The 57,671-nt window shown below is 44.8% G+C and carries 57 protein-coding genes (1 of these 57 cut by a window edge); 24 read left to right on the forward strand and 33 right to left on the reverse strand.

Translation table 11 applies throughout. From position 1 onward, the window contains the following. Nucleotides 1–10: 10 nt before the first annotated feature. Together ACGHAV_RS12380 and ACGHAV_RS12385 are read right to left on the reverse strand one after the other, a co-directional pair. On the reverse strand, nt 11–1,585 hold the full coding sequence (locus tag ACGHAV_RS12380) for an AMP-binding protein (protein WP_390381024.1): 1,575 nt from the start codon (nt 1,583–1,585) through the stop codon (nt 11–13). A gap of 191 nt (nt 1,586–1,776) precedes the next feature. Beyond that, the gene (locus ACGHAV_RS12385; protein ID WP_390381027.1) at nt 1,777–2,226 is read right to left on the reverse strand and encodes a hypothetical protein; all 450 of its coding nucleotides are present in this window, start codon (nt 2,224–2,226) and stop codon (nt 1,777–1,779) included. 67 nt (nt 2,227–2,293) lie between these two features. On the opposite strand from ACGHAV_RS12385, the gene ACGHAV_RS12390 reads away from it, so the two are divergent. From ACGHAV_RS12390 to lysC, 4 genes are all read left to right on the forward strand, one after another. Next, nucleotides 2,294–3,505: a PQQ-dependent sugar dehydrogenase gene (locus ACGHAV_RS12390; protein WP_390381030.1), complete on the forward strand. Its 1,212-nt coding sequence runs from the start codon at nt 2,294–2,296 to the stop codon at nt 3,503–3,505. A 503-nt stretch (nt 3,506–4,008) separates the two neighbouring features. Next, nucleotides 4,009–6,819, forward strand: a complete 2,811-nt coding sequence (locus tag ACGHAV_RS12395; RefSeq protein WP_390381033.1) for a bifunctional aconitate hydratase 2/2-methylisocitrate dehydratase — start codon at nt 4,009–4,011, stop codon at nt 6,817–6,819. Nucleotides 6,820–7,018: 199 nt separating this feature from the next. Continuing rightward, a complete protein-coding gene (locus ACGHAV_RS12400) occupies nt 7,019–7,468 on the forward strand; it encodes a DUF192 domain-containing protein (protein ID WP_390381036.1) in 450 nt (149 codons plus the stop codon). Nucleotides 7,469–7,528: 60 nt separating this feature from the next. Further along, nucleotides 7,529–8,878: a lysine-sensitive aspartokinase 3 gene (lysC, locus tag ACGHAV_RS12405; protein WP_390381039.1), complete on the forward strand. Its 1,350-nt coding sequence runs from the start codon at nt 7,529–7,531 to the stop codon at nt 8,876–8,878. Between the two features lie 64 nt (nt 8,879–8,942). Here the strand turns inward: lysC and ACGHAV_RS12410 are convergent, their stop codons facing one another. The 8 genes from ACGHAV_RS12410 to ACGHAV_RS12445 form a co-directional block, all read right to left on the reverse strand. Further along, nucleotides 8,943–9,584, reverse strand: coding sequence for an SOUL family heme-binding protein (locus ACGHAV_RS12410; protein WP_390381042.1), 642 nt, complete (start codon nt 9,582–9,584; stop codon nt 8,943–8,945). Between the two features lie 167 nt (nt 9,585–9,751). Continuing rightward, nucleotides 9,752–11,776: a methyl-accepting chemotaxis protein gene (locus ACGHAV_RS12415; RefSeq protein WP_390381044.1), complete on the reverse strand. Its 2,025-nt coding sequence runs from the start codon at nt 11,774–11,776 to the stop codon at nt 9,752–9,754. A 269-nt stretch (nt 11,777–12,045) separates the two neighbouring features. Beyond that, nucleotides 12,046–12,873, reverse strand: a complete 828-nt coding sequence (locus ACGHAV_RS12420) for a symmetrical bis(5'-nucleosyl)-tetraphosphatase (RefSeq protein WP_390381047.1) — start codon at nt 12,871–12,873, stop codon at nt 12,046–12,048. A gap of 27 nt (nt 12,874–12,900) precedes the next feature. Beyond that, complete coding sequence (apaG, locus tag ACGHAV_RS12425; RefSeq protein WP_390381050.1) at nt 12,901–13,275, reverse strand: Co2+/Mg2+ efflux protein ApaG; 375 nt, start codon at nt 13,273–13,275, stop codon at nt 12,901–12,903. Nucleotides 13,276–13,281: 6 nt separating this feature from the next. Continuing rightward, a complete protein-coding gene (gene rsmA / locus ACGHAV_RS12430; protein ID WP_334015439.1) occupies nt 13,282–14,109 on the reverse strand; it encodes a 16S rRNA (adenine(1518)-N(6)/adenine(1519)-N(6))-dimethyltransferase RsmA in 828 nt (275 codons plus the stop codon). Then, nucleotides 14,106–15,092 carry a 4-hydroxythreonine-4-phosphate dehydrogenase PdxA gene (gene pdxA / locus ACGHAV_RS12435; protein ID WP_390381053.1) on the reverse strand — a complete coding sequence of 329 codons (987 nt, stop codon included), beginning with the start codon at nt 15,090–15,092 and terminating at the stop codon, nt 14,106–14,108. The genes rsmA and pdxA overlap by 4 nt, the downstream gene beginning before the upstream one ends. A gap of 20 nt (nt 15,093–15,112) precedes the next feature. Next, on the reverse strand, nt 15,113–16,396 hold the full coding sequence (gene surA, locus ACGHAV_RS12440) for a peptidylprolyl isomerase SurA (protein WP_390381056.1): 1,284 nt from the start codon (nt 16,394–16,396) through the stop codon (nt 15,113–15,115). 62 nt (nt 16,397–16,458) lie between these two features. Further along, nucleotides 16,459–18,711: an LPS-assembly protein LptD gene (locus ACGHAV_RS12445; RefSeq protein WP_390381059.1), complete on the reverse strand. Its 2,253-nt coding sequence runs from the start codon at nt 18,709–18,711 to the stop codon at nt 16,459–16,461. Nucleotides 18,712–19,003: 292 nt separating this feature from the next. On the opposite strand from ACGHAV_RS12445, the gene djlA reads away from it, so the two are divergent. The 12 genes from djlA to ACGHAV_RS12505 all read left to right on the forward strand — a co-directional run bounded on the left by djlA (nt 19,004) and on the right by ACGHAV_RS12505 (nt 31,598). Continuing rightward, the gene (gene djlA, locus ACGHAV_RS12450) at nt 19,004–19,864 is read left to right on the forward strand and encodes a co-chaperone DjlA (RefSeq protein WP_390381062.1); all 861 of its coding nucleotides are present in this window, start codon (nt 19,004–19,006) and stop codon (nt 19,862–19,864) included. Next, nucleotides 19,864–20,802: a site-specific tyrosine recombinase XerD gene (xerD, locus tag ACGHAV_RS12455; RefSeq protein ID WP_390381064.1), complete on the forward strand. Its 939-nt coding sequence runs from the start codon at nt 19,864–19,866 to the stop codon at nt 20,800–20,802. Before djlA ends, xerD begins: the two co-directional genes overlap by 1 nt. 319 nt (nt 20,803–21,121) lie before the next feature. Continuing rightward, nucleotides 21,122–21,850, forward strand: coding sequence for a bifunctional protein-disulfide isomerase/oxidoreductase DsbC (gene dsbC / locus ACGHAV_RS12460; RefSeq protein ID WP_390381067.1), 729 nt, complete (start codon nt 21,122–21,124; stop codon nt 21,848–21,850). A gap of 173 nt (nt 21,851–22,023) precedes the next feature. Continuing rightward, nucleotides 22,024–23,748 carry a single-stranded-DNA-specific exonuclease RecJ gene (recJ, locus tag ACGHAV_RS12465; RefSeq protein ID WP_390381070.1) on the forward strand — a complete coding sequence of 575 codons (1,725 nt, stop codon included), beginning with the start codon at nt 22,024–22,026 and terminating at the stop codon, nt 23,746–23,748. An 83-nt stretch (nt 23,749–23,831) separates the two neighbouring features. Then, the gene (locus tag ACGHAV_RS12470) at nt 23,832–24,116 is read left to right on the forward strand and encodes a hypothetical protein (protein ID WP_390381072.1); all 285 of its coding nucleotides are present in this window, start codon (nt 23,832–23,834) and stop codon (nt 24,114–24,116) included. Between the two features lie 34 nt (nt 24,117–24,150). Then, nucleotides 24,151–24,855, forward strand: coding sequence for a DNA repair protein RecO (recO, locus tag ACGHAV_RS12475; protein ID WP_390381075.1), 705 nt, complete (start codon nt 24,151–24,153; stop codon nt 24,853–24,855). Between the two features lie 262 nt (nt 24,856–25,117). After that, nucleotides 25,118–25,855 (forward strand): pyridoxine 5'-phosphate synthase, encoded by a 738-nt coding sequence (gene pdxJ, locus ACGHAV_RS12480; protein ID WP_390381078.1) that lies wholly within the window; start codon nt 25,118–25,120, stop codon nt 25,853–25,855. A 19-nt stretch (nt 25,856–25,874) separates the two neighbouring features. After that, nucleotides 25,875–26,255: a holo-ACP synthase gene (gene acpS, locus ACGHAV_RS12485; protein ID WP_390381081.1), complete on the forward strand. Its 381-nt coding sequence runs from the start codon at nt 25,875–25,877 to the stop codon at nt 26,253–26,255. Nucleotides 26,256–26,383: 128 nt separating this feature from the next. Next, nucleotides 26,384–27,943, forward strand: a complete 1,560-nt coding sequence (gene rlmD / locus ACGHAV_RS12490; protein WP_390381083.1) for a 23S rRNA (uracil(1939)-C(5))-methyltransferase RlmD — start codon at nt 26,384–26,386, stop codon at nt 27,941–27,943. Nucleotides 27,944–27,955: 12 nt separating this feature from the next. Then, nucleotides 27,956–30,139 (forward strand): GTP diphosphokinase, encoded by a 2,184-nt coding sequence (gene relA / locus ACGHAV_RS12495; protein ID WP_390381086.1) that lies wholly within the window; start codon nt 27,956–27,958, stop codon nt 30,137–30,139. Continuing rightward, nucleotides 30,117–30,992 carry a nucleoside triphosphate pyrophosphohydrolase gene (gene mazG, locus ACGHAV_RS12500; RefSeq protein WP_390381089.1) on the forward strand — a complete coding sequence of 292 codons (876 nt, stop codon included), beginning with the start codon at nt 30,117–30,119 and terminating at the stop codon, nt 30,990–30,992. Before relA ends, mazG begins: the two co-directional genes overlap by 23 nt. A 234-nt stretch (nt 30,993–31,226) precedes the next feature. Next, nucleotides 31,227–31,598: a YbaN family protein gene (locus ACGHAV_RS12505; protein WP_390381092.1), complete on the forward strand. Its 372-nt coding sequence runs from the start codon at nt 31,227–31,229 to the stop codon at nt 31,596–31,598. Between the two features lie 9 nt (nt 31,599–31,607). Here ACGHAV_RS12505 and ACGHAV_RS12510 read toward each other — a convergent pair whose 3' ends face one another. The 15 genes from ACGHAV_RS12510 to ACGHAV_RS12580 form a co-directional block, all read right to left on the reverse strand. After that, nucleotides 31,608–32,774: a hydroxymethylglutaryl-CoA reductase gene (locus tag ACGHAV_RS12510; protein ID WP_390381095.1), complete on the reverse strand. Its 1,167-nt coding sequence runs from the start codon at nt 32,772–32,774 to the stop codon at nt 31,608–31,610. Between the two features lie 163 nt (nt 32,775–32,937). After that, a complete protein-coding gene (locus ACGHAV_RS12515; RefSeq protein ID WP_390381292.1) occupies nt 32,938–33,537 on the reverse strand; it encodes a tetratricopeptide repeat protein in 600 nt (199 codons plus the stop codon). A 121-nt stretch (nt 33,538–33,658) separates the two neighbouring features. Beyond that, nucleotides 33,659–34,504 (reverse strand): SDR family oxidoreductase, encoded by an 846-nt coding sequence (locus tag ACGHAV_RS12520; protein ID WP_390381098.1) that lies wholly within the window; start codon nt 34,502–34,504, stop codon nt 33,659–33,661. Between the two features lie 45 nt (nt 34,505–34,549). After that, nucleotides 34,550–35,230: a TenA family transcriptional regulator gene (locus ACGHAV_RS12525; protein WP_390381101.1), complete on the reverse strand. Its 681-nt coding sequence runs from the start codon at nt 35,228–35,230 to the stop codon at nt 34,550–34,552. A 3-nt stretch (nt 35,231–35,233) separates the two neighbouring features. Then, nucleotides 35,234–36,757: an AMP-binding protein gene (locus ACGHAV_RS12530; protein WP_390381104.1), complete on the reverse strand. Its 1,524-nt coding sequence runs from the start codon at nt 36,755–36,757 to the stop codon at nt 35,234–35,236. Next, nucleotides 36,747–37,499: a thermostable hemolysin gene (locus ACGHAV_RS12535; RefSeq protein ID WP_390381107.1), complete on the reverse strand. Its 753-nt coding sequence runs from the start codon at nt 37,497–37,499 to the stop codon at nt 36,747–36,749. The genes ACGHAV_RS12530 and ACGHAV_RS12535 overlap by 11 nt, the downstream gene beginning before the upstream one ends. 152 nt (nt 37,500–37,651) lie before the next feature. Beyond that, complete coding sequence (locus ACGHAV_RS12540) at nt 37,652–39,352, reverse strand: ArnT family glycosyltransferase (protein ID WP_390381110.1); 1,701 nt, start codon at nt 39,350–39,352, stop codon at nt 37,652–37,654. Continuing rightward, nucleotides 39,349–40,041 (reverse strand): TVP38/TMEM64 family protein, encoded by a 693-nt coding sequence (locus ACGHAV_RS12545; protein WP_390381113.1) that lies wholly within the window; start codon nt 40,039–40,041, stop codon nt 39,349–39,351. Before ACGHAV_RS12545 ends, ACGHAV_RS12540 begins: the two co-directional genes overlap by 4 nt. Next, nucleotides 40,031–40,768: a glycosyltransferase family 2 protein gene (locus ACGHAV_RS12550; RefSeq protein ID WP_390381115.1), complete on the reverse strand. Its 738-nt coding sequence runs from the start codon at nt 40,766–40,768 to the stop codon at nt 40,031–40,033. The genes ACGHAV_RS12545 and ACGHAV_RS12550 overlap by 11 nt, the downstream gene beginning before the upstream one ends. Nucleotides 40,769–40,851: 83 nt before the next feature. Beyond that, the gene (locus ACGHAV_RS12555) at nt 40,852–41,547 is read right to left on the reverse strand and encodes a hypothetical protein (RefSeq protein WP_390381118.1); all 696 of its coding nucleotides are present in this window, start codon (nt 41,545–41,547) and stop codon (nt 40,852–40,854) included. Continuing rightward, nucleotides 41,544–42,308 carry an FTR1 family iron permease gene (locus tag ACGHAV_RS12560; protein ID WP_390381121.1) on the reverse strand — a complete coding sequence of 255 codons (765 nt, stop codon included), beginning with the start codon at nt 42,306–42,308 and terminating at the stop codon, nt 41,544–41,546. The genes ACGHAV_RS12555 and ACGHAV_RS12560 overlap by 4 nt, the downstream gene beginning before the upstream one ends. After that, complete coding sequence (locus ACGHAV_RS12565) at nt 42,298–42,663, reverse strand: cupredoxin domain-containing protein (protein ID WP_202263711.1); 366 nt, start codon at nt 42,661–42,663, stop codon at nt 42,298–42,300. Before ACGHAV_RS12565 ends, ACGHAV_RS12560 begins: the two co-directional genes overlap by 11 nt. Beyond that, nucleotides 42,647–43,936: an ATP-binding protein gene (locus ACGHAV_RS12570; protein WP_390381124.1), complete on the reverse strand. Its 1,290-nt coding sequence runs from the start codon at nt 43,934–43,936 to the stop codon at nt 42,647–42,649. The genes ACGHAV_RS12565 and ACGHAV_RS12570 overlap by 17 nt, the downstream gene beginning before the upstream one ends. Nucleotide 43,937: 1 nt before the next feature. Next, nucleotides 43,938–44,603 (reverse strand): response regulator, encoded by a 666-nt coding sequence (locus ACGHAV_RS12575; RefSeq protein ID WP_390381126.1) that lies wholly within the window; start codon nt 44,601–44,603, stop codon nt 43,938–43,940. Nucleotides 44,604–44,683: 80 nt separating this feature from the next. Continuing rightward, nucleotides 44,684–45,595 carry a hypothetical protein gene (locus ACGHAV_RS12580; RefSeq protein WP_390381129.1) on the reverse strand — a complete coding sequence of 304 codons (912 nt, stop codon included), beginning with the start codon at nt 45,593–45,595 and terminating at the stop codon, nt 44,684–44,686. Between the two features lie 269 nt (nt 45,596–45,864). On the opposite strand from ACGHAV_RS12580, the gene rplM reads away from it, so the two are divergent. The 7 genes from rplM to ACGHAV_RS12615 all read left to right on the forward strand — a co-directional run bounded on the left by rplM (nt 45,865) and on the right by ACGHAV_RS12615 (nt 50,981). Then, nucleotides 45,865–46,293: a 50S ribosomal protein L13 gene (gene rplM / locus ACGHAV_RS12585; RefSeq protein WP_014948329.1), complete on the forward strand. Its 429-nt coding sequence runs from the start codon at nt 45,865–45,867 to the stop codon at nt 46,291–46,293. Nucleotides 46,294–46,305: 12 nt separating this feature from the next. Beyond that, nucleotides 46,306–46,698, forward strand: coding sequence for a 30S ribosomal protein S9 (gene rpsI, locus ACGHAV_RS12590; protein WP_014948330.1), 393 nt, complete (start codon nt 46,306–46,308; stop codon nt 46,696–46,698). Nucleotides 46,699–47,134: 436 nt separating this feature from the next. After that, on the forward strand, nt 47,135–47,767 hold the full coding sequence (gene petA / locus ACGHAV_RS12595) for a ubiquinol-cytochrome c reductase iron-sulfur subunit (RefSeq protein WP_334015462.1): 633 nt from the start codon (nt 47,135–47,137) through the stop codon (nt 47,765–47,767). Nucleotide 47,768: 1 nt separating this feature from the next. Further along, complete coding sequence (locus ACGHAV_RS12600; RefSeq protein ID WP_390381133.1) at nt 47,769–49,034, forward strand: cytochrome bc complex cytochrome b subunit; 1,266 nt, start codon at nt 47,769–47,771, stop codon at nt 49,032–49,034. After that, complete coding sequence (locus tag ACGHAV_RS12605; protein ID WP_334015465.1) at nt 49,031–49,765, forward strand: cytochrome c1; 735 nt, start codon at nt 49,031–49,033, stop codon at nt 49,763–49,765. The genes ACGHAV_RS12600 and ACGHAV_RS12605 overlap by 4 nt, the downstream gene beginning before the upstream one ends. Nucleotides 49,766–49,875: 110 nt before the next feature. Beyond that, a complete protein-coding gene (gene sspA / locus ACGHAV_RS12610; protein WP_334015466.1) occupies nt 49,876–50,508 on the forward strand; it encodes a stringent starvation protein SspA in 633 nt (210 codons plus the stop codon). After that, entirely contained in the window at nt 50,505–50,981 is a 477-nt protein-coding gene (locus ACGHAV_RS12615) for a ClpXP protease specificity-enhancing factor (RefSeq protein WP_390381137.1), read from the forward strand. Before sspA ends, ACGHAV_RS12615 begins: the two co-directional genes overlap by 4 nt. Before the next feature lie 127 nt (nt 50,982–51,108). On the opposite strand, the gene ACGHAV_RS12620 is transcribed toward ACGHAV_RS12615, so the two are convergent. Both ACGHAV_RS12620 and ACGHAV_RS12625 read right to left on the reverse strand, forming a co-directional pair. Next, on the reverse strand, nt 51,109–51,966 hold the full coding sequence (locus ACGHAV_RS12620; RefSeq protein ID WP_390381140.1) for a spondin domain-containing protein: 858 nt from the start codon (nt 51,964–51,966) through the stop codon (nt 51,109–51,111). An 11-nt stretch (nt 51,967–51,977) separates the two neighbouring features. Next, the gene (locus ACGHAV_RS12625) at nt 51,978–52,793 is read right to left on the reverse strand and encodes a spondin domain-containing protein (protein WP_390381143.1); all 816 of its coding nucleotides are present in this window, start codon (nt 52,791–52,793) and stop codon (nt 51,978–51,980) included. A gap of 314 nt (nt 52,794–53,107) precedes the next feature. Between ACGHAV_RS12625 and ACGHAV_RS12630 the strand changes: the two genes are divergently transcribed. Then, the gene (locus ACGHAV_RS12630) at nt 53,108–53,854 is read left to right on the forward strand and encodes a response regulator transcription factor (protein ID WP_390381146.1); all 747 of its coding nucleotides are present in this window, start codon (nt 53,108–53,110) and stop codon (nt 53,852–53,854) included. An 83-nt stretch (nt 53,855–53,937) separates the two neighbouring features. Here the strand turns inward: ACGHAV_RS12630 and mgtE are convergent, their stop codons facing one another. The 6 genes from mgtE to ACGHAV_RS12660 form a co-directional block, all read right to left on the reverse strand. After that, nucleotides 53,938–55,296 carry a magnesium transporter gene (mgtE, locus tag ACGHAV_RS12635; RefSeq protein ID WP_390381149.1) on the reverse strand — a complete coding sequence of 453 codons (1,359 nt, stop codon included), beginning with the start codon at nt 55,294–55,296 and terminating at the stop codon, nt 53,938–53,940. 242 nt (nt 55,297–55,538) lie between these two features. Continuing rightward, nucleotides 55,539–55,829 (reverse strand): HPr family phosphocarrier protein, encoded by a 291-nt coding sequence (locus tag ACGHAV_RS12640; protein ID WP_390381152.1) that lies wholly within the window; start codon nt 55,827–55,829, stop codon nt 55,539–55,541. Then, the gene (rapZ, locus tag ACGHAV_RS12645) at nt 55,829–56,674 is read right to left on the reverse strand and encodes an RNase adapter RapZ (protein ID WP_334015474.1); all 846 of its coding nucleotides are present in this window, start codon (nt 56,672–56,674) and stop codon (nt 55,829–55,831) included. The genes ACGHAV_RS12640 and rapZ overlap by 1 nt, the downstream gene beginning before the upstream one ends. Before the next feature lie 70 nt (nt 56,675–56,744). Continuing rightward, nucleotides 56,745–57,188, reverse strand: a complete 444-nt coding sequence (ptsN, locus tag ACGHAV_RS12650; protein WP_390381155.1) for a PTS IIA-like nitrogen regulatory protein PtsN — start codon at nt 57,186–57,188, stop codon at nt 56,745–56,747. 13 nt (nt 57,189–57,201) lie between these two features. Continuing rightward, nucleotides 57,202–57,489, reverse strand: a complete 288-nt coding sequence (gene hpf, locus ACGHAV_RS12655; protein ID WP_012517338.1) for a ribosome hibernation promoting factor — start codon at nt 57,487–57,489, stop codon at nt 57,202–57,204. 29 nt (nt 57,490–57,518) lie between these two features. Further along, nucleotides 57,519–57,671: the end of an RNA polymerase factor sigma-54 gene (locus ACGHAV_RS12660; protein ID WP_390381159.1), read on the reverse strand. Its footprint extends 1,341 nt past the window's final position; the window shows 153 of its 1,494 coding nt (coding positions 1,342–1,494); its start codon lies beyond the right edge, outside the window; the stop codon is at nt 57,519–57,521.

A 57,671-nucleotide genomic window follows, 5' to 3' on the forward strand; every position in this document is an offset into this window, starting at 1 on the left:
ACCTATGATATTAGGCTGACCGCAATTCTCTGCGCAGGATTTTGCCAACGGTAGATTTAGGCAATTCTTGTAATACGGTAACCGACTTTGGCACTTTATAGTTGGTCAGGTGCTCTTTACAAAAGGCAGTGATGGCCTCTTCGCTAACAGGTTGTGTAACCGTGATATAGGCACATACGCGTTCGCCTGTCTTTTCGTCTGGCTTGCCCACTACTGCAGCCTCCATCACATCAGGATGCGTTGTAAGAATGTCTTCCACCTCGTTTGGATAAACGTTAAAGCCAGATACAATGATCATGTCTTTAAGTCTATCAACTATTTTAATGGCCCCTGATTCAGAGCGAATGCCTATATCACCAGTTTTAAAGAAGCCGTCTTCTGTCATCACCTTTGCAGTTTCATCATCGCGCTGCCAATAGCCCATCATCACTTGCGGTCCGCGAACCGCAATTTGGCCTGACTCGCCTTCGGCGACAGGTTTGTCATAGCTGTCTAGCAGCGCTACTTCTGTTTCTTGAAGCTCGTGACCAACGGTGCCTATTTCTTCTTTACCTGGAATATTAAACGACACAACAGGCGCGGTTTCTGACAAACCGTAGCCTTCGGTAATAGTGTTGCCTGTTACATTTTGCCAAATTGATACTGCTGCTTGAGTAAGCGCCGTACCACCCGACATAGTAAGGTGAAGCTTCGAGAAGTCGAGTTTCGCGAACTCAGGGTGACGACCGAGGCCAACAAATAAGGTGTTAATCCCCATAAACGCACTAATGGTATGGGGCTTCAACGCTTGAATAAATCCGTCGATATCGCGAGGGTTAGGAATAAGGATGATTTGGCTACCTTTCGCAAACAACGCCATCATTCCTACGGTAAATGCATATATATGGTAAAGCGGTAGTGGGCAAACCAATACTTCTTCGCCATCTTTAAACCCATCACCAATGCGGTCGAGCATTTGAATGCAGTTTGCCAATACATTTTTGTGGCTAAGTGCGGCACCTTTCGATACGCCAGTGGTGCCACCTGTATATTGCAGCATTGCGAGGTCTTCTAAATTACTCTTCTCGCGTGTGAAGTCAGGAAGGTTACTGCCCACGTTAATAGCGTCAGAGAAGGAAACTGTGTTTGGGGCATCAACAGTCGGCGCCGATGATGGGTCTAGAAGCTCTGTTGCCGACGTAACAATGACCGTTGCTATTGTTGTGTCCGCTTTTATGTTGTCGAACTTAGGTAGAAGGTCTCCAAGAATCACCAAGGCCTGTGCGCCACTATCGGTGAATTGATGTTTCATTTCACGTTCGGTATAGAGCGGGTTGGTATTTACCACCACCAAGCCAGCGCGCAGTGCGCCATATACCGCTATGGGGTTTTGAATAAGGTTGGGTAACTGAATAGCGACTTTCGTCCCTGGTGCCAGTTTGGCCTCATGTACAAAATACTTTGCTAACGCTGCCGACTTTTCATCAATATCTTTAAAAGTCAGCGTTTGTCCAAGTGCGGTGTATGCAGGTTTATCTGCAAATTTTTTAAGTACATTTTCTAAATAATCAGCCAAGCATGCTACGTTGTCAGGGTACGAAATCATTAAGCTAGTTCCTAAAAGGTACAGTTAAAGGGTTTCATTAACAGTAGCAAAGTTAACTTTTTATTTACATCTTTCTTCGTTTATAAATCGTTATAAAGCCTGTTGATAAATCAACATGCTTGGTTGTGTAATAGATGTAGCGATGGGCGCTTAATAACAGGCGATAACGACAGTCGATACGGCGAACCCTTTTAAAACCTTTGTTTTAGCGAACTAAATACTATGCCTGCAAAAACACCAGCGCAGCACTGGGCAATAAACCCGGCCGTACTTCTCGCACCAGCAATTAAGGTTACATTTAATATAGGTTGCATGGCTGACAACATAACAAAAAAGCCAAATATGCCTGCTAGTGCGTAAATTAACACTGTGAAGCTTGCTGGCTTTTGCTGTTTTAGAAACACAAAGCGTGCAAACGTAAACGCCAAAGCCAGTGTTGCGGCAATAATCACTCCATAGGTGGGCAGTAAGCCCAGTATGTCGCTGCCAATCATTTGTAAAGCTTCGGTAAGTCCAATTTCTATATCGATATTGGTAAGTGCCTTTAATACAAATATCGAGTGCAGGGCGCTCGCAAGCAAGAAAGCACAAAGGCAAGTGATTAAAAACGGTAATGCAGTGTGTTTTATAAAGTGAGCCATTAAATTTACCTAAACAAGGCCAGTTGTTTTTGGTATACCATAAAGAAAGCCCGTTTGAGTACTGTTTATGAAACCTATTTTTACCTTGTTGCTAGTAAGTTGCGCGTTAATGCTAAGTAATGCGCTACTTGTTAATGCAAGTGCTAGTGCAAATACAAGTTCCACGCCTCAAAGCTTACTTCAAGCTGATAGTTACAGTCTGGAAACTATTGCGTCGGGTTTGCAGTACCCCAAAGCATTAACTGTGTTACCAGACGACAGCATTCTTATTGTAGAACGCGATGGTTTTCTAACAGTGGTGTTAAATGACGGCAACAGTATACGTCACGGGCTAAACCTGCCAGCGCTTTATACAAAAGGGCAGGGTGGTGTACTTGATGTACTTGTTGTAGAAGACAAACTTCTATTGTCTTATTCAAAGGGCGATGAGGAAGCCAACGCACTAGCCGTTGTGTTGGTATCGTTTTCTGCTGAACAAGGTGTGTCGGGTTTTACGCCTATATTTGAGGTGAAAGACAAAAAAGATACACCAGTGCATTACGGTGGAAAACTACTGGCCCTTAAAAGCGGCGGCTTTCTGGTTACTGTCGGCGATGGCTTCGACTATCGAGAGCAAGCTCAGGTGGTCAATTCGCAACTTGGTAAAATTATTGGCTTTAAACTAAATGGTGAGCCACTAGACGCGCCACCATTCTCTGATAATCCTTATGTCTACAGTATTGGGCACCGCAACCCGCAGGGGCTGGTTTATGGCAGTGACGGCAATGTTTACCAGCATGAACATGGCCCTGATGGCGGTGATGAGCTTAACCTCATTACGCGTGGTAATAACTACGGTTGGCCGGTAGTGACGTTGGGCAAAGATTACTCGGGTGCTAACATTTCTCCGTTTACTGAATATCAAGGTATGATCAATCCGTTAGTAAACTGGACGCCTTCCATTGCTCCGTCTTCAATGGTGTTGTATCGCCAACCTGCGCCTGACATTCCGGCTTTGTTTTCACACCTTGAAGGTGCGTTCCTCATTACATCATTAAAAGCCAAGACACTGTTCGCTGTTCTTCCTCAACCCAGTAAAGATGCGCAGCAGCTAAGCAAACAGAACAATAGCAAAGAGACTAATAGCGAAGAGAGCAATAGGTTTACCGTGCAGCCTATAGTTGAAGAGCTAAATACTAGACTTCGCGACGTTGAAGTAAACAGCAAAGGGGAGATATTGGTGATTACCGATGGTGACAATGCCAACCTTATTAGGGTGACAGCGCCTAAGCAGCAGTAGAAAAACAGCAGTAGTGCAGCGATAGCCCAAAGACGTTTAGCAGCACCACACTGTAAGCTTATTTTGGCATATTACACTCGAAATTTGCCGCAGCGTAGCTCTAATGTAACCAAGCCTAAATGCGTCAAATTCTTCATATTCGTTGCTTATTTGTACTGGTAGTACCATAAGTGCGAGAAATGTTTGTCATAAATACAACACTATTATTTATTACAGCTTTGCTGATAACTGTTTTAGCAGACACGTTTTTAAATTTGCTTCTATGTTTTTATGTTTTTGATTATAAACAAATAATTTCACTGTCGGGCTTGTTCTTGTGTTTGGGTTAAGGCAAAACATAATGCTGCTTTGTGTAAAAAATTCTTGCATTAACGACTATACTCTTTTTCGCCAAGCATTACGTGCAGCGCGAAAATCAGTTAAAATATAGCCCATTTTCATATGCGTATAGCTAAGACCGACTTAACACTACGCCCAAGTAAAACTAAGACCGAGAGAACTATATGAGTTTGTATTCAGAATATCTGGCAGAGATCGAGACCCGTAAAACGGAACTTGGTCTTAACCCTAAGCCAATCGACAGTGCAGACCTGCTGTCTGAAATTATTGCTCAAATTAAAGATACAACAAACGAGCACCGCGAAGACTCTCTTAAATTCTTTATCTACAACACGCTACCAGGTACTACACCTGCTGCAGGTGTTAAAGCGCAATTCCTTAAGGAAATTGTACTTGGCGAAGAAGAAGTAGAAGAAATTACTCCTGAGTTTGCACTAGAGCTACTTTCACACATGAAAGGTGGCCCATCTGTTGAAGCATTACTAGACCTAGCGCTTTCTAGCGACGAAGCAGTAGCAAAGCCAGCGGCAGAAGTATTGAAAACACAGGTTTACCTGTACGAAGCGGATACAGAACGTCTTGAAACTGCATTTAAAGCTGGCAACGCTATTGCGAAAGACGTGCTAGAAAGCTACGCAAAAGCAGAATTCTTCACAAAGCTTCCTGAAGTACCAGAGAAGATTGAAGTAGTGACTTACATTGCAGCCGAAGGTGATATTTCAACTGACCTTCTTTCTCCAGGTAACCAAGCACACTCTCGTGCAGACCGCGAACTTCACGGTCAGTGCATGATTTCTCCTGAAGCGCAGCAAGAAATTGTAGAGCTAGGTAAAAAGCACCCTAACGCCAAAGTAATGCTGATTGCTGAAAAAGGCACAATGGGTGTAGGTTCATCACGTATGTCTGGTGTTAACAACGTTGCACTATGGGCCGGTGAGCCAACTAGTCCTTACATTCCATTTGTAAACAAAGCGCCAATTGTTGCAGGTACTAACGGTATCGCGCCAATCTTCCTTACTACGGTAGATGTTACTGGTGGTATTGGTCTTGACCTTAAAAACTGGGTTAAGAAAACTGACGCAAATGGCGAAGTGGTTCGCGATGAAAACGGCGACCCAGTACTAGAAGAAGCTTACTCTGTAGCAACGGGTACGGTACTTACTATCGATACCAAAGCGAAGAAGCTATACAACGGTTCAGAAGAGCTAGCTGACGTATCTGCGTCATTTACTCCTCAAAAAATGGAGTTCATGAAAGCGGGTGGTTCTTACGCGGTAGTATTTGGTAAGCAGCTACAGTCTTTCGCAGCAGCTACTCTAGGTATAGCAGCTCCAACGGTGTATGCACCTTCAAAAGAAGTATCACACGAAGGCCAAGGCCTAACAGCAGTTGAGAAAATCTTTAACCGCAATGCGGTTGGCGTAAACTCAGATGCACCGCTTCACGCAGGTTCTGACGTTCGCGTTAAAGTGAACATTGTTGGTTCTCAGGACACCACAGGCCCAATGACATGCCAAGAGCTAGAGTCAATGGCAGCATCAACCATTTCTCCACTTGTTGACGGTGCTTATCAGTCTGGTTGTCACACGGCATCAGTATGGGACAAGAAAGCACAGGCTAACATTCCAAAGCTTATGTCTTTCATGAACAACTTTGGCGTAATCACAGCGCGTGACCCTAAAGGTGTTTATCACTCAATGACTGACGTTATTCACAAAGTGCTTAACGACATCACGGTAGACGATCGTGCAATTATCATTGGTGGTGACTCGCATACACGTATGTCTAAAGGTGTAGCGTTCGGTGCCGACTCAGGTACAGTTGCTCTAGCACTTGCTACAGGTGAAGCGGCGATGCCAATTCCAGAGTCTGTAAAAGTGACTTTCAAAGGCAGCATGAAAGAGCACATGGACTTCCGTGATGTGGTTCACGCGACTCAAGCGCAAATGCTTAAGCAGTTCTCTGGCGAAAACGTGTTCCAAGGCCGTGTTATCGAAGTACAAATCGGTACTCTACTGGCTGACCAAGCGTTTACGTTTACCGACTGGTCTGCGGAAATGAAAGCGAAGGCGTCAATCTGTATCTCTAACGACGAGACTATGATTGCGTCACTTGAGCTTGCTAAGAGCCGTATCCAAATTATGATCGACAAGGGCATGGACAACGAAGCTAAGATGCTTCAAGGTCTACTTGACCTTGCTGACAAGCGTATTGCTGAAATCAAGTCTGGCGAAGAGCCAGCGCTTGCACCAGATGATAACGCTAAGTACTACGCGGAAGTGGTTATCGACCTAGATCAAATCGATGAGCCAATGATTGCTGACCCTGACGTAAACAACGAAGACGTTTCTAAGCGTTATACGCACGACGTTATCCGTCCAGTTTCTTACTACGATGGTAAGCCAGTTGACCTAGGTTTCGTTGGTTCTTGTATGGTGCACAAAGGCGATATGCAAATTATTGCTCAAATGCTTCGTAACCTAGAGAAGCTTAACGGCACTGTAGAGTTCAAAGCACCGCTAGTAGTTGCGCCACCTACATACAACATTGTTGACGAGCTTAAAGCAGAAGGCGACTGGGAAGTACTTGCGAAATATGCAGGCTTTGAATTCGACGATGCTAAGCCTAAAGAAGCGGCGCGTACTAAGTACGACAACATTCTTTACCTAGAACGTCCTGGATGCAACCTATGTATGGGTAACCAAGAAAAAGCTGAGCCAGGCGATACGGTAATTGCTACGTCTACTCGTTTGTTCCAAGGCCGTGTTGTTGCCGACTCTGCTGAGAAGAAAGGTGAATCGCTACTAGGCTCTACGCCGCTAGTAGTGCTTTCAACTGTTCTTGGCCGCTTCCCAACCACTGAAGAATACAAGCAAGCGGTTGCAGGCATCGACCTAACTAAGTTTGCTCCACCTTCAGAAGACTTAGCAGTTAAGCCGAAGTTTGCTGCTGATGTTGCGGTTAAGCGAGTGTAATTTTATTTGAATTAAAGCGTTGAATAACGCATTGATTTAAAGCTTTTGAAAGCCTCTGCAAGTGCAGAGGCTTTTTTGTTTGTAGTGCACTATAACTAGGCTTTCTCACACCATTGAATGTTGAAAAAATTAGTGTATAAACTAACAAACCGGTTGCCTGTTTGATGACCGGTTTTTTTATGGCGAAAAGGAATGTCTAATGGGAAAATCTTTCTTTATTGTTGCTGCACTTGTATTAACCTTAGGGTGTGCAAAAGCACAGGTTGACCCTGTATCTGCTATGAATAAGGTTAGCTTCGATGCTGTCTCTCTAGAAATAGGGAATAAACGCTACAACGTCGAGTACGCTAAGAACTTCGAACAGCGTGCACAAGGGCTTATGTTTCGTAAATCTTTGTGTGAAGACTGCGGAATGTTCTTCAAGTTTTCTGAGCCAAAGTACGCTGGTATGTGGATGAAAAATACTTTCGTTCCTTTAGACGTAGCATTTATAGATAGAAAAGGCGTAATAACGGATATAAAACCTCTCACCCCGCATAGCTTGGAATCGGTGGGTTCTTCAAAAGAGGTACTTTACGCGTTGGAAATGAACCAAGGGTGGTTCGCCAAAAATAATATTAACGTAGGCGACCAAATAACGATTTACTAGTTACACAAATAACGTGTGACTAAGCTAGCAAACCGCTAGTGTCTTTCTGGAGTTAAAAAAGTGACAAATGCTTTATCGATAGCGAAGTTCGGTGGAACGAGCGTTGCAAATTACGAAGTAATGCAGAATTGCGCCCGAATTGTTGCCGGTAATGAAAAAACACGCATTGTGGTAGTAAGTGCAGCAGCTGGTGTAACTAATCACCTTGTAAGTCTTGCGCATACACCTATGACGCAGCAGCAAATAGAAGAGACCTGCCAAGCAATAATCAATATCGAATTGGCTATATTGAACATGCTTAGCGATAAAGACGTGGTTGAACCTAAGCTGAATGACTTGCTGGATGAAATGCGAAGCTTGGCATTTCATGAAGAAATATTACATCGTGATGATTTAAAAGATCAGCTGCTATCTATGGGCGAGCGCATGTCGTCATTAATGTTTGCGTCGGTGCTAGCTGAACAAGGCGTTAACACCATGAACTTCGATGTGCGTAAAGTCTTGCGTACCGATAGTGAATTTGGCGAAGGCGCTCCGCAAATCGAAGAAATTGAAAAACTTGCCAAGCAGTTACTTGCCCCAGAGCTTACTGACGCTATTGTGGTCACGCAGGGTTTTGTTGGCGCAGATGCTGAAGGGCGCACCACAACACTTGGTCGCGGTGGTTCAGACTTTACCGCAGCATTGCTTGCTGAAGCGCTAGATGCTGAGTCATGCGAAATTTGGACTGACGTGATTGGTGTTTATACCACTGATCCACGCATAACATCAGCGGCAAGGCCATTACCAGAACTGAGCTTTGAAGAAGCTGCTGAAATGGCAACCTTTGGCGCAAAAGTATTGCACCCGGCTACCATGGAGCCTGCGCTTAGAAAAGACATCAAGGTGTTTGTAGGTTCTAGTAAAGAGCCAGAAAAAGGCGGTACATGGATTGTTCGTGATTGTGAGCACGAACCCGCGTATCGCGCTATTACACGCCGTAAAGAGCAGGTAATGGTAACGGTCAAAACACCCAAGATGATGTACGCACAGGGCTTCCTACAGCAGGTGTTTGCGATTATTGCGAAGCATAAGTTAAGTGTAGACTTGGTTACCACGTCTGAAATCTCGGTTTCGTTTACGCTTGATAATCCAGCGAACTCAGTGGCGCAGCGACTGAACAAAGAAACCATCGCTGAGCTAGAAACAATTTGTGATGTGAAGGTAGAAAAAGGCTACGACTTAGTAACGGTTGTAGGTAACAACATGCAAACCGAAGCTGGCGTATCAAGCAAGATATTATCTGCAGTGTCAGATTTTAACTTACGCATGATTTGTTTTGGCGCGAACCCGCACAACCTATCGTTCTTGGTTAATGAGAGCGATAGTGAAGACGTTGTAAGAAAGCTGCACAAAGCACTGTTCGAATAAATGATGTCTTGAGTTACTCATTTGCATAAAAACGGCCAGCATTTGCTGGCCGTTTTTGTATGTTTTATTTCGCCACTGGCATGATCACTTCGTGACGCTTGTTCCAAGGCAGTGTAAATGGTGAGTCATAGCCCAAGTAACTGGCTTTTCCCGTCACGCGATATCCGTTTTCTGCCAGGCTTTGCTGAAGTTTCTGTGCATGCTCAGCCCTTTTGTCCTCACTGTCAAAACCGCTATAGCCAATAGCGGCAACGGTTCTAGCATCAACCTTAACTAACGATACACTGTCATGGGTGGGCACTGGTGCGTTCGATTCGGTGTATTGATTAGGTAAGAAAAACATCATTCCATTCGTCGGCGACATTTCAACGGGTGAGGTCATCGATATTTTTGTTCCTGCACCGCCATCGCTTTCGTTAACATCATTTCCAATTTCAACTGGCGATGTCATAGAGATTTCACTACCAGATGTGTTTTCGCCCGATATGTAGTTAAAAAGAAGCTTGAATGCACCCGCTTCACTGCTTCCTTTAGACATAACAGCCATGACTTCAGGGTACGCTCTTATCTCTATCTCATTTTCTAAAGAAGCTTCTATGGTATAGGGCAAGGTTTCAGTGTCTTTGTAATATACTTTTTCATTGTCGGAAGCAGCAACAGGCATAGTAAGTAAACTCATGAATGAAATTAATGATAGTAAGCGCATAACGTAAGTTGTTTTCCCAGATACTTTACTGTTATTTAGCTACGTTATTACCGCGTTTCATGGTCACTTTGTGACATTGTTTTGAGTTATTACTTTGCGCTATTACTTTTTGTTTAGGCACAAAAAAAGCGCCTTTATAAGGCGCTTTTTAACACGGTAAGGTGAACTTACACTTTAAACTGCCTTATTGATTGCTGCAGCTCTTCTGCAAGTCTTGCTACTTCATGACTTGATTCAGACGTTTGCTGGGCACCTGCTGTTGTTTCTTCAGCAATACCAACAATGGTCTCTAGCTTTTCGCTAATCTCTTGTGACACAGTATTTTGTTCACGAGCCGACTGTTCAATTTGAGAACTTACGTCGTGCGCTTTGTGAACTGCTTCAGAAATAATGTCCAGCGCTTGCGTTGCTTTCTCGGTTTGAGATACACAAGCTGCGGTTTGCTCTTTGCCTTGATTCATTACTGCAACAGCGCGTTCGGCACCTGCTTGCAGCACTTCAATCATGGCATTAATTTCTTGAGTCGACTCTTGTGTGCGGCTAGCCAGTGTTCGAACTTCGTCAGCAACAACCGCGAAGCCACGGCCTTGTTCACCCGCTCGTGCGGCCTCAATTGCTGCGTTTAATGCAAGCAAGTTGGTTTGGTCAGCAACACCGCGAATAACGTCAAGAATACCGCCAATGCTGGCGCTATCTTGGTGTAACTTGTTAATAACGTCAGCGGCGTCTTGTACGTCCTTAGCCAATATTTCAATGGTGTTTTTGTTTTCCAGTGAAATTTGACGAACGTTTTCGGCTTCTTTGTCAGCATGTCGAATTTGGCTCAACGTATCTTCCGCATTTTGCACAACAAGTTGAGACGTTGAGTGCATCTCAGTAGTTGCCGTCGCTACCTGACCAATTTGTGACTTCTGATCTTGAATTGAATGCGTAGTCTGAGCAGTTACCGCCGAGGTTTGCTCTGACGCTGCAGCAAGTTGCTCAGCACGTTCGTTAATGGCCGTAATAAGCTCTTTAAGGTTACCTATTAACGTATTGCAGTTACGGGCAAGTAAGCCAAACTCATCTTGAGCACTATCGTCTAGACGATGGGTTAAGTCGCCCGATGAGGCAATAGTAAGCAGCTTATTCACGCGATATAGCGGGATGATGATGGCGCGTACGGTGCGGAAACCAATAATAACGGCAATAGCAATCGAGATAAGCACTACCACGATAACAATGGTATTGCCCGTAGCAATGGTATTGTTAACTTGCTCTTCAACATCGCTGGCCTTTCTATCAGCAAGGCTTAATAGGTTTTCAAGGTCTACCACACCTTGTGCAATGTTTTCGTCAGAGGCATTAAGCGCTTTCTCCGCATCGTTTCTACGTTCAAGACGATCTATATGTAGCTGAACAACACCGTCGCTAGCTTTAATAGCGTTTACCGCGTCGTTAACTAATTCGTTAATATCATCTAACGTTCCAGAGTCATCACGACCATCTGCGGTTTGCACCATATCGCTAAGCTGCGTAACCACTTTCTCTACAACCAAATCAACCTCATTGCCCAACGTTTGTGAACGAATAAGGGTTTGCGTTTTAACGTATTCCGATGAAACCGTTAAAAGAGACAGCAATGACGTTTCTAACTGGCCGCCAATTTCAGCAGCGCGACGAAGCTTAGGATCGCTGTCAACTGCATCAAGGTCAGAAAAATCTAGAAGGTATGTAGATGCATCGTCGGCGTTGTCTTCAGCATCGCCTAAACGGCTTTGAATGGTGTTGCGTAACTCTAAGTATTTCTGGTGGCTGTTATATAGCGCTTCAACATTTGTGATATAGGTTTCGTAACTCTCGCGAACACCATTAAGCGTGCTTTTTAGCTGCGGTTCGTTTTTTACTGCTTGCGCTAACTTTTTGTATTCTGTTTCAAACGTGTCTTTTGCGGCATTAAACGCATCACGTTTTTCTTTAAGTCCACCGAGTTCCTCTTCGATGTAGCTCTCAAAAGTCAGTCTACCCATGTTGAGGAAGCTGGCTTTCAGTGCGTTACTACCTGCTACGGTGGGAAGTGCTACGTCATTTACTTCTTCGGTCGCTGAACCTATTGAATTAAGGTTGAAGAGTGAAACAACACTGATAATGATCAGAAGAGCACTTATCGCTACAAATCCACCGATTATGCGTGTGGCTACCGTTATTTTCATCGGAACTCCTGGATGAGTGTTTTTTTGTTTTTATCGGTTACGATATTACCCCTCTAGCGCAGTAAAATATACCTTTTCGCTAGCACTCGTTTTTACATACGCCGAGGTAAGAGAATAAACTGCATCGTTTGGAACACGTTATTGTATCGGCTACAACAACTTAATGTTTACCTAAATTGCTAGTAGATGAATAATTTAAGTACTGGTAATACCAGTACTGTGACGATCTTTGCTTTAAATCCGAAAACTAAGAAGTGAAGGGCGTGGGCTTAAGCGTCAATTTGTATAAGTTCGTTTGAATTAAGGTTAAGCATGGTCATTGACTGTCCCCACACATAACCTGTGTCTAAACCTATAAACTGGTGCTTTTGTGTTTGCCCCGACAGCGCAGCCCAATGGCCAAAAACAACGCGGTCGTTTTTATCCAGTTTAAGGTTATCTACAGTGAACCAGGGTTGAAGTGAACTATTGACGCTGTTAGCGACGGCACTAGGATGAGATTTATGTTCGAAGTCTAGAGCGTTGATGTTCTCTATAAAGCGCATGCGAGTGCACGCATTAACAATAAAACGAAGTCGCTTTTTACCTTGTAGGTCATTGTCCCAACGGTTGGGCTCGTTTCCATACATGTCGCTTAGAAACTCAGCGTAATTGTCACCGCGAAGCACTTTGCTTACCTCGCCACTTAGGCTAACAGCCTCGTCGATTGACCACTGTGGATACAGGCCCGCATGAACCATTATGGTGTTAGGCGCTATGTGTTTTACCAGCGGAAACTGTCGAAGCCAGTCAGTAAGCTCTTGTAGGTCGTTAGCCTTTAACAGCGGGTTTAATTTGTCTGATTTTTTCGCTTTTCGTAAGCCATTAATAACGGAAAGCAAATGTAAGTCATGATTCCCCAGTACGCTTGAAAACCCGTTTCCCAGCGACTTTAAAAAACGAAGTGTGCTAAGCGAGTCTTCACCTCTTGCCACTAGGTCGCCCACCGCAAGCAGTGTGTCCGAGTCGGGATTAAACTTAACTTTATCTAATATACGGCGAAGGCCTTCATAACAGCCTTGAATATCGCCAATGACGTAGGTATTGCTTTGCGACAATATAGCTTTCTCTGCGCTTGGAAAAAATTAATGGAGTATATTAGGTACCGCTAATCGAAACACAGCAATGGGAACACGGAAGCGTTCGCCGTTTTCCCGCTCCATTTCGTAGTAGCCTTCCATACTGCCAACGGGCGTGTCAATAACAGCACCGCTAGTATACTCGAACGATTCACCTGCTTTCATTATAGGCTGTTTACCAACAACGCCAGCACCTTCTACTTCTGACGCTTTTCCATTGGCATCACAAATGCGCCAGTAGCGGTTGATAAGCTGCACTGTCTCAGGGCTCTTATTCTCTATCTTAATGTGATAGGCAAATGCGTATTGCTTTGAATCTGAAGGAAGGTGCTCAGGTAGGTGGCGAGTGTTAACTCGCACCTCAATGTCTGGAGTATCCATAGCAAATTACTGCTCTTGCTGGCTTTCTTTTGCTGAAACCGCATTTGCCAATGTGGCAAAGTCGCTAAGCGACAACACTTCTGCTCGGCATGTTGGATCTATCCCCAGTGCTGAAATTTCTTCTTCACTTAGGCAGTCTTTCAGCGAATTACGAATGGTTTTACGGCGTTGATTGAAAGCTTGTGCACACACGCGCTCAAGCGTATTTACCGACTCAACATCAACAGGAGGTGTCTGATGTGGTATCAATTTCACCACCGCCGAGTCTACTTTTGGTGCAGGCTTGAAAGCGCCTGGCGGCACGTTCAGCACGGGGATAACGTGGCAGTAATACTGCGCCATAACAGACAATCTGCCGTAATTTTTCGAACCAGGGCCCGCAGCAAGGCGGTTAACCACTTCTTTTTGCAACATGAAGTGCATGTCTTCAATGCTTTGTGCGTGGTCGAATAGGTGGAACATTAACGGCGTTGAAATGTTGTAGGGCAGGTTGCCGAAAACGCGCAGCTTCTTGTCTTTTTCCGGCATATCTTTCAATAAGGCAGAAAAATCCATTGTCATTGCGTCTTGCTCAATGACGGTAAGCTTTTCACCGTTAAATGGGTGATGGCGCAAGCGCTTGGCAAGGTCTCGGTCAAGCTCAATAACAGTAAGTGCGTTAACTTCTTCGCATACAGGGTCGGTAAGCGCGCCTAAACCAGGTCCTATTTCAACCAAGTTTTGCTCGTTCTTCGGCGCAATGGCGGCAACAATTTTTCCAATCACGTATTCATCGTGAAGAAAGTTCTGACCGAAGCGCTTTCTGGCCGTGTGGCCTAAATGTGTTTTACTCATTGTTGATGATGTGCAAGCTCAATGGCTTTTTCTAATGCTTTTCTGAAACTGCCCGCATCTGCCTCACCTGTGCCCGCTAAATCAAGCGCGGTACCGTGGTCGACAGATGTACGAACAAAAGGAAGGCCTAGGGTGATATTCACCGAGGCGCCAAAACCCTTGTATTTTAGCACGGGTAGCCCTTGATCGTGATACATTGCTAACACAACATCGGCTTTATCAAGGTATTTAGGCTGAAAAATAGTATCGGCAGGTAATGGACCGGTAATATTCAAGCCTTCTTCACGCAGCTCATCAAGGGCCGGTGTGATAGTTTGAATTTCTTCTTTACCAATATGACCATCTTCACCCGCGTGAGGATTAAGTCCGCACACATAGATATTAGGCTCTTTAATGCCGAATTTTAATTTTAAGTCGGTATTAATGATATGAATAACTTTGTGCAGGCGTTCGCGCGTAATGGCCTTTGCTACGTACTCCAAAGGAATGTGGGTGGTGGCAAGTGCTACATTCAGCCCTTCTGTTGATAACAGCATAACCACGTCAATTGTGTTTGACTGATAGGCAAAAAACTCGGTATGGCCACTAAAAGACACGCCCGCTTGGTTAATAATGCCCTTGTGAACAGGGCCCGTAACCACGGCGTCGAAGTCACCATCCATATTGGCCTGACAGGCTTGGCGAAGGGTTTCAACAACGTATAAACCGTTGTCGCTATTAAGCGTACCGGCTACTACATCAACAGATTTATCTATTTGCTTAATATACAACGAACCCGCATTTTGAATTTGCGGGTTATTGGCGTCGTAATCAATAAGGGTTAGCGGTAGGCCTAGCATCTCAGCTCTTTGTTCAAGCATGGCTCTGTCGGCGAATACCACAAGCTGAGCCTGCCAAGCTTCTTGGGCCAGTTTAATAATTAAATCTGGCCCTATCCCCGCCGGCTCTCCCGGTGTTATTGCAATTTTAATCGGTGTACTCATGTACTAATGTGTCTTCTCTCTTATGACTCGACAACTTCTACATACGCTGAATCGCGCATTTCACGTAGCCAGTTCTCGGTTTCTTCAGCAAACTTTCGGTTGAAAATCAGCTGATAGGCTTTGTCTTCTTTGCGCTTGTCAGTCGCGTCATCAACGCGGCGCTCTAGTAGCTGGATTAAGTGCCAGCCGTGAACGGTACGCACAGGTTGACTAAATTCACCAGGCTCTAGGTTTGCTAGGGCTTCTGAGAATTCAGGTACGTAAACTTTTGGATCTGACCAACCTAATTCACCGCCACGTAGTGCTGAACCAGGATCTTCAGAATGCTCTTTCGCTAGTTCTGCAAAGTCTGCATCGCCATTTATTACGTCTTCTTTAAACCCGATAAGCATTTCTCGTGCTTTGTCTTCACTTAAAATAATGGAAGGTTTTACAAGAATGTGGCGAGACTTCACTTCTTCAACGGTAACTTTTTCAATACCGCGTGTGTCTATTACTTTTAGAATGTGGAAACCTGCACCACTTCGAATAGGACCTACTAGTGAATCTTTCTCTTTATCTTGGATAGCTTCAGCAAAAAGCGTTGGCATGGCGTTAATGTTCAACCAGCCCATATCACCACCTTCAAGTGCCTCGTTACCTGATGAAGAGGCAATAGCAATTTTGGCAAAGTCAGACCCCGACTCTAATAAGCCAATAACTTTGTCAGCACGCTCGCGTGCAGCTTGAATGTCTTCATCAGATGGCTCTGGTGGGAAACCGATAAGAATATGACCTAAACGGTATTCAGCCTGCTCCGCACCCTGTTGTTCCATTACAGACAGCAGTGTTTCAATTTCTTGAGGCGTAATATAAACGCGGCGACGAACGTTAGCGCGGCGCACTTCACCCATAATAATTTCTTCGCGAATGTCTTCGCGGTAGTCTTCATAAGCGATACCGTCAGCAGCAAGCTGCGCACGTAAACGTTCTACTGTTGCACCTTGATTAGTTGCAATGTTGCTTATCGTTTGCTCTAGCTGAGGATCGCTAATGCGAATACCCATACGCTCTGCCATTTGTAGCTGAAGGTTTTTCGTAATTAATCGCTCAATGGCTTGAGTGCGAAGTGCGCGGTCTGATGGCAATTGCTGGTTGTTTGCCTGCGCATTGCGTTTAACTTCCGCTACAAGCGCGTCAATTTCGCTTTCTAGCACTACGCCTTGGTCAACAATAACAGCCACACGATCAAGCATCACCTCTTGAGCAACGGTGTTAAACGAAAGAAGGGCACCTAACATCAATGCACGGATAATGAACTTCATAAACACTCTTATTTTATTAGTTAATTGCACTCACGCGTACTACTGGTACGCACAATTGCGGGTTAATTTAAACTATAAGGCTGTCGATAGCCAAACATACCGTCTTGCAGCATGCTTCTTCTCGTTCCAGATGAACCAATACCTTTAAAGATAAATTGCAGCGAAATACCCGAGTCGAAATCGTCAATAGTTTGCTCGCCTCTTGCATTAAAGCGATTGTTCAGCGTGCGCTGAGCCACTAGACGAATGGCCCAACAGCAAGACTCATATTGAATACCAGTATAGGTTTCAACGCTGCGATGCCTTTCCAAATCTCGATAAGTTCTGCCTACCCATTGCCAATTTTCAGAGATGGGCCAGCTTGCCGATACACCAATTTGGTCAATGGTTTCACCACTTAAATCTCTTACATAACGATGGCTGAGTTGTATAAAGCGACTGGCATCTTTACGGTATTCAACACCAATACTACTTAAATCAACTTTTTCTGTTTCGGTCGTTACCTGTACATCGGTGTGTAAAAACCAATTGTTATTTACACGCCAATCTACTTCGGCAGCTAGCGCAGAGCGGTCCTGATTCTTCGTAGCTGCAATTACCTTGTTATCTTCAAGGTAGAATATCTGACCCACGCTCAGTACAAATTGTTCCCTGTTGTTTTTATCTAACAGGCGCGTGGTTGCACCAAGTGTGATTTGGTTGTTGTCGTTAATACGGTCAAGGCCAGTAAATTCTTGGCCGCGAAACAATCCTTCAACATCGGTTAGCAGTGGCGTTGAGTCGTAAAAACCGATGTCAGTTTGATCTTCGAAAGACGTATACAAATACTGCACTTTCGGTTCAAAGGTCATTGATAAGTTTTCATCGAACCACGATTTGTCGCGTTCAAAGAAAAGGGCGCCGTATAGCCTTGCTTGACCCAAGGTACGGTCAACGTCTTCTGCTAAAAGTGTTCCCTCAACATTGTCTTGTTGGTAAACCGTTTGAAAAATGGTGGTTTCAGCAACAAATTCACCCCAAGCAGCGCGCAGCGGCATAGCAAGGGTAGGCGCAATGTGAAAACGGGTTGCAGTAGGCGCTGTGTCGAGCGCGTTGTCGAAATGTGCGAGCTCAGAGTCGATGCTAAATTCGAATAAGTCACCCAAAGGCTTGGTATAATTTACCTTAATTTCTGGCACCGCACGGTAGCTATCAGCAATATTACCAAGTACTTCAAAGTCTTTTACCTGCATTTGCAGCGCGATATTTTCAGAGTAATAGCTTAGCCCAACACTTCTGTACAAATGTGTATCGGCACGGCTGTAATAATCGCTGCCTAAATCTAACAGGTAGTTATTGTCGCTTAACCCGTTGAAATCAAAGTTAAGCAGCCAGTTGTCACCAATCAACCCTTGATGCTCTAAACGATAAAAGTAACGGTCTGGGTTACCGTCAATATCTGAGTCACTCGGCAAGTATTCAATATAGGCTTTACTCTGGCTGGTCTCGCTCAAGTATCGAAACTCGGTATTTAACTGCACACCACGACGGGTCATTAAACGCGGTGAGATTGTCATGTCGTAATTAGGTGCCATGTTCCAGTAAAATGGCTGGGTGTAATCTACACCTGTACGACTTGAGCTTGTTAAGTTCGGAAAAAGCAGGCCAGTTTGACGCTGGTTACTTACTGGGAAGGCAAAGTAGGGAAGATAAAATACAGGTATATCGGCAATGTAAAAACGGGTATGTTTAGCCTGACCCCATACGGTTCCTTTTTCTAAGCTAATCTCACTGGCACGAATCTGCCAGTCTTCTTGCCCCTCTGGACACGTTGAAAAACTTACGTCGCTAAGCACAATGCCCGTGTCGGTAGCAAGAAGGATGTCCTCGGCAGCACCTTGACCAACGAAACCGGTAAGTTGATACCGCGTGTTTGCCATTTCTAGGCGCTCTTCGGTTGCGCGAAGTGTTACAGAATCGCTTTCAACTTTAAGCTGAGCATCTTGGTACACTACATCGCCTTTCGCGATGAGATCCCTGCCACCGCCGTTAACCTGTGCTTGCGATGCGCTTATCACCGCCGTGTCTGAGGTAATATCAACATTACCAGAAAACAAGGCAACCGTGTCTTCAATAATCTCGGTTCTGTTCGCTTCTACTTTTACATGCCCTTTAGGCATAAGTGCTTCACTACTAAAGGTCACTGGTTCAGCTGAGCAAAACGCAACGGGCACAGCGTCAGTGGCTGTATTTGTGGTGTTTGCTAATGTTTCCTGAGCTATCGCGACAGAAGGCAAAAGGGTCGCGGAAACGAGCATGGCGCAGGTATTTTTCATGCGTAAAAGGACGGCCTGTTTTATTGTTTGTGCTTTTTTACTCTATTTAAGAGACGCGTTCTTTAAAAGAGTTCGGCAAAATTTTCATTAAGCCCTCAATTCTAAGCACTTCTGCTTCAATAACCAACCATTGAGGTAAAAAAATGCGCTTTTTCTGTGCATTTTATCCCTTTTATTTATATTTGCGGCTTTGGTATATTGCCACGAGACAATTTAGGGAGCACAAAACCAAGCTTCCTTTCAACTTATAAAAGCGTGTCAAGCAGATAGCCGCGCAACGGAGAGCTAATTCATGTCAATTTGGGGAAAGATCCTCGGCGCTGTTTTTGGGTTTATGTTTTTAAAAATCCCAGGAGCCATTTTAGGGCTCATCGTGGGGCATTTCTTCGATAAAGCATACAGCCAGGACTTCAATCGACTCGGCGGGTTTGGACGTTTTTTTTCTGACCAAGACAGCCTTAAACAGCAAGCCATATTTTTCCACAGCCTTTTCAGTGCGTTGGGGCATTTGGCAAAAGCAGACGGTAAAGTAACCAATAAAGAAATTGAAGTTGCTACGGCACTGATGGACGAAATGCAGCTTACCGGTGACGCCAGACGCGAGGCCCAAGAAGCATTCCGTGAAGGCAAGGCAAGAGATTTTCCACTTGTCGATACTCTTAAAGGCTTTTACGAGGCTACGCACGGGCGCAGAGATATTCTTCAAGTCTTTTTGGAAATCCTTATTCAAGCCGCATTTGCTGATGGGCAGCTTTCTCAAGAAGAATATAACGTGCTTGAAAAGGTGGCGAAGCCCCTTGGCTTTAGACGTCGTGACCTAGACTATCTTATTTCCATTTATGAAGCTGAAATACGTTTTCGCCGAGGCCGCTCACAGCAGTCTCGACAGGGTGGCTATCGTCAAGGCGCTCATGGTCAGCAAAGTACGTATTCGGAACAGCAAAGTATCGACGATGCATACCGTATTCTTGGCGTTTCGGCCAGCGATGACGAAAAGGTAATAAAGCGAGCATATCGCAAGCGCATGGCCGAACATCACCCCGATAAGCTGGTATCGAAAGGACTGCCCGAACAAGCGATGGAAATAGCGAAAAAGAAAGCGCAAGACATACAGTCAGCTTATGAGCTTATTAAGCAGAAGCGTGGTTTTTAATGGGCGGTAAAGCACGTAAACCAGCGCGAGAATTAACTTATGTGCCCGCGGCCAGCCAAGCGCATATTGATGGTTTCATCGACATGTTGTGGTTGGAAAAAGGGTTGTCAGATCACACGCAGCAAAGTTATCGAACTGACTTAACTAAATTGGCTATTTTTAGTAATAACATTGGTGTCAAAGACATTGCTGTTTTAACTACCGAGCAACTTCAAGATTATTTGGCACATCGCCATGACAAAGGATTGTCTACAAGAAGCACGCAGCGAGCTCTTAGCGCAATTCGGGCTTTTTTTGTGTTCTTGATTAGTAAGCAAGTACGCGTAGATAGCCCTGTTTCTGCGCTGTCTAACCCTAAAACGCCAAAGTCTTTGCCCACGTCGTTAAGTGAGCGACAAGTAGAGGACTTGCTGTCGGCTCCGCTTACCGATGACCCCATAGAATGTCGTGATAAAAGCATGCTAGAAGTGTTGTATGCAACAGGGCTTCGCGTTAGCGAGTTAATTGGTTTAACTATGGATCAAATAAGCCTACAGCAAGGCGTTGTAAGGGTTGTTGGTAAAGGTGATAAAGAGCGACTAGTGCCACTTGGCGAAGAGGCTATTGAGTGGCTATTACACTACATTAAAACCGCGCGACCTGTTCTTGCATCGAAACAGTCAGATTTTGTGTATTTAAGTAAACGTGGGCAAAAAATGACGCGCCAAACGTTTTGGCACAGAATTAAATATTACGCCGTAAAAGCCGGCATTGAGCAGCATTTGTCGCCGCACACGTTGCGCCATGCGTTTGCTACGCATTTACTTAATCACGGTGCCGACCTGCGTGTAGTACAAATGTTGCTGGGGCACAGTGACCTATCAACAACCCAGATTTATACCCACGTTGCAACAGAAAGACTGCAAACATTGATACACAGCCATCACCCAAGAGGGTAGATAGAGCAGATAGAATACAGAAATGCATAGTGGAAGAGGGCAAAAGGGAAACGGGTGTGCTATCAAGTAGCGCATTCACACGATAAGTGGTGGGAGTGCGTGTTTTAATCGCAGTGTAGTGTGTTAGCATTAATGCAATTTTTTACAAGGTTAGACGGTCTGATAGCTAAACAACGAAATAAATAGCTGGGTTTTAACAGCTAAGCTTTTATCTAGCATACCTCGTACAAGTAATCAGATTTCACGGCGCATTAACTATACCCATGGTAATAGTAACCGCCTAAGAATAAAGCCCAATGTGGCTGATGGAGTAATTTAAGTGAAAGCAGTAAAACAGTTCATCCTTGCAGGCGCGATTGCCGCTACCTCGCTTCTTAGTTCAGCTGTATTTGCCGCAGATGAAGCCGCAATAACAAACAAACTTACTTCAAAGCTAGGGCTTGAGGTAGATTCTATAGCAGATTCACCAGTAAAAGGTTTGGTTCAGGTATCAACAAACCGTGGGCTTTTTTATGTGAGTGAAGACGGTGAGTATTTGCTTCAGGCACGTGTTTTCAATATTGATGCTGAAATGCGTAACGAAACAGAAGTTGCGCTATCATCACTGCGTGTTGAAGGCGTAAACAATATGGCGTCTTCTGCCATTGTGTTTAAGGCGAAAGAAGAGAAGCACGTTATCAGCGTATTTACTGATATCACCTGTGGTTACTGCCGTAAGTTTCACAACGAAATTGATGAGCTAAATGAAAAAGGTATTACGGTTCAATATCTTGCGTTCCCGCGTTCTGGCTTAAACAGCCCGAACTACAACGATATGGTGTCGGTATGGTGTGCTGAAAATCCACAGCAGGCGCTGACAGACGCCAAGGCGGGTGATGATGTTGCTGCTGCTAGCTGTACTAATAAAGTGGCAGAGCAGTATATGTTAGGTCAGAAGCTTGGTGTAAACGGCACGCCAAACATCATTCTTCCAGACGGCTCACTTATTCCCGGTTATCAGCCTGCAGCGCTACTTTCACAAGCATTAGACGCTGCCGCTCAGTCTTAAATGAATAGTGCCCACACTTTTTTGGTATGGGCTACATATTCGAAAAAAGAAAACGCGCGATTTGTGCGTTTTTTTGTTTTATGCGATATCATTTCGCACATATTAAACAGCGTTTTTCTGTTGTGCCTAAAATATAAAGCGCTGCCATCTACATAATTAGAAAGTGATACTTCATGATCCTGCCCATTGTACGACGAGATGCCGCGGGAGCGTCTTTAAGCGAAGACTTGCACCCTGTTATTGATAGAATTTATCGCGGCCGAAACATTACGCATATCGACGACTTAGAAAATGGCCTAAAAGGGCTTACCCATTTCAACGCACTAAAAGGAATGGCTGAAGCAGCCCGTTTATTGGCTGATACTGTTGAGCAGAACAAGCGTTTAGTTATAGTAGGCGACTTTGATGCCGACGGCGCAACAAGTACTTCGGTGTGTATGCTTGCGCTTAAAATGATGGGGCATACTAACGCAGACTTCTTGGTGCCCAATAGATTCGACTTTGGCTATGGCTTGAGCGTGCCTATTGTTGATGTTGCGGCAGAGCAGGGTGCTGACATCATTGTTACCGTAGACAATGGCATTAGCTGTATAGACGGTGTGAAACACGCAAAACAGCTAGGCTTGCAGGTTTTGGTTACCGACCATCACTTACCGGGCAATGAATTACCGCCCGCAGACGCTATTGTTAACCCCAATCAACCTGGTTGTACATTTGTATCAAAAAATTTGGCGGGTGTTGGCGTGGCCTTCTATATAATGCTGGCGCTTAAAGCAGAGCTGCAGCAGCGTGGCTATTTTGAACGTACTAGTATAGCCCCACCAAATTTGGCATCTTTACTGGATATTGTGGCGGTAGGCACTGTTGCCGATGTGGTCGTACTTGATAAGAACAACCGAATTTTGGTGCACCAAGGCCTTCAGCGTATACGCGCGGGTAAATGTCGACCAGGCATAAAGGCGCTTGTGGAAGTGGCTAACAGAGAGTGTGCGCATCTAACGTCCACCGATTTAGGTTTTGTTGTTGGCCCACGTCTTAATGCAGCGGGACGATTAGACGATATGTCGCAGGGCATTGCCTGTTTGTTGGAAGACGACACCATTCAAGCGCGCATGATTGCCGCAGAGCTCGATGCTCTGAATAAAGAGCGCCGCGAAATTGAAACGGGCATGAAAGCGCAAGCCGAGCAAGCGCTACAAGAAATGGCGATTAATGAAGGCGATATTCCTGCTGCACTGGTGGTATATAGAGAAGACTTTCACCAAGGTGTAATAGGTATTGTTGCAGGGCGTTTAAAGGAGCAGTATTTAAAGCCGGTCATTGCTTTTGCTCATCAAGATGATGAAGTTATTAAAGGTTCGGCACGTTCGATACCTGGCGTGCATATTCGCGATGTGTTGGATGAAGTTAACACGCGCTACCCTGGTGTAATAGACAAATTTGGTGGTCACGCGATGGCGGCAGGTTTAAGTTTGCCTGTTGCTCAATTAAAAGCATTTGAGCATGCGTTTGTTGCAGTGGCACAAGAGCACGTAGCAAAACTAGATGGTAATCATGCTTTGCTGTCAGACGGAGACCTGTCGGCCAGCGAATTAAGCTTACCCTTTGCTCATTTGTTGCGCCAAGCTGGGCCTTTCGGCCAAGGGTTTGAGTCGCCGCTGTTTGACGGAGAGTTCGAATTACTCGATCAGCGTTTAGTAGGGCAAAAGCATTTAAAAATGGTGTTGCGAAGCCAAGGTTCATCAGAGGTAGATGCAATAGCATTTAATATCGATATAAAAGCGTGGCCTAATGCAATGGTAAAACGGGTTCATATTGCATATCGACTAGACGTAAACGTTTTTCGTGGCCAAGAAACTTTGCAGCTTATTATTGAGCAAATTGAGGCGTGCAAGTAAGTACATACATACCGTAAGATTCAGTTTTGGAAAGCCTTAGGGTTGTGATGTAACGAAAGACTATCGGTAAAAGTAGGGGTAATGTGGCTAAATCAGAACGACAAAAACTGTTAGAAAAGCACGGGCAGCTTAATCAAACTGACAATGCAAAAGTGATATCTCACGTGCAGCGAGAAGAGAAAGACAGTGACTGGGTTCGCCACACTATTATGCTTGATGGAATTGATGTTCCCTTTATTTATAGAAGAAAGCAGCACTATCAAAATTTAAAAGGTGCCCGTGTTAACGTGACGTATTATCGTCATGTTGAAGACGTTGCCGGCATTGAGTTTGAAACCATGAAAGTGGTTAGAATTAAACGAAGCTAGTAGCAAAGAAAACCAAAATAAAAAGTAGATGACAATGAATGATGAATGGTTGAACGCGTATGTGTTGCATAGACGTCCCTATCGTGAGACCAGTTACATTGTCGACTTTTTTACGCTGGAAGAGGGGCGTATAAGCGCGGTAGCAAAGGGCGTTAAAAACAGTAAGTCTGATAAGAAAAGCCTGCTACAACCTTTTCAACATTTACGTATTCAGCTTAGTGGCAAGTCGGAACTTAAAAACCTGCGGCATGTTGAAAGTGTGTCGCCATCAATATCTCTTGTTGGCACCGCCTTATTTTGCGCCATGTATGTAAACGAGCTTTCAAATCGTATATTGCCAGCCGGTTTAGCCAGTGACGGCGTATACAGTGCGTATGAAAGTGCACTACATGCTCTGCACCTTAATGGCGACATTGAAATAACGCTTCGTGAATTTGAATTTGCCTTACTAGATGAAATGGGATTACTGCCCGACTTCACGACTGATGTAGAGTATGAAATGCCCATTGAGGAAAAAGGCAGCTATCATTTTCAACCTGATGCAGGTTTCATACAGATGCCAGATAATATGGCTGGTGCTAGGGGCTTTCCTGGCAGTGCGTTGCTGTCACTGGCGCAGGGAGAATTCACACCGTTAAGTAAAAAAGTGGCCAAAGTGTTGTGTCGCGATTTGCTGAAGCCACTTATTGGTTCGAAGCCGCTAAAAAGCCGCGAGCTTTTTATGCCGCAAAAACGCTAACAAAACCTGTGATGCTAAATGCATCATTTAAATCGTTTACCCTTTTCGATTACGTTATTTAACGTGCGCCTTTACGTAAATTATTTTCTTTTAACACAAGTAAGTAGGGTCGTAATTGTACCCCTTGAAAGTAAAAAGTTTGCTACAATCCGCTCATTCGTTTTGAGGCCAGTAGCTATTTCTTTCAGTGCCTAACTGGCTCAACACAACTCTATTAACTTACGAGGCTGATACGTCAGCGTCTTCAATGCTAGGTGATGAAATGAGCACGATACTTCTAGGCGTTAACATCGACCATATTGCAACATTGCGCAACGCGCGCGGAACCCATTATCCAGACCCAGTGCATGCCGCAGATATCGCTGAACGCGCCGGCGCCGATGGCATAACGGTGCACCTTCGTGAAGACCGCCGCCATATTAAAGATCGCGATGTAAGAATTCTTGCGCAAACCATTAATACTCGCCTTAACCTAGAGATGGCAGTAACGGATGAAATGTTGGCCATTGCCGAAGAAGTAAAGCCAGTATTTTGCTGTTTAGTGCCAGAAAAGCGTGAAGAGCTTACCACCGAGGGTGGACTTGATGTTGCAGGTAATTTCGATGTTATCAGAGCCGCTTGTGACCGACTAGCGAGCGCAAATATTTTAGTGTCGTTGTTTATTGATGCTGATAAAGCACAAATTGACGCCGCAGCGAAATGCAACGCCCCGTATATTGAAATACATACAGGTCAGTACGCAGAAGCAACCAGTGAAGAAGAGCAAAAAAGAGAACTAGCACGATTGGTTGAAGGTATTGAATATGCCGACAGCTTGGGGTTAAAAGTGAACGCTGGTCACGGTTTGCACTATCATAATGTGAAGCCAATTGCCGCTATTCCTCAGCTTATCGAGCTAAATATTGGCCACGCCATTATCGCTCGTGCAGCGTTCGACGGCTTACATACTGCTGTGGCAGATATGCGTAAATTAATGCTTGAAGCGCGAGCTGGTATCTAACATAAGGTAGCTATGAATTATGGCAATTGCTGGCTTAGGGACAGACATTGTTGAAATTGCGCGTTTAGGTAAAAACGACGAAGTGAATGAACGTTTAGCTAAACGCGTTTTAACACCAGCGGAGTGGCAACAGTTTATAGAGCATAGTTCGCCTATTCGTTTTTTAGCTAAGCGCTTTGCAGCCAAGGAAGCCGCTGTGAAAGCACTTGGAACTGGTATCGGCAATGGCATTAGCTGGCAGCATATTGAAGTGCGTAACAACGAACTAGGCGCACCACTACTGGTGTTTAACGGCGCGTTTCAAGAAAAGTGTGAGGCAAGAGGTATCACTCGTAGTGCAGTGAGTATTTCTGATGAGCAACATTATGCTGTCGCTACCGTTATACTAGAATCAGACTAATTCGTAGCCTTTCAAATACTGAAAGCCTACATTAAAAGCCCCAACTGAATTACCCTAAGTTAGTTACCTTAAATATTTACTTTAAATCAGATAATTAAAAAACATAGTGCGAATAAGCGGAGTTACCTTTGGCTAACCTTTTTAAACAATCTCGCAAAAAGAATGCGTCTTTAAAAAAGCAAAGCGAGGTGAAACGCGCTAATGCCAATGCTCAAGTTGCTGGGTTGCGGTTTACCAAGAAGTCAGCAGGCAAACCTAATGACAACGAGCAACCTAATACTTCAACAAGCTACCTCGCACTGGACGTTGGTAGCACCACAACGGTAACCATAGATTCTCTTGATTGGATGGGGCAGGGCGTAACTCGAGGCAAAACCACGTTTTTCGTACAAGGGGCATTGCCTGGCGAAACCTGTGATGTTGAAGTCCTATCACTGAAAAAGAATGTGGCGCAAGCCAAAGCGTTGCGAGTTATTACCGCTGAAAATGAACATCGCACTACGCCTTTTTGCCCGGTATTCAACGAGTGTGGTGGATGCCAGTTACAGCATATTGAGCCAGAAGCTGCACTATCGCTTCGTGATAGTGCACTTTGTGACATGATGATGCACCAGTTAGATATGCCACTATCGGCATGGCAAGCACCATTAAGTGGTGAGCGCCCGCAATATCGCCGTAAAGCAAGATTGGCCATAGATGCACGTAACAGCGACAACATTAAACTAGGTTTTCGTGCAGCAGGCAGCAACAAGGTAGTGAATATACAGCAATGCCCTATTTTGGCTGCGCCACTTAGTGCGCTGCCAGGGCTCCTTAACAAGTGTTTATCTGGGTTTGAAAGCGCACGGCACATTGGCCATATAAGCTTGATAGCGCCAGACCCTCACACTTATACGCAAGAAACCGAAACGAATAGGCTAGCCTCTAAGGTAGCGCCTTTAGTCACCATAAAGCATACAAAGTCACTTGAGCCTGCTTTAATTAACGCAGTAAAAAAAGCAGCAAGTGAGCACGCCTTTAGCGTTGTATTTGAAGACAAAAAAGGCACTATGCGCAGCCTTTTCGATGCAACAAGAGAGACACAATCGACTAACGTTCTTCCTGAAGTACGGGTAAACACAATAGACGGGTTTTGGCTAACGCCTTCCGCCAATGACTTTGTTCAGGTTAACAAGGTGGTCAATGAGAAAATGATTCGTCAGGCTCTTCATTGGTTGAATGTGCAAAGTGATGAACGTGTTGCAGACTGGTTTAGCGGGCTGGGTAATTTTACGCTGCCGTTAGCGAACGCAGTGACAAAAACAGGAGCTCAAGTGCAGGCTATCGAAGGCGTGGCTGAAATGGTGCAACGAGCAAAAGCTAACGCACTTGCACAGGGCATTAATAATGTCGATTGGCTGCATCTTGATTTGTCTGATGAAGCAAATGTTCAGCGTTCACTTGAAGGCGGTTTTCACAAAGTGTTGCTAGACCCTTCGCGAGAAGGTGCATTGACGGTTTGTCATGCCCTTGTAAAAGCAATGCCAAAAGCGATAGTGTATGTTTCTTGCAACCCTAGTACTTTCGCAAGAGATGCAAAGGTGCTGCTTGATGGTGGTTATGCTATTGAGAAAGCTGGAGCAGTAGAAATGTTCCCATTTACACATCACATGGAAATGATGGCTTTATTCACAGTGAAACCGCAGTAACGAGTAACGAATATGGTATCGACAAGAAAAGTGCATGAGGCCGACAGGCCATCGTTTGAAGCTTGGATAGACAGTCTTGGTTTAGCAGAAGAAACCAAGGAAAAGTTGAGTGCCGTTTCTACTATTCCCGAGCGTTTGCTTGTGGGGCAGGAAATGGTAGAAATTTTATGCCAGCTAAATATGGACGATGCCACGCTTCAAGCCGCACTGGTTTTCCCTTACTGTGAACAGCATGCACTGAACGAAGATGATATATATGAAGAGTTTGGTGGTGAGATACGCGACCTTATTGTTGGCGTACGCAGAATGGACGCCATCAAAACGCTGCACGCTAGAAAAGTAAGCGGCTCTGGTTTTGCCGAGAAGTCAGACGAACAACATATCGACAGTATTCGTCGAATGTTGCTGGCAATGGTGGAAGATGTGCGCGCCGTTGTTATTAAAATGGCAGAGCGCATTTGCGCCTTACAGCAGGTCAAAAAAGCCGACGAAGAGACCCGTGTAATGGTTGCCCGCGAGTGCGCCAGCATTTATGCACCATTAGCAAACCGTTTAGGTATTGGCCAGCTAAAATGGGAGCTAGAAGACTTAGCCTTTCGCTACCTTCACCCCATAACCTACAAACAAATTGCGCAGCAGCTTGATGGCAAGCGCAAGGCCCGCGCTCAGTACATTGATACCATCGTTGATGATCTTCAGGAGCTATTAGACAACGAACATATTCGCGCCGAAGTGTATGGCCGCCCCAAACATATCTTTAGCATTTGGAAGAAAATGCAAAAGAAGCGTCTTACGTTTGAGCAGCTTTTCGATATTCGTGCGGTTCGTATTATTGCCGAACGTTTACAAGACTGTTATGCCGCGCTAGGCACAGTACATGCCAGCTATAAACACTTACCGAATGAATTCGACGACTATATTGCAACTCCAAAGCCAAACGGATACCAGTCTATTCATACCGTTATTGTAGGGCCTGAAGGTAAGTCGGTAGAAATACAGATTAGAACACAGCAAATGCACCAAGACGCAGAGCTTGGTGTAGCGGCGCACTGGAAATATAAGGAAGGTAGTACAGGTAAACAATCGGGCTATGACGAGCGCATCAACTGGCTTCGCCGAATATTAGCGTGGCAAGAAGAAGTGGCTGAGTCGGGCGATTTAGTGGAAGAACTGCGCAGTCAGGTGTTTGATGATCGCGTTTACGTGTTTACGCCCAAAGGCGATGTAATAGATTTGCCGCAAGGCGCAACACCGTTAGACTTTGCTTACTACATTCACAGTAATGTGGGTCACCGCTGTATTGGCGCCAAGGTTAACGGGCGCATTGTGCCGTTTACTTATTTGCTGCAAAGCGGCGATCAAATTGAAGTGCTAACAGGTAAAGAGCCAAACCCCAGTCGAGACTGGATGCATCCAGGTCTAGGTTACGTACATTCTTCGCGTGCTCGCGCTACCATTCATTCTTTCTTTAAAAAGCAAGACAGAGACAAAAACCTTGCCGCTGGTAAAGAGCTTTTAGAACGCGAACTTCACCGTGCCCACTTACCGGCAAAGGTGCCTAACGAGGCAATAGACAAGTTTAACGTTCAAAATATTGATGACCTATATACCGCTGTAGGCGCTGGTGACGTTAGGGTAATGCAGGTGATTAATTATATTCACCACTTGCAAGAGCCTGTACCTGAAGAGCCAGAAATAAGCCCAAGGGTAAAAACACGCAAATCCGCAGCGGGTTCGGGCAAGAAAGATGCTGTAGTAGTGCAAGGGGTTGGCCACCTAATGAGTCAACTTGCCAACTGTTGCAAGCCGGTTCCCGGTGAGCCTATTTTAGGCTATATCACGCAAGGCCGTGGTGTTAGCGTGCATAAAGAAAGTTGCGACCAGCTTCAGCATTTGTTGTCACAGCACCCCGAACGTCAAATAGAAGTGAATTGGTCTGAAGCGCTGAAAGTGGGCTTTGAAACGGGTATTGATATCTTCTGCCATGACAGAAACGGCATACTGCGCGATATCACTACTGTATTGGCAAATGAGAACGTGCCGTTACTTGGCGTGAATAGCTTAAGCGATAAAAACAGACAGACCGCGCTAATTACTATTTCAATTGAAGTACAAGATTTAGACACTGTGTCGAAGGTGCTTACACGCTTAAGGCAGCTAAAAGGCGTAACAGATGCACAACGAAAGCGAAACTAAGAAAAGCAAACTAATGCTTACTGAAACACAGCGCTTGCTGGCTATAATGGCGCAGCTGCGCGACAAAGACTCAGGCTGCCCTTGGGATGTTGAACAAACCATGGAAAGTTTAACGCGCTACACCATAGAAGAAGCGTATGAAGTGGCCGATGCCATTGCCAATGGTGACATGGGCGAGATCAAAGATGAACTTGGTGACCTTCTGTTTCAAGTCGTGTTTTACGCGCAAATCGCTAGCGAACAAAGTGAGTTTGATTTCGATGATGTGGCGCGCGGTATTAGCGACAAGCTAGTTAGGCGACACCCACATGTTTTCGGCGACGGTGACAACAATCTCGGCTCAAAGGTGCAGAAGCTCAGCCACGCATCGCTTAATGCGCAATGGGACGCCATAAAGGCACAAGAGAGGCAGGCTAAGCAACGCACCAATGAAGGCACTAATGGGACTGCAAGTATATTGGATGCGGTACCTACTGGTATGCCTGCATTAATGCACGCCCAAAAGTTGCAAAAAGCCTGTGCAAAACTGGGTTTTGATTGGCCAGAAGTTACGCCCGTACTGGAGAAAGTGCGTGAAGAGGTAGATGAAATAGCCCAAGAAGTTGGGATAGAAAACAATCATGCCGCTATTGAAGAAGAAATTGGTGATGCGCTTTTTGCGATGGTGAACTTGTCGCGGCATTTAAACGTTGATGCCGATACTGCACTTCGAAAAGCCAGCCATAAGTTTGCCAACCGTTTTAGAGGTGTAGAACAATTAGCACACACTAAAGGTGATGATTTAAATTCACTTACCCTTGATGAAATGGAAGCTCTTTGGCAGCAAGTGAAAGCAATGCCCTTAGACCCTTAGTTTGTCCATCACATATTTCATTGTTGGCTTGCAACACATCAGAGCACTACCGCGTGTTATCAAATATGATCTCAAAAAGATAAAAAGTATATCGGTAGCTTTGTGCATTCAATGTGAAAATAAACTATTCTTTTCAAAAGAGAGCTCGCTACGTTGTAATTGCGTTCGAACGCGTATTAATGTGCCTATTAGTGAGTAAATCTTGTTTCGATGACATGTTTGAGTGGCTGTTTTATGGGGAAATCAATCTATCTTCTCGGTGGTTTAATCCTGACTGCGATTGGCATTGTGGGTGCATTTTTACCTGTATTGCCAACTACTGTTTTCCTCATTGGCGCTTTGTTTTGTTTCGCCAAGTCATCGCCAAAACTTGAAGTATGGTTGTTAACGCATCCTCGCTTTGGTGATAATTTAGTTGCTTGGAGACGTCACGGTGCCATTTCTAAGCGAGTAAAATGCATTGCCTGTTGCAGTATGTTTATTAGTTTTATCTTGGTGTGTTCGCTTGCTTCCTTGCCTTTGCTAGCTTACGTTGGAATTGCCATTTTCATGGGGATTGGAGCGTACTTTGTAATCTCACGCCCCAATTTGACTACTCAACACTAAACCACTGTGTTATCTATTTCGGCCGAAGCGTTCATGGCTACTCACCCATTCATCTGCGACAACGGCGGAGCCTAGCGACAGGTCACCACACAACACCGTGGCGGCAACAAGTTCTGCGAACTTGTTTACGCTGCCTTTGCCACTGCAGCCTAAAACACTAAGGCATTCATTTTGAGTGGCAAGGCCCGTGCCCCCACCATATGTGGCGACAATCAATGACGGGATAGTAACTGAAAAATAGTAATCACCTTGAGGCGTAATTTCTGCAAAGGTAAACCCAGCAGAGGACTCCGCTACATTCGCCACATCTTGTCCGCAAGCAATAAACAGCGCGGTGACACCATTCGCAAAATGAGCACCATTACTGACACTTCCCGCCATCATGGCCCCCATATTGGAGTATTGGCGCTGCTTATATAGTGCTTCTGGCGTGCAATGCATTATATCGGTAACCAGTTGGCGAGGCAGGGTTACTTCAGCGACTACGCGTTTCCCGCGAGTATGCAGAGAGTTAAGATGAGAGTGCTTTTTATCTGTGTCTAAGTTAGCGGCTAGTACAAAGTGATCAATGGGGAAAGGGTAGTTTGCCATGATCCACTCACAGCCCGCTTTAGTGGCTTTACTTACCATGTTTTGGCCTGCGGCATCACCACAGGTAAAGTTAAATCGTAACCAGCGTAGTTTAGACATTGCGTGCTGTTCGATGTCGCGCAAGCGCCCAACGCTTGTTGTCGCATCACACGCTGCTTTAATGCTTGAAAAATGTTGTTTTACCCAGCTACCAAAAGCGAGTGCTTCGCGAGCGTCTTTAAAGGCAAACATAGGAGCGCGCTGCATGGCGTCATCAATTACCGTGGTAGTTACACCTCCTGCTTCACGCGTAAGACGCATGCCACGGCTATAACTGGCAACTAAGGTACCTTCTGTCGTGGCCATAGGCACAAAAAACTCACCGTTAGCGTGTTCTCCATTTACGTGCATAGGACCGGCAAAGCCCACTGGTATTTGTGCAACGCCCGTGAAGTTCTCAATATTCCCTTTAAGCGTTTCTTCTGGCACAGAGTAGTGCCCAGTATGGGTCAATGCAGTACCAGTTTGAGCTTCAATAAAGTCGCGACGCGTTTGACTCATTTGTGCGCTGTAATCATTGTTCTTGTCGCGTGGGATCTTTGCCATCTGTTTATTCCGTTTACATACTCTGTACTCATAGTAGAAGTGAAGCGGAAAGAAGAAAAGCGAGTAACTTTTATACACATGAATAAGTGATGTGAATAATTTGTTTAAGAACAAGCAAGCTCGCAATAGCAATAATGCGAGCGCTCTGAGTTTACAATTACTATCAGCTCTTTTGAGCTAGCTTTGCTTCAAGTCGAGAAATTTCTTGTCTTCTTCCTAAATCAGCAAGTGGACGCTCTGCTCTTGCTGGGGCTTGTTTTGCTTTATTGGCATAAACGCGCGCTTGAGCATACTCACCATTGTCATAAAGAAATTCAGCATAGAAATAATTAGGGTCAATCCCATTTGGGTTTATTTCTAACGCCCGTCTTAACAACTTCTCGGCTTTTTTGTCATTGCCAAAGCTGATCGGCCAACCAGGTAATTTATGATAGAGCACTCCTAAACTTGTCATGGCTGAACCTGCTAAGGCATTTTCATCTAATCGCATAGCATGCTCAAAGCTCTTGCGCGCGGCTTTGGCATAATCTAATGCGCCCAGCCCGCCTTTAGCACCGGCAGTGCTTGATTGAATAATACCTTGCCATATTATCAACTCTGGATTGTTGGGATCCTCACTAACATAAAACTTCGCTTTTTCAATAAGCGCGGCAAATGCTTTTTCTTTCTGCTTGTCCTCTACTTCGTAGTTGATGTGTGCCCATTCATGCTGAAGCATAGTGAGAGGAGATTGTATCTCTTGTTGTACTGAAGAAGGCGACATATCGCTTGCTGACGGCCTTGCGTTATCTTGCGCAAGTGCATAACTCATTGCGCCTAAAGATAATGAAATAAGCGTCATTCGGGTTACGGTGGTTAAATGTTTCATAATGTTCACTCCGGTGTTAAACCAACTTACTGGAAAAGTCGTTGGCATTTGTCACAGTATCGATGTGCGTGTTCTGCTCACTTTTTTTGAATGTGTGGCGTTTAATAATGGGTAGCTTTTTGGCTAATGCGTTATCAACAATATTGGGTAAAATGGCATTTAATTTGGCGAAAAAGCGTTCTGCAAAGCCAATGCTTAGCCGCGCTTTGTTTTGCTCGAGTGCTTTAACAAGTGCTCGTGCTACAACATCGGGTGTATCAACGTGATTACCCAGTGCGTTATTGAGCGCAACAGCTCTCTCGTCATTAATGGCCGTAGACGTTGCTCTTGGTGCTACATAGTGAAATCGAATATTACTGTTGTGATATTCACGATGAAGCGCCTCAGTCCACCCTTTAAGCGCAAATTTGGTTGCGCAGTAGGTGCTATGCGCAGCAAAACCAATGCTGCCGAAGGCTGAGCCAATATTGACGATATGCGCATGAGGGCGTTGCTCTAAAAGGGGAAGCAGCGCTTGAGTTAGCAGCATTGGAGAGAGTAGGTTGGTAGTCACCACTGATTCGATAGGAGCATCACTGAATTGGCCGACATGGGTTGTACCAGCATTGTTTATCAGCACACTCACTGGTAATCGCTCGCACGTGTGAATCAGTTTTTCTCTGCCTTCACAATGCGAAATATCCGCCGCTACAATGGTATGTTGATATTTGAGCGACTGTTGGAGTTGTTTGAGTTTTACTTCATTTCTGCCCGTTAAGATGAGATGTGCACCTTTCTCATCAAGTGCTTTAGCAATGGCATGTCCAATGCCACCACTAGCACCTGTTACGAGTATTACTTGATTTTGCCATTGAATAGTCATCACGCTTTACCTTAAGTTAACCCTATAAAAATAGTGCTGCACACGTTACGCAATCTGTGCAATAGGACGTAAACCGTGCTCAGGAGTAAGTTCACGGAAAATGTCCCCATACAAGCGATAAAACATATTGGCGCTGTGAATGATCATGGCTTGTTCTTTAGGGTTTACTATTTGATTCATTAACCCTTCAAAGAAAACGATGTGCTCTTGGTCAAGCGCACCATGTGAGGTTAAATACTTAAATGCAGATCTAGGCAGTGATAGTTTATCTTTAATTTGCTTTGCTGCAGCATCAGCCAGCGCAATACTAGTGCCTTCGAGTACAAACACCATGCCGAAAAAATAAAGTGGATTTTTGCGTGCAATGGCATCAAACGCATAAGCGACCATAAGTTCAGTCGCAGGTGCAGGTTGTCCATTTCGAGCTTGTTCCTTATCGACACCACACGCAGCTAAGTCGTTTAAAATCCACTCTTGATGACCCATTTCTTCTTCAATGTATTCGCCAATGGCCTCACGCAGCCACTCTTTGTCTTCGCTTAATTTAGCGCCTGTAGCCATAAGAAGCGGTACTGTAAATTTAACGTGGTGATACGCTTGTTGAAGAAACGCAATATAATCGTCAAGAGAAAAGTCGCCATTAAAACAACGTTGAATTATTGGTGCCTGTAAAAACAGGTTTCTAGCTTGCTCAGTACTTTCTTGAAGTTGTTGATAAAAAGACATTATTTACTCTCCAAAGGTGATCGTTTGCGTCGCACAAGATTCAGGATGCGTACAGGTTTCAGTGTGCGAGATAAATTGAGGGTCGCGATACAGCGCAGCTATTGTGCCGCTGTAGTGTGTAATCACATCGTCGCGCTTAATCTTGCCAGTTTGGGTTAACAACCCGTTTTCTGGCGTAAATGGCGCAACCACATCAAAGTTTTCTATTTGGGCATAGTCGGGCAATTGTTGGTTAATCAACGCAATGGCTTTATGTATTCCATCAATGGATATGTGAGGCGATGCAGGGACAAGCAAAGCAACGCAGTGTGGGCGAGCTTCACAGAAGACGACCACTTGGCGCAGTACGCCACTTCCCATCAATAGAGACTCAATCCATTCAGGCGACACGTTTCTACCTGCGCTGTTCACCATGATGTTTTTCTTGCGGCCACTGAGTGTTAAAACGCCGTCGTTTATAACGCCTAAGTCTCCGGTTCTGACGTGTGCGGGGTAAAAACTCTCTACTTGATTGAGGTATCCCAAAAAGTGGTTGCCAGTTATTACCACTTCGCCGTTATCTATATGAAGTGTGTTGTGCCCGAGTGCTTTTCCTGCCGTGCCCACTACATTGCATTGCCCCGTATTAAGCGTAGAGACTGAAACGGCTTCAGACAGACCATAGCCTTCATAGACAGGTAGGCCTTTAGCTTGTGCTTGTGCCAGCAGTACAGGTGATACATGCGCACCGCCTACGGCGATAAACGACAACGACGTAGGTGGTACCCAACCTTGTGAGCAGGCATGAAGCAATACCATAAGTAACTCGGGTACCAAGATAACCGACGTTGGTTGGACGCTATCAATTAAGCCAATTAGCGCTTGTGGGTTTACAAGACGGCTACCTTCAAAGCCTCTAGCACTTGCTGATGCAAGTTGCACTGTGCCACCGTGAAGCAATGGGGCATAAACACCGGCGATATTTTCAAGTAACGTTGATAGCGGAAGCAGGCATAAGTGGTTGACATAGTCTTGCTCAAAAGCATTGCTTATTGACTGAGCAACTTTCCACTGAGATTCACTGGACAAGCACACGCCTTTTGGTGCGCCAGTGGACCCCGATGTGAAGGTGATTTTATGAGTGCCGTTGGGCATACACACAGATGTTGTGTCAGAAGTTAGTGCATAGCCAACAATATCGACAGTTTTGCACACGCGTTTCATCGTTGTTGACGCGAAAGCAGGGTGCTCCGCATCTGTTAGTAGGTACTCACACTGGCTTTCGCTAAGTATGTGTTGCTGCTGCTGCTCACTAAAAAAGAGTGGGAGAGGCACACAGCACGCTTCAGCTTGCTGGCACGCAAGGTCAGCGACTACCCAAGCGAAACTGTTGTCAAAAGCAATAGCAATACGGCTTACATCATTTTCTGTGATCCAATTTGCGAGCTGCGCGATAGCATCTTTAAGTTCGCGGTAGGTTAACGATTTTCCATGATGCTTCAGTGCAACAGAAGCATCATCACCGGTTAAATACTTTTCAAGCAACATGGGACGCACCTTTTTGCGGATAAGCTAAAGCGCTGCGCAGTTGAAGCTCGCTATCAGAGCTTGCGATGAGTCCAACCGCTTGCTGATAGTATTGGCGAAGAGGGCTACTGCGCATGACATGGTGAGTAACTTCTTGAAGAGACAACGCCATAACTTGCGGCGCAGTGTCATAGTAGGTGCCCCAATCATCGCGGTCTGCAGCGAGTCTATTAACGTCAGCGTGCGCTAACGTAGTAAGCGAAATACCTGCACCCTGTAATAGTTGTTGCACTTGAGTTGTTGCACTGAACACAAGATATTTTTTGCCAATTTGCGAGAACAAAAAAAATAATGAAAGTAACAAGGGCAGCGTGTAACGCGACGAGCTACTGAATAAGTTACCTACTTCAACAATGTCGTGTCTTTGCGCAAAAATCTCATGGGCCTCTAATGCGACTTCAATAGGGCTATCAAGATATTGCTCAATGAAAAGTGCGTGATGCGTTTTGTGAGTAGCACTGCACCTAGCGCCAACAGCTGCCTTTATTCCGTTAACTTCAAGTGCAAATAGCATTGGCATGAACGAACTAATATGTGCGTCATAGCGGGTGGCGAAACCATTAGCAATAAAGGTTTCAATATTGTGTCTAGCTGGATGCTTAAGGCTGGCTGTAATGAAAGCTAGTGATGGGCGCCGCTTTTCATGTTGACAAGTATTTTTATCATCACATGAGTTGGGTGCTACTGATAACGTAAGGCTCATACATACACTCTGGTGTTCTTCGATGGTATGAGTATTGATGCGCTACCTTAAGAGAACCTTAAGTTAACGCTTTTTTTAAAATTAATAGATATTTTTTGACTCGCTTATCGCATTGGTATGTGCGATAAGCGAAGGCGGTTGTGTTTATTTCCTCAATGGAAGGTAGGTCCGTCTGAAGGTAGTGTGCAATTTGAATGCGCAGCTATTGATGGAATGAGTAGCCATTCATCTCGATGTGCAAAACCCAATGAGATTGATTTTTCTAAATCGACACATTGGAAATCATAGTCCTTAGGCGCTAGCAAAAATCGAGATGGGTGTGCGCTAAGCCACGCCCATGCAGTGCCATTCTCTATGTTTTTTGGAGTATGGTAGCCAAAATGAGTAAGTGAAAATGGCGAAAACAGTAAATACTGTTCCTTAAAGTCAACAATACCTACCATTGATTCTTCTTTTGGGGCAGCCTCGTTTGATGAAAGGTGACTTATTTGAATCTGAGCACGATGTAAAAGGTGCGTTGGTGTACGTATTTCATTGAGCGCCCAAGCTCCTAGTGTTGATGGGATAACTGTTATCAATATTAACCATGCAACGATATGCTTAGAAAAGCGTAAACCTTGCACTGCGACGGTGAGTGTACCTAGTAGCAAACAAATGGCGGCAAGTGTGTTTATTGTAATTACATCACTGTGATAACGTGAAATTAAAGCACTTACGGTTTGGTCACTGAGTAAAAGCATTGCACCTGCTGCGACTAAAAGCAGTGATGGTACGAGTGTGATTATGCGCCCAATCGTCTCTATGGTTCTTGACATTCCCCCGCGAGATAATAATAAACTTGCAATCATGGCTACTGCCGGAAGTGCGGGCAACACATAAACACCGCGCTTTCCCGGACTATAACTGAAGAATATCACAACTAACACCCCCCAGAATGCTAGTGCGAAGAAGGCAGGATGTTCGTTTAACGCGTGCTTGAGCTCTTTTCTTTTTAAGACCAGTACAACAATCGACGGCAACCAAAACAGTGGAATGACTTTTACAATGTAGTAATACCAAGGCTCAATATGATGCCACGCATTTGCATATCGCTGAGCCGTTTGCTTAAGTAAAATGTTAGACAAGTACTGCTGTATCATAGGATCTTGTTGATACACGCCCAAATAAAGCACAGGGCCAAGCCAAACGAGTATAACCGCTAGCATGATTAAGGGGCCGAATAACGCGCGTTTTTCCCATCGTTTTGATGGAAGTTGGTGCTTAAACGCCAAAAAAGAAAAGGGAATAAAGATTAAAACCGGCAGAAAGCCTACACCCTTAGTAATGATACCAAGGCCCATGGCAGCCCAAGCCATGTAGTACCAGCGCCAGCTTTTTGCGATACAAAAATGGCGCACAAAACCATAAACACCAACCCAGATAAAACACGCTACCAACGCATCAATTTGCGCAAACTTTGCTTGGATCACAAATTGTGGACTTAATAACAACAATAGCATGCTGAATATGGCCGTTTTTTCGTCGGCGAGTGCGCGCGCTAAACGATAAGTAAGTGCCAAGGTTATTAGGCTCGCAATAGCACTTGGTAGAAGCATTGCGACGCTTAAACTGCCTGTCACAAGATAGAACAGCGCAATACACCACATAAAAATAGGCGGTTTGTCAGGGTAAATTTCTCCGCCACGCATAGGGATAAGCCACTGACCACTCGTTACCATTTCTTTAGCAACGAGTGCAAAGCGAGGTTCGTCAGGAGGCCAAGCGTCGCGAACGCCAATGCCTGCAAAAATAATGACTGTTGCAACCACGAAAAGGATGATAGCAGTGCGGTTATGAGCAAACGCAGATGTCATTGCGCCTTCTCCTTTCGCGTATAGCGAGACAACGATAGTATCAAAAATACGCTAATGACTAGACCAGCAATGTGAATAGGCTGTTCAACAGTACTGATGTAGCGAGAACCACTTCCTAGCAACGAAAAAAGTACTGTTTGTGGAACAAAGCCTAGGGTACTTGCTGTAATAAAGGGGATGAAGGGCACTCGACATACGCCAGCAATAACATTGATTGCAACATTAGAGCCTATTGGAAAAAGTCGAACCATAAGCACAGTTCGAAAGCTGTTATCCACAAGTTTTTCTCGCAAAGGCAACAGTTTACTTGCATACCCATTTGTCTTAATGAGCGGTGCAAGCAGCTTGTTAAGCGGACCGCGTGCCATTAAATAGGCTGCGCTTGCAGACATACACGTAAGTAATAACGCGACGAAACTGCCTTCAATAGCACCAAAGCCAACCCCGCAAAAAAAGCTAATAGCTTGCCGGGGAATGCCCAGTGTCATTAACACGACAAACGCACCAAGAATCAATAGTACTTCGCGCGTACTAAGCTTCGCGATATATGATGTTAGCCAACTCGGATCGCTACTGTGGGCTAGAACGTCAGAAGTTAGTTGAAGTGATAAATAGCAAAGTACTGAAATAAATACGAAACCTACGAAAAAACTAAGGGGCGCGTTAAGCTGAAAATACTTATTTTTCATAAGTGAATGTCTTATTGATGGCGTCGAGTCGACTTCGATACATTAGCCACCTTACTCCGAGCATATCTATGATGCCTGCCCAGCCTCTATTCCAAGCATTATAATTGGACCGCCCTTCAGTACGCGCACGGTGATTAACAGGTACACACACTATATTGCCACCCAATCGCTTAGTCAGTGCTGGTATATAACGATGCATATGGTCAAAATAGGGAAGCATCAGGAAGGTTGCTCGTGGAAGCAGTTTTAAGCCACAACCTGTATCAGGTGTATCATCTTGTAGGATCCACTGCCTAACTCGGTTGGCCACTTTAGACTGCAAGCGCTTCCACTGGGTATCTTGTCTCTTTTGGCGATGCCCAATGACACAAAAATGCGCCCCTTTTTCTTGTGTGGCCTTTTCTATGAGTCTTGGAATATCTGCTGGATCGTTTTGTCCATCGGCGTCTAATGTAACAACCCATTTTCCTTGGCTAGACAGCACACCATGATACACCGAGGTACTCTGACCGCAGCTATAAGGGTGTTTAAGTACTTTGCACTTAAGAGGGAGGGAATCTGCTAATGACAAGAGTAATGTTGTCGTGTCGTCATTGCTGCCGTCATCGACTACCACTACCTCAGTTTGTTCGGTGTTAACGGATTGTGCAATTTCATGTAACAGCAAAGGTAAATTTTTGGCTTCATTTTTTGCTGGGAGTACTACACTGACTTGAATCTGATGCATAGGTATAGAATAGTAAAGTGACCATGCCCAGTACTGTAAAAAGGAAACCTTAAGAAAAGCTTAAGGCCTTTCATTTCTATAAATCAAAATTCATATTCGAGTGACATACGTAATGTATGATCCTTGCTATCGCCATTGAGCCCAGCAATGAAACCGAGCTCCCACTTTAATTGCTTTTGTCTGTCGAAGCGTTTTATGCCCATAAAGGCTGGTCCAACGCCTACATAGTCCTCGGCCACATACATCTCAATACCAGGCTGTACTTCTGGGATCCAGCGATAGCGGAACTTTGCTTTGAATTCACCTTCCCACTCGTTGGCTACGGTTTCTCCCCACTCATACACTAAGCTTACATTGGTCGTTAGACTGAACTGACCAAACTCTTTTTCAGTAAGAATGCCCGCTTTCACTGCCCAGTCATCGGTATTGTGCTGCTTTTCTAATTCAAATAGGGTTCCCCAATCAGCCCAATACCGCCCTTGCTCAGTCACCATCCAACGCAGTTCAAGTTCATAAGATTCCAAACCAAAATCTTGGTTTTCATCGCGTGCACCTACAACGTAGGCTTCTAATATGACAAATTCAGAAAGCGCATGCCCAAATGAGAAGCGTTGCATTAACACATTCCCGTTGTCATTTTGACGTGAGGTTAGGCGCCATTCGAATTCGCGTTCAAAAGGTAAAACGTAAGGTTGGTAGACTCTATCAACGGTGAAATTGTCAGCGCTCGCGGCAAAGCTAGCAAGCACAGAACACATCATTAAAATAAGACGTTTCATCGAATACCCTCCACGTGTTGCCACAGTGCAGGAGTGCGCTTTTTCAAAGCCGCAATAGCGTTAGGCACAGCCAAGGATAATAAAAATAACATCATGTAACTCATTGATGGTGTGGCTTCGTAGCCAATTAGGGCGTTCAATAAATGCCCGTATTCGCTGTTATCACTAATAAACTGACTGCTGTCCCAGATTTGTTTTGACGTAGGCAAGATATCGATTTGTTCAAGGAGAAGGGCTACATTCGCAACTTGCGCGGCCACAAAAAGTGTCGTGAAACAAAATATTATTTTGGCGCCTACAAAATGTGTAAGGGCAATGTTTAGCAAAATAGCGATACTAATACTGATCCCCAAGCCAATCGTAGTGCCAAGAATCAGCAACGAACTATCACTATTACGGGTTAGCTCGGACACAAAATACACCATAAAATGTAGGCTGTTAGGAAGTCCAATACCAAGCACAAGTAGTGTAATACCTAAACTTACTGTGCGTCCTTTTGAATATGGGAATATCGCTAGCATACACATACCTAACCATGCACTGACCAATAGCAGAGACTTCAGCAATTCAAACCCTGCACCCTCTGCTAGCTCAGAGATAACGCCAAGATATGAATACATAATAACTGCTGTCACAAGCATTAAACCGACGCGCCATACTAGTGAGAAGCGAGGTACACCCGGCAATGCAATGAGTACACTGAGCAACAGAAAGATTGGCAGCGTGTCGCGCAAAAAAAGTACCACGGTATTAATCAGCATCGCGCACCTCTTCATGTGCTTTTACGACAACTTTGCCCACAGCACTGTTGGGGTGAAATTCACCAAAGAACGGGTATTCACCCGGTTTCAAAGGGCCGATATAAATGCTGCCTTTGCTGTTGGCGAAAATCACTTTTTCTCTGTTAAGTGAAAAACTATCAATTTCCTCTGGCGTGTCGTCAAAGTTGATAAAAGTAAGTCGTACTTTTTTTCCTGCAGGTACCACAACATTCTGGGGATAAAAAAGGTGGTTTTTTATTTCTACCACCACTTCAGGAAGCGCGTATGCGCGAGGAGACGCAAACGAAAACACACCGGCTAAAATAGCGAGAGAAGTTTTAAAGTAAGAGTTCATTGTTAAACTCCACTTTTACTTCAAGGCCGCCTAGCTCTGCATCATCAAGTACAACTTTTGCATCATGCAGAGCAACAATTTGCGAAACTATGGCTAAACCCAAACCACTTCCTGTCGTCGCTTTGGCTTGGGTAGCGCGGTTGAATCGCTTTAGTACACTTTCTCGTTCACTACGCGGAATTCCAGGGCCAGAGTCTGCAACACTTAATACTACCGTGGAGGCCAGTCTTTTTATTCGTACAACTATTTGTGCCCCATCTGGTGAGTAGTTGCTGGCGTTCGTAATTAGGTTCTGTAGCAAGGTGTACAACATAAAGTGAACGCTGTTTAACCAAATCTCATCGCCCTCCAACGCAATGTCTTGCTGCTTGGCTTCTATTTTTCCATAGAGATCACTAATCACTTCTTGGGCTACAAAATAAAGATTTACCGGCTCTTTTTGCTCTACGAAGGTTTCTGGACTGGTGCGTGTTAGTAGCAAGAATTGGTTTACAGCGTGGATCATTCTGTCTGTATCGCGTTGCAGTGTTTGAAGCTGTTTGCCGTTTTCCCCCAGCTCTTCTGCAATATTGTGGATATTGATTTTCATCACACTGAGCGGGGTGCGCAGTTCATGTGCAGCATTAGAGGCAAACTGTTGCTCTCTTTCAAATGCCGCGCTTAGTCGAGTAAACATTGAATTGAGTGTGGATACAACCGGTTTTAATTCGCTTGGCTCTCTATCTAGAGAGATAGTAGAAAAATCATTACCCGTTCGCTTTGCCAGTTGTCGAGAAAGCTGTTTAAGTGGAGAAAGTCCCCAAGTGATCCCTAAAAATAAAATAATGGCGAGAAGGGGGACACTTATTATAAAGGGGGTAATGGAAGCAACCGTGAGCGCATCGGTTAACACAAAGCGATTACTCAATGGTTGAGCTACCATGTACCACTTTTCCTCGCTTTGTGAGTAAGTGGTATGCACACGCCATCGCGTTCCAAGCACATTCTTTTCAGAGAAACCGTTTTTGAAAGCAGAAAGGGGTGTTGTTAACGCACTATTTGAGCTCTTTATTAAGGTATCGTTTTGCCATATCTGGAATAGTGAGGTGTGCTCGTTGCCAGATGTTCCGCTATCAAAAGAAGCAATGGCGCTATTTAACGCAGTCAGTTCATTGTCCAGTAGGGTAGTGGATATACCAATAGTAGCGCGATAGCCGTGCAGTGCCGCACTAAATACTATAAGCACTAGTGCACTGGTAAGCGTTAAGATAAGAAAGCGACGAATTGACGTCACGTTAGTCCCCAGACTTGGATATACAATATCCAACGCCTCTTATAGTACGAATGAAGTCATCTGGCATTTTCTTTCGCAAATGACTGATATGCACTTCTATAGTGTTACTGGCCACTTCTTCACCCCATTCATAGAGTTTGCTTTCAAGTTGATGCTTACTCAGTATTCGACCTGCGTTTTCAATCAGCGCTTTTAAAAGCATGAGTTCTCGACGAGGGAGGTGTACGTTGCTTCTATCAATAGTAAGTGTGTGGTGGGTTGTATCAAGACTGACGTTTTTTACTGTAATCACGCTTTGTGAAGCAGTACCAAGTCGCCGCTCTAATACGCGAAGCCGAGCAAGCAACTCGTCAATTTCAAAGGGCTTAGGAAGATAATCGTCTGCACCTGCATCTAACCCTGATATCTTGTCTGAGGTTTTATCTCGCGCGGTAAGAATCAAAACTGGCAAGGTGGGATTGGTTTTGCGGATACGCTTAAGTACGCTTAACCCATCTTGATCTGGAAGCCCAAGATCGAGAACGACTATGTCGTTTTGTGCTGCACGGAGCGTATTAAGAGCGCTAGCACCGTCATACACACAATCTATTACATAGTTTGCCTTACTCAATGAGGTTGTGAGTGCACTGGACAATGGCTTGTCATCTTCTACCAAGAGTATGCGCATAGTATTCCTACAATTAGTCGATAAATTAAGGGTATACCAGAAACCTTAAGAAAACCTTAAGGTTTTTATTGGGCATCTGCTCAGTTGCTATTCGTTTCGTCACGTAATGCTTTAATTGCTGAACTTGCATGTTTGTCCCACTGCGCGTAGTTAAGGACGTAAGGAATGGCGGGGTTTTTTAACGTATGGGTTGTTCGTGTGGGTGAATTTACAATCAATGCTGCTCTTTTATGACCTTCTTGTGCCTCAAATAATGCTGATAGTTCGCCGTTTTCTAACAAGCGTATTAGTCCAACACGCAAACGATTAGCTAGTGCGGTATTTTGAGGGCTGACAAAAAAATACTCGTAACTTGGGTATTGCAGGATATGATTTTTTTCTAATGCAATGGTTTTATCAGAGTGACGTGCTAAATCGCGATGAACCTCTATAACGTTACGAGGAAATCCGTCGACTAAATTTTTCTCTACCATGAAATACATCGATTGAAACCATAAACTCCAATCTTCGCCTGAGACGGTAAAGCCATTATGTTGGAGTATATCAAGGTCAGGCCAATCAACACCTTGGACAAGCGTCATTGATTTGAGCTTGTTTATATCGAGTTGTGGATGGAAGTCCGATTGACGCTCAGGGCTTATAACCAACACGCGGTGACCCGAAAAACCTTTTAACAGTGGGAGTTTAATTGGGATAAGTTTTTGTTCGCGAGTTTGATTTGTAACGCTCCACATCACATCAGCATCACCTTTGACCAGTGACGCGAGTTGCCGACTTTGACTCATCGGATGGGGGTGAGGAGCAATTGACGTTGTACCAAATTCAGGCGTAGCATTTAGCGCTGCTTGCAAAACTGAGACGTGATAGTAGCCGTAGGCACTGTCGGCAAATGCTCGGGTGTAGATGATTTCGTCCGTTTCGTTTGCCTGCGAAAAACTGATAGTAGTTATAAACAACCACGAACACACGGTGAAGTAGAAGACGTTTTTCATTTCTTGTTTTTGTTTAAAAATACAACAAATCAAACTTACACTAGTTTTTAAATCAAGTCACCGATGTTCGTTGAAAAATCATCCTTTTTTTTGGTTTTAGGGGTTCGCATTTCTAACAATTCCTGTATAATTCGCGCCCTGCCCAGTTACGCCCACCTTTGGGAAGGTGGAAGAATCAGCCGGCTCGAAGGGGTCATTGTGTTGATTTTAAGGTGATTTCTGGTGTTCAGAAATCAGTAACGACGATATTATTCGGGTGAATTTGAAAAATGAAAACTTTTGTTGCTAAGCCAGAAACGGTACAACGTGACTGGTATGTGGTAGACGCCACAGACAAAACTCTAGGCCGTTTGGCTTCTGAAATCGCACTACGCCTTCGTGGTAAGCACAAGCCAGAGTACACACCTCACGTGGACACTGGTGATTACATCGTAGTAATCAACGCTGAGAAAGTTGCGGTAACAGGCCGTAAAGCGCAAGACAAAATGTACTATGCGCACTCTGGTTACCCAGGTGGTCTTAAAGAGACAAACTTTGAAAAACTAATTGCTCACAAGCCAGAAATGGTTATTGAAAAAGCAGTTAAAGGCATGTTGCCAAAAGGCCCTCTAGGCCGCGCAATGTTCCGTAAAATGAAAGTTTACGCAGGTGCAGAGCACAAGCACACCGCACAGCAACCACAAGTTTTGGACATTTAAGGAGCTATTAACATGGCAGATACTCAATACTACGGCACAGGCCGCCGCAAAAGTTCTACTGCTCGTGTGTTCCTACGTCCAGGCACAGGTAGCATTAAAGTAAACCAACGCGCTCTTGACGAGTACTTTGGTCGTGAAACAGAGTGCATGGTTGTTCGTCAGCCACTAGAACTTGTTGAAATGACTGAAAAGTTTGACGTTTACATCACTGTTAAAGGTGGTGGTTCTAACGGTCAAGCGGGTGCAATTCGTCACGGTCTTACTCGCGCTCTTATGGAGTACGACGAGGCACTACGTCCAGCACTTCGCAAAGCTGGCTTCGTTACTCGTGACGCACGTCGCGTTGAACGTAAGAAAGTGGGTCTACACAAAGCGCGTAAGCGTCCACAATTCTCAAAGCGTTAATTTTTACGTTTTTTGTATTGCAAAAACCCGGCTTATGCCGGGTTTTTTATTTTCCGTTCTTATACCCTTCATTTGCCCTACAGCCCAATGGCATAGCCGCTACGCTCCTTGTGAAAATAACAAAGGTTTAATTTCCTCTGCCTTTTTACCTCAAATCGCGTCAAAACCTTGATTTGCGGTATTTCCGTCTTTGATCTTAAATAAAGTTTTGTATTAAATTATCGCTTAAATATCAGTAAAACCTTGTGTTTATAAGGGCTTTTCTTTTATCATTTGCGGTCGAAAATTTTGAAAACTTTAGTGAATTCACAAAGCAGAGAAATTTCACTGTTTTGTCGCTTTCATGACAAGCCATATGATGCAATGACACAAGCGTGATAAAACCAGTATAAGCCTGTGTTACACATCATAATTATCCAAACCTGGAGAAATGTGGATGAGCAATGTATCTGTAGATGCAAAAGAGTCTGCACAAAACGATAATCAGCCTGAGAACAACACTCGTCGTCGGTTTTTGACCGTTGCCACGTCGGTAGTTGGTGGTGTAGGTGTCGTTGGTGCTGCTGTGCCTTTTATTGCGTCCTGGAATCCAAGTGCCAAAGCGAAAGCGGCCGGTGCTGACGTTGAAGTTGATATCAGCGGGATTGAGCCTGGACAATTAGTACGTGTAATGTGGCGAAGCAAGCCTGTATGGATTGTGCGCCGTACGCCAGAAATTCTTGAAGAACTAGGCACACACGAAGATAAGCTTAAAGATCCTAACTCTGAAGCTGAGCAGCAACCTACTTTTGCTCAAAACCGTTTCCGTTCGATGAAAGAAGAATACCTAATTCTTGTAGGTATTTGTACGCACCTTGGCTGCTCTCCACAGCACCTTAAAGACGGCGCTTTCGAAGAAATCGTTGAAGGGGTTCCAGATGGGTTCTTCTGCCCATGCCACGGTTCTAAGTTTGATATGGCAGGACGTGTATTTGAAAACGTACCGGCACCATTAAACCTAGTTGTGCCGCCTTACCAGTTCGTTGATGACACTACTGTTATCATCGGCTCAGAAGCGGAGGTTGCTTAACATGAATGCTTTCCTAGGTTGGATTGAAGAACGCATCCCAATGATGCGCGTTGCTAACATGCACGCACTTCAATACCCTGCTCCAAAGAACATGAACTTTTGGTATGTGTTCGGATTCCTAGCTACTATCGTTTTGGTAAACCAAATTGTTACTGGTATTTGGTTAACCATGAACTTCGTTCCATCTGCAGAAGGCGCCTTTGCTTCTGTTGAATACATCATGCGTGAAATCGACTACGGTTGGATTATCCGTTACATGCACAGTACAGGCGCGTCGGCGTTCTTTATTGTTGTTTACATGCACATGTTCCGCGGCATGATTTACGGTTCATATCAGAAGCCTCGTGAGCTTCTATGGGTGTTTGGTATGTTTATATACCTAGCACTTATGGCAGAAGCGTTCATGGGTTATGTTCTACCTTGGGGACAAATGTCTTACTGGGGTGCACAGGTAATCGTATCGCTATTTGGTGCTATTCCTGTTGTGGGTCCAGACCTTGTTGTATGGCTACAGGGTGACTACGTAATCTCTGGTGCCACGCTAAACCGTTTCTTCGCATTGCACGTTATTGCATTGCCACTGGTTATTGTAATTCTAGTGTTCCTTCACATTATTGCGCTTCACGAAGTGGGTTCTAACAACCCAGATGGTATTGCAATTAAACACAAGAAAGGTTCACTTCCAGAGTCTGAAAAGACTAAGTACGAAATTCACGAGTACTACACTAGCAAGTACGATATTGCTGACGACGTACTACCGTTCTTCCCACACATCGTGCTTAAAGACCTTGTGGCGTTCTGTGTGTTCTTAGCACTGTTTACCTATGTGTTGTTCTTCGCACCAGAAATGGGCGGTAAATTCCTAGAACACCCTAACTTTGAAATTGCTAACCCGTTGAAGACACCTGAGCATATCTTCCCGGTATGGTACTTCACGCCGTTCTATGCAATTTTGAAAGCGGTACCTGACAAGCTGTTTGGTGTACTTGCTATGTTTGGTGCAATTGCTGCGTTATTTGCAATGCCTTGGGTTGACCGTGGCCGCGTTAAATCATGGCGCTATCGTTGTGGTCTACACAAAGTGAACCTAATCGTGTTTGCTATTGTGTTTATCTTCCTAGGCTACCTAGGTGGTACACCACAAGAAAACTGGAAAATCATTGCGTCTCAAATCGCGACGGTAATGTACTTCGGTTTCTTTGTTGCACTGTTCTTGTACAGCAAAAACGAAAACACTAAACCTGTGCCAGAGAGGATTTCTAAATGAAAAAATTGATGTGCTTTTTAGCCTTCTTCCTACCTGGCGTAGCGCTTGCGGCAGGTGGTAATGTGCACCTAGACAAGGCGCCTATCGATTTAACCGATAAGGCATCTTTGCAGCGCGGTGCACAATTGTTTATGAACTACTGCTCGGGCTGTCACTCAATGAAGTATCAGCGCTATCAGCGTTCATTCCAAGATTTGGGTATTCCTGATGAATTGGGCCAAGAGTATTTGCAGTTTACGGGTGAGAAAGTGTCTGACTATATCACTCGTGCAATGCCTGAAGAGGGTGCTGCTACATGGTTTGGTGCTGCGCCACCAGACCTAACGCTTGTTGCACGTGTTCGCGGTGAAGACTGGATTTACACTTACCTTCGTGCTTTCTACGTAGACGAGAGCCGTCCGTTTGGTGTGAACAATACAGTGTTCCCTGAAGTAGGTATGCCACACGTACTTCAACCACTTCAAGGCACGCCGACGCGTACTTACGAAGAGCAAATGGTTGACGGTGAAATGGTTAAGCGTTACGTAGGTATTAAGTCAGATGGTACTGGCTCTATGTCTCCTGACGAGTACGACCAAGCCGTAGCTGATATTGTGAACTTCCTAGAGTACACAGGTGAGCCTTCAAAACTTGAGTCTCACAAAATCGGTAAGTGGGTACTTATCTTTATCGCAGTATTGTTTGTATTTGTTTACTTACTTAAGAAAGAATACTGGCGAGAAGTGCACTAATCGCACAGATTTATGTATAATACCAAAAGGGGGCATCTCGCCCCCTTTTTTGGCATTTGTAATTCGCTCTTTTTCATGAGCATAACTAATTTCTCGACGGAGGAAATTGAATGGCCGTAGCCGCAAATAAACGTTCTATTATGACGTTGTTCTCTGACACAATTGATATTTACAGCCACCAGGTGCGCATTGTGTTAGCAGAAAAAGGTGTGGGTGTTGAAATCAGCTACACAGATCCTAGCAACCTGTCTGAAGATCTGTTGGAGTTAAACCCTTACGGTACTGTTCCAACTCTTGTTGATCGTGAGCTTGTGCTTTACACATCGCACATCATCATGGAATACCTAGATGAGCGTTTCCCTCATCCACCTCTTATGCCTGTTTATCCTGTGTCTCGCGGTCAAAGCCGTCTTATGATGCACAGAATTGAACAAGACTGGTATTCGCTAGCAGCACGTGTTTTCCGTGGAGAAGGCGATGTTGATGCAGCGCGTAATGAGCTTCGCGAAGCGTTGCTTTCTTTAGCGCCGGCGTTTGCTGAAATGCCATATTTCATGAGCGAAGAGTTTAGCTTAGTTGACTGCTACCTAGCGCCACTATTATGGCGTCTTCCAGCCCTTGGTATTGAACTAAGCGGTGCTGGCAGCAAAGAAATTAATGCATATATGAACCGCATTTTCTCTCGCAGTTCGTTCAAAGCGTCACTAACAGACCAAGAACGCGAGATCCACAACCCACTATGACATCTATGACGTCAAACCAGCCCTATTTGCTTAGGGCTTTTTACGAGTGGATTGTTGATAACGATTTAACGCCTTATATCGTTGTTGATGCGACGAATGAATTGGTAGAAGTGCCACAGGAATTCGTCAAGGATGGTCAAATAGTGCTTAACGTATCGCCTAGCGCATGCGTTAATTTTTCACTGGATATAGACGGTGTGTCTTTCCAAGCACGCTTTGGCGGTCAACCTCGTCGGTTAAGCATGCCATGTGAAGCAGTAATGGCTATTTACGCCCGCGAAAACGGTGCAGGTACCGTGTTTGCCACTGAAGAAGATGTTGCACGCGCGCAGGAAAGTCGTGCTGAAGAAGCCAAAGAAAGCGATGTTCAGGTGTCTGGACCAACTTCTTTGGAAGATGCCGACACACTTGATACTGATGATGCACCAGTGCCACCTAAAAAGGGCAAGCCAACGCTTAAGGTAATAAAATAAAAAGCCATTAAGTAGAAGGGCATAAAGTAAAACGTTGTTTTTACACGAAGTGCTTTATTGAACGTCTTTCAAGAACAGCGAATAAAAGCTGGCATTATCCCAAAAGGACATGCCAGCTTTTTTGTTTCTAGCGCTTACGTGTAATAACAATGCGGCTAGTTGGTGTGTCAAAGCGGTGACTTTCATCCAGTACCGAGGTTGCCAGACCTTCACGGCTAGGGTCCATTGCATTAGCACTTGTAACAACACCTTGGTGTAGTCGAACCGCATCGGCAAAATCATCTCTTACTGGGTCGTAGCCTGCGGGGGCACCGCCACCGCCTGCAGCTCCCGCTGCTGGACCTGGCATAGTGGTCGCTGTTTCAGTATTTGCCTCCGTACCTGCATCCCAAGTGATAGTCATAAAGCTTTTCGACTCGCCTACGGCAAGATTGCTTACGTCAGCAGCATTAAGCCCGGTAAAGGCATCGTTGGTGTTTACCAGCATGGTGGTAACCGACAGCCTTAAATCATCTGCGTCTAATTCAGGCACTACTAAAGTTTGCATTTCACCCGTCATTCTTGGTGGTAATATGCCTCCTGAATTTTGAGCATCTAAAAAGTCAGTTGACGCCATGGCTTCTGAGATCACCATCGATGGGTCTCCACCTTCTGCCATGACTTCAATACCCATACTTGCAGGCATACCTTCGTTGAATGCCATGTAGCCTGCTTCGTGCAGAATAACGGCTGCAGGTGCGAATGGTTGTGCAAAAGTCAGATTGGTAATTTGCACGGTATATACCGCTGAATTACCGTTTACGCCGTCTTCGCCATCCTCACCGTCAGCGCCGTTTGCACCATCGGCTCCATCCATACCATCTGCGCCAGCTTCTCCCTGAGGACCTGCTGGCCCCTGCGGTCCAGTGTCACCATCATCGCCACACGCGGCAATAAGCGCCGATAGTATTAGTAATGTGCTAAGTTTTACAATTGGAGTTTTCATAGTGATGCCCCTTAAGATGCAGGAACGGTAATAACAATACGAGCAACAGGGTTTAACCAACGGTGAACGGTTGAATCTAAATCACTTGCGCCAGCCGCATTGTCGGTATCGCCTAGTGCATTTCGATGTATATGAACAGGGCCATCTTCACCGTCCTCTACCTCACCATTCACAACCTGTGCGCCTACGCCTGTGCCGCCTGTACCTAAATCAACAATGCGCGTAGGTGCACCGCCGCCTGCAACGCCAGGTAAGCCATACCCGCCTAGCGCGTTTCCAGTACCTGCTTCAACCACATCGGTACGTGCACTGTTAAGCTCATCATTTAGCTCAGTACCAGCATCGTACGCATTCAGGTAGTAAGTGTATGTGCCCGGCTCTGTAGGTATTTCTACACTATCCATACCCACAAACGCATCATTCGTTGGAATAAGCATGGCAAGTACCGACAGCAACGGTTTATCCATGGTGTCGAAGTCGTAGCTCAAGGTCGCTTTAGGCGCTAAAAGACCGCCAAAACGGTGCCAGGTACTCGACCCATTGTCGGTGTCTACCGGGCCTAGTGCAGCTTCGAAGTTCGCGCCGCTAGAATCGGCATTTTGTGCATCATCAATTACCCCTGCTTCAGCTAACCACGCTAATGCAGACGATGCAGGCTGGCCTACTTCAAATGCGTCAACGGTATTGTCGTGTGCAATTACAAGCCTTGGCGTAAAGCTTTGCGCCTGCGTTAAGTTTGTAATTTCGACATCAAGCGTAACCGCCTGAGTTGCTGATACTGCCGCCATTGAAAGCAGCAATGCGCTAGCTAATTTAGTGAATTTCATTTTGTTATACCCTGATGTGATTTATAAGCGCTTAAAAATGTAGGTCAGCAAAAACGGCAATTCATCACAGAAGTATCACAAAATAAACACAGATTTTTGTCTGAAAAAGTACGAACTCATAATAAGGAGAAGGGTAAGAAAAGAGGCAAGGATAAGAGCAGGGAAAAAAGGTCAGGGATGTAAGAGAGGGAATAGAAGAAGCGAGGAAGCACATGAAAATTGAGTAAAAGCTTTTTATAAATTCTTTTAATTAAAGTGAAATATATTTTTCAGCGCTACGGTCTAGTTTTTTAAGCGGCAAAATGGAGCGCCTTATGATCCTCGTTATCTATAGCGATAATCAGTTTCAGCAAACAATTACTCAGTGCTTAAGCGAGCACGCTTTTCTTCACGACGTTGTGTCGAACTATCAGTCGGCTATGTCACTGTTATCTGCTCAGCATTACTCTCTGGTTATTGTGCAATCTCATGCTGATCAATCGTGCTTGTCACGTATTTGCTCATTGGTTAGTAACAACCCAGACTGTTGGGTAATGTCTGTCGAGGGTAGAGTTGATGTTGATATACCAATGCCTGCTGATGAAGCAGATTATTTTGAAGCAGGAGTGGACGACTACCTCCAAGGCCCTTTTAATGAGCGGGTTTTTATGGCACGAATTCGCTCACATATGCGCAGAAGTATGCCTTCACTTGATAATACTGCTGCGCTGAATGCTGGTGATGACAGCATAGAAATAGGACCATTAAAGGTAGATCATCGTTATCATAGCGTTACTTTAGGTGGTCATACGCTGTCGCTTACGGCAAGAGAGTTCGCCCTTCTTGATTACTTCTGTCGTCATCCTAATCAAGTGTTTTCTCGTAATCAGTTACTTACTGCTGTGTGGGGATACAATCATGAAGGTTATGAGCATACGGTAAATACACACATTAACCGTTTGCGTAACAAACTAGATAATGTGTCTGTACCGTTAAACGGCGGACAGCTAGTGCAAACAGTATGGGGTGTTGGTTATAAGCTTAATGTTGAGGGATTTGTGGCCAAAGCCCTTAGCGCGTAAAAGCCCTTAGCGCTTAGAAGCCCTTAGCGAGTGAATAGCCCTTAGCCCTTAGCGCTTAGGCGTGCGTGTCCTATCAACGGCGCTTAAATCAAAAATAGTGTGGCTGTACCAAGGAACGCAAAAATTCCTACAACATCAGTAATGGTAGTAAGTATAACGCTACCTGCCAGCGCCGGGTCTATTTTAAAACGCTTCATGATCATAGGTAAGGTAGCACCCGCTAGGCCCGCAGCAATCATGTTTACCAGCATGGCAAAAGCAATAATAACCCCTAGCGTGTAATCTTGTTTCCAAAGCGCAATAACAGAAGCAATAAGCACAGCCCAAATAGCACCGTTTAAGAAACCAATAGACAGTTCCTTTGTTATCAACCAGCGGCTGTTGCTAGCATTAACGTGTCCCAATGCCATACCGCGAATAACCAAGGTTAAGGTTTGATTACCGGCAACGCCACCCATGCTTGGTACTATGGTGTTTAATATCGCCAGTACAGCCAGCTGACTAAGCGTTGCTTCAAATAAATCACTTACCATCGCCGCCATTAGTGCGGTCACAAGATTCACTGCCAGCCACACCGAGCGGCGTTTGGTACTTTGCATAACCGGTGCGAAGGTATCTTCGTCATCATCAAGACCGGCCATACTCATCATTGAGTGTTCTGCGTCTTCACGAATAATATCAACCACGTCATCAATGGTAATTCGGCCCACCAAGCGATTGTTTTCATCTACAACAGGGGCCGATAGCCAATTGTAACGTTCAAACAAGCTAGCCACTTCGTCATCTGGCATATGCACCGGTATCGCTTCCGATTCTTCGTCCATGATATCTGACACTCTTTCGTCAGTATCGGCAGTTAATAAACGGGTTACAGGCACAATGCCTACTAAGTTATCGGTGCGATTTACCACATAAAAAGTATCGGTATTTTCTGGCAGCTCACCTTTAAGGCGAATGTAGCGAAGTACAACATCTATAGTAACGTCTGGACGCAGCGTTATGGTGTCGGTATTCATAATGAAACCGGCGGTTTCTTCACCATATGAAAGGGCTTGTTCCGCGCGAAGACGGTCTTGCGCATCCATTGAATCAAGAATGTCGGCAAGTACTGGCTCTGGAAGGCTGCTTAAGGTTTCTGCCAAGTCATCGGTATCCATCTCTTCAAGAGCGTCAACCACGTTGGCAGGCAGCATTTTGGTAATAATGCCGTTTCTTACATCGTCAGAAAGCTCTTCTAGGATATCGCCATGGAAGTCACCGTCTATCAATTCCCATAGCTCATCACGGGTGCGGCTAGGGCTAGATTCAAGAATGTGAGCTACATCTGAAGGAGGAAGTTCAAGCAAAAGCTTACGTACAGAAACAAACTGACCATTGTTCAGTGCGCCATTTAGTGCACGAAGTTGAGTTTGTACGTATTTAGAGACGAGAGCTTCTGCCATAAATAGCGAATCCTACCAAGCTAAACAGGTTTAAGAGTAACGCTAGAGCCCAATATGCGATGCTGCATTGAGATTAGGTGTTGCGGTAAGAATATCGTACTTGCTGTTACGCTGTCATAATTAAAACACGGATAACGTCTTTATTATGACTAAATGACGAATATTTGGCCAATACAGGGGGTTAAACACAAGAGTTAAATAGTGAATGCTAATAAAGTACAAACGCTATTAGCCAAATGCACTTACTCTTCTTCGTTAAACTTTCCTGCAATAAGTTGCTCAATAGCCGCCATAGCTGCTTGTGCATCATCACCGTCTACCACCACAGTAACCTGTTCACCCTGATGGCTTTCAAGCATCATTAGGCCTAAAACACTGTTGGCATCGGCTTCTTTATCTTCTTTTTTCAGTACAATTTTAGCGTCGAACTGATTAGCCAACTGCACAAGCTGAGTAGCTGCGCGGGCATGCAAACCAAGCTTGTTGACAATGGTCATGGTTTTTTCGATAGAACCTGCTTTTTCATTACTCATTACTGGTTCAACTCCCTATGACGTATCTGCACATCTGGGTGAATTTCACTAAAGGTCTTCGACAAGCTTTGTGCGATATAAACCGAGCGATGCTGGCCGCCCGTGCATCCAATAGCTACTGTTACATAGCTACGGTTGTTTCGCTCTAAATGTGGTAACCATGTGGTGATAAGGTTTTGTATTTGCCAGATAAACTTAGTAACAACTGGCTGAGAGCCTAAGAACACTTCTACCGGTGCATCTAAGCCAGTTAGGTGTTTTAAATCTGGTTCCCAGTGTGGGTTAGGTAAGAACCGCGCATCGAATACATAGTCAGCGTCTTTGGGGATGCCGTGCTTGAAACCAAACGATTCAAACACCAATACCAACCTTGAACTCTTCTTACCCAAAATACGCTCGCGAATTAATTCGGCTAGCTGATGAATTGTAAGTTTGTCGGTATCTAAATACAGGTCTGCACGTTCAACGATGGGGGCAAGTAGTGCCGACTCGGCTTGAATGGCTTCTGAAAGCGATTTGTTAAGCTTAGCAAGCGGGTGCAATCGACGTGTCTCGCTGAAACGCTTTACCAAAACGTCATCACTGGCATCGATATACACGATAGTCATCGACCACGAGCTAGGTAGATAGTCGAGTATTTCTACCAATTCATTGGGGTTTTTAGGTAGGTTTCGAACATCAATGCTTACTGCCACTTGGTCGTATTCATCAACCACAGTGTGGGTTAGGGTAGGCAGTAAGTTCACGGGAATATTGTCTACGCAATAGTACCCTAAATCCTCTAACGCTCGCAGTGCGACCGATTTCCCTGAGCCTGAACGACCACTGATAATAATCAGCTTCACCTTGCCTCTCCCTTTATTAAAATCTTAAGCTCGCACTGCTTATTGCAGTGAGGTTATATCTATTACGGCGTTAGCCCAGCGCTTTTACTATATCGTCGCTGGTGGTAGCGCGTCTTATTGCTTTTACGGTGTCTTTGTTGTTCAGTTTGCCCGCAACGGTGGCAAGCGTTTGAAGGTGGCCTTCAGTTTGCTCTTCCGGAACCAAAAGCGCAAAAAAGATATCTACTGGCTTTTCATCAATAGCATCAAAATCGATTGCTGGTGTACTGGTTACTACAATTGCAATAACTCTATCAAGACCAGCTAAGCGTCCATGGGGAAGGGCGATACCGTTTCCAATGCCGGTGCTCCCCATACGCTCTCGCGACATTAGGCTGTTTAATACCGTAGCGCCGTCTATATTTTCATTATTTTTAGCCGCAATGTCGGCAATGATTTCTAGAATACGCTTTTTACTATTACATTGAACCGCACACTCGGTGCGGTCCAAACTTACGATGGCTTGTATATCCATACTTAATTAACTACTAATGTTTTTTGAGTTTTTCCTTATGCTTGATTACCTGCCGGTCGAGCTTATCAACCATGCTGTCAATCGCCGCATACATGTCGGTATTTTCTGAGGATGCGAATACTTCAGCGCCACTTAAGTGAACTGTCGCTTCGGCTTTCTGATTTAATTTTTCAACGTTCAGGATGACATGCACATTAGAAATGTGATCAAAGTGACGTTCAAGTTTGCTGAACTTCGTATCGACATAATTACGCAAAGAGTCGGTGATTTCGACATGATGACCAGTAAGGTTGATTTGCATATTTCGTCTTCCTTATATTATGTAGCCCGTTAAATAAGGCTTTTGCGTTGGTTCGACGGCGGGATCGATAACGACTCCCGGTATTTTGCTATTGTTCGCCGGGCAACTTTAATGCCTTGTTCGGCCAACAATGAAGCAATCTTGCTATCACTTAGCGGCTTGCTAGGTTTTTCAGCTGCCAC

Source organism: Alteromonas sp. MTD1, assembly GCF_042848195.1.
GTDB lineage: Bacteria > Pseudomonadota > Gammaproteobacteria > Enterobacterales > Alteromonadaceae > Alteromonas.

Coding starts and splice junctions, on each gene's coding strand:
- ACGHAV_RS12560 (WP_390381121.1), bottom strand. CDS start 42,308: ATGCTGATTAATACCGTGGTACTTTTTTTGCGCGACACGCTGCCAATC.
- ACGHAV_RS12625 (WP_390381143.1), bottom strand. CDS start 52,793: ATGAAATTCACTAAATTAGCTAGCGCATTGCTGCTTTCAATGGCGGCA.
- ACGHAV_RS12510 (WP_390381095.1), bottom strand. CDS start 32,774: ATGGCAAAGATCCCACGCGACAAGAACAATGATTACAGCGCACAAATG.
- recO (WP_390381075.1), top strand. CDS start 24,151: ATGAATGATGAATGGTTGAACGCGTATGTGTTGCATAGACGTCCCTAT.
- djlA (WP_390381062.1), top strand. CDS start 19,004: ATGTCAATTTGGGGAAAGATCCTCGGCGCTGTTTTTGGGTTTATGTTT.
- ACGHAV_RS12410 (WP_390381042.1), bottom strand. CDS start 9,584: ATGCGCTTACTATCATTAATTTCATTCATGAGTTTACTTACTATGCCT.
- sspA (WP_334015466.1), top strand. CDS start 49,876: ATGGCCGTAGCCGCAAATAAACGTTCTATTATGACGTTGTTCTCTGAC.
- ACGHAV_RS12540 (WP_390381110.1), bottom strand. CDS start 39,352: ATGACATCTGCGTTTGCTCATAACCGCACTGCTATCATCCTTTTCGTG.
- ACGHAV_RS12575 (WP_390381126.1), bottom strand. CDS start 44,603: ATGCGCATACTCTTGGTAGAAGATGACAAGCCATTGTCCAGTGCACTC.
- rpsI (WP_014948330.1), top strand. CDS start 46,306: ATGGCAGATACTCAATACTACGGCACAGGCCGCCGCAAAAGTTCTACT.
- ACGHAV_RS12445 (WP_390381059.1), bottom strand. CDS start 18,711: ATGAAAAATACCTGCGCCATGCTCGTTTCCGCGACCCTTTTGCCTTCT.
- hpf (WP_012517338.1), bottom strand. CDS start 57,489: ATGCAAATCAACCTTACTGGTCATCATGTCGAAATCACCGACTCTTTG.
- ACGHAV_RS12630 (WP_390381146.1), top strand. CDS start 53,108: ATGATCCTCGTTATCTATAGCGATAATCAGTTTCAGCAAACAATTACT.
- ACGHAV_RS12640 (WP_390381152.1), bottom strand. CDS start 55,829: ATGAGTAATGAAAAAGCAGGTTCTATCGAAAAAACCATGACCATTGTC.
- mazG (WP_390381089.1), top strand. CDS start 30,117: ATGCACAACGAAAGCGAAACTAAGAAAAGCAAACTAATGCTTACTGAA.
- ACGHAV_RS12415 (WP_390381044.1), bottom strand. CDS start 11,776: ATGAAAATAACGGTAGCCACACGCATAATCGGTGGATTTGTAGCGATA.
- ACGHAV_RS12565 (WP_202263711.1), bottom strand. CDS start 42,663: ATGAACTCTTACTTTAAAACTTCTCTCGCTATTTTAGCCGGTGTGTTT.
- recJ (WP_390381070.1), top strand. CDS start 22,024: ATGATCCTGCCCATTGTACGACGAGATGCCGCGGGAGCGTCTTTAAGC.
- ACGHAV_RS12505 (WP_390381092.1), top strand. CDS start 31,227: ATGGGGAAATCAATCTATCTTCTCGGTGGTTTAATCCTGACTGCGATT.
- ACGHAV_RS12395 (WP_390381033.1), top strand. CDS start 4,009: ATGAGTTTGTATTCAGAATATCTGGCAGAGATCGAGACCCGTAAAACG.
- ACGHAV_RS12525 (WP_390381101.1), bottom strand. CDS start 35,230: ATGTCTTTTTATCAACAACTTCAAGAAAGTACTGAGCAAGCTAGAAAC.
- ACGHAV_RS12380 (WP_390381024.1), bottom strand. CDS start 1,585: ATGATTTCGTACCCTGACAACGTAGCATGCTTGGCTGATTATTTAGAA.
- ACGHAV_RS12620 (WP_390381140.1), bottom strand. CDS start 51,966: ATGAAAACTCCAATTGTAAAACTTAGCACATTACTAATACTATCGGCG.
- ACGHAV_RS12580 (WP_390381129.1), bottom strand. CDS start 45,595: ATGAAAAACGTCTTCTACTTCACCGTGTGTTCGTGGTTGTTTATAACT.
- rsmA (WP_334015439.1), bottom strand. CDS start 14,109: ATGAGTAAAACACATTTAGGCCACACGGCCAGAAAGCGCTTCGGTCAG.
- petA (WP_334015462.1), top strand. CDS start 47,135: ATGAGCAATGTATCTGTAGATGCAAAAGAGTCTGCACAAAACGATAAT.
- ACGHAV_RS12600 (WP_390381133.1), top strand. CDS start 47,769: ATGAATGCTTTCCTAGGTTGGATTGAAGAACGCATCCCAATGATGCGC.
- pdxJ (WP_390381078.1), top strand. CDS start 25,118: ATGAGCACGATACTTCTAGGCGTTAACATCGACCATATTGCAACATTG.
- apaG (WP_390381050.1), bottom strand. CDS start 13,275: ATGGATACTCCAGACATTGAGGTGCGAGTTAACACTCGCCACCTACCT.
- ACGHAV_RS12520 (WP_390381098.1), bottom strand. CDS start 34,504: ATGACTATTCAATGGCAAAATCAAGTAATACTCGTAACAGGTGCTAGT.
- xerD (WP_390381064.1), top strand. CDS start 19,864: ATGGGCGGTAAAGCACGTAAACCAGCGCGAGAATTAACTTATGTGCCC.
- ACGHAV_RS12385 (WP_390381027.1), bottom strand. CDS start 2,226: ATGGCTCACTTTATAAAACACACTGCATTACCGTTTTTAATCACTTGC.
- surA (WP_390381056.1), bottom strand. CDS start 16,396: ATGAAGTTCATTATCCGTGCATTGATGTTAGGTGCCCTTCTTTCGTTT.
- relA (WP_390381086.1), top strand. CDS start 27,956: ATGGTATCGACAAGAAAAGTGCATGAGGCCGACAGGCCATCGTTTGAA.
- ACGHAV_RS12550 (WP_390381115.1), bottom strand. CDS start 40,768: ATGCATCAGATTCAAGTCAGTGTAGTACTCCCAGCAAAAAATGAAGCC.
- ptsN (WP_390381155.1), bottom strand. CDS start 57,188: ATGGATATACAAGCCATCGTAAGTTTGGACCGCACCGAGTGTGCGGTT.
- ACGHAV_RS12605 (WP_334015465.1), top strand. CDS start 49,031: ATGAAAAAATTGATGTGCTTTTTAGCCTTCTTCCTACCTGGCGTAGCG.
- rplM (WP_014948329.1), top strand. CDS start 45,865: ATGAAAACTTTTGTTGCTAAGCCAGAAACGGTACAACGTGACTGGTAT.
- pdxA (WP_390381053.1), bottom strand. CDS start 15,092: ATGAGTACACCGATTAAAATTGCAATAACACCGGGAGAGCCGGCGGGG.
- acpS (WP_390381081.1), top strand. CDS start 25,875: ATGGCAATTGCTGGCTTAGGGACAGACATTGTTGAAATTGCGCGTTTA.
- ACGHAV_RS12535 (WP_390381107.1), bottom strand. CDS start 37,499: ATGAGCCTTACGTTATCAGTAGCACCCAACTCATGTGATGATAAAAAT.
- ACGHAV_RS12555 (WP_390381118.1), bottom strand. CDS start 41,547: ATGAAACGTCTTATTTTAATGATGTGTTCTGTGCTTGCTAGCTTTGCC.
- ACGHAV_RS12390 (WP_390381030.1), top strand. CDS start 2,294: ATGAAACCTATTTTTACCTTGTTGCTAGTAAGTTGCGCGTTAATGCTA.
- mgtE (WP_390381149.1), bottom strand. CDS start 55,296: ATGGCAGAAGCTCTCGTCTCTAAATACGTACAAACTCAACTTCGTGCA.
- ACGHAV_RS12530 (WP_390381104.1), bottom strand. CDS start 36,757: ATGTTGCTTGAAAAGTATTTAACCGGTGATGATGCTTCTGTTGCACTG.
- ACGHAV_RS12515 (WP_390381292.1), bottom strand. CDS start 33,537: ATGTCGCCTTCTTCAGTACAACAAGAGATACAATCTCCTCTCACTATG.
- ACGHAV_RS12545 (WP_390381113.1), bottom strand. CDS start 40,041: ATGAAAAATAAGTATTTTCAGCTTAACGCGCCCCTTAGTTTTTTCGTA.
- ACGHAV_RS12400 (WP_390381036.1), top strand. CDS start 7,019: ATGGGAAAATCTTTCTTTATTGTTGCTGCACTTGTATTAACCTTAGGG.
- ACGHAV_RS12615 (WP_390381137.1), top strand. CDS start 50,505: ATGACATCTATGACGTCAAACCAGCCCTATTTGCTTAGGGCTTTTTAC.